Below are 57,671 nucleotides of genomic sequence, written 5' to 3'. Positions count from 1 at the left end.
AGTGACCACCAGCGTTTAGTAACGAGTGAGCAATCTCTAGAGACGTTTCGTAGTCTTCGATAAAAGCCAGAACTGAAGAAGCAACGACTAGGTCAAACTGACCACGGAATGCTGGGTGCTGAGCGACTAGACCACGCGTCAATGCGTCAACAACCGGTTCTACATTCTCTAGCTCTTTCTTATCAAGCTCTTCAATCATGGCTTCAGATGCATCCAGCGCCACAATCTCTTTTGCGGATGGCGACAATAGTCGGCTTAACTGCCCTGTCCCACATCCAAAATCCAATACTTTAATGCCATCAAGCTGAGTAAGCTGTTGTAACTGTGCAAACACCGACTGAGCAAATTGATCTGTTGCTGGGTTAGATTCCCAATTCTTTGCTAAGCCGTCCCAATCTTGTGCCATCGTGGCCTCCATGTTCACTTCTTGTAACCCCCATAGATTACCGCAAAAACGCCAAAACACCATAGACTTATCTGGCGAATCCGTGTTTTTTTCGATAATCTTTCTAGGCGTCAATACGTTCATTCGTCTACGCTATCGATTCTCATCATTTCAGTTTAGGTCTTTTTTAATCATGAACTTATCGCAAGTTGAAGCCTTTTGTACCATTGCCGAGTATGGCTCCGTCTCGGAGGCTGCGCGTCAACTCGATTGCAATCGTACTAAGCTGAGTATGGCAATTAAGGCACTTGAGAAAGACCTAGACGTCGAGTTATTCACTCGTACTGGCAATCAGTTAACACTCTCGGAAGCAGGGAAAGCGATCTTTAAAGACTGTGAAAACCTGCTTGTAACCGCACAGCGAATCAAAAAGACCTGCGCTCAAGTATCCGACGGTTTCAACGCTGAAGTCTGGGTGGCACGTGACGACTCTCTACCAGATGAACTGTGGCAAGAGCTCTCTCATACGCTTAATAACCGCTTCCCCTCAACGACATTCAACTTGATCCTAGCGTCTAGTGGCGACTTAGCCAACTTAGTAAGTACCCAACAGGTCGACTTTGCTTTTGGTGTTGATTACGAACGTGTCGACGATCCACATCTAGTCTACAACCCACTAGGCAAGATTCGTATGATGTCGGTCTGTAGCTTCGATCACCAACTCAGTAAAATGCGTCGCGTAACCGATGAAGATTTGCGTAACCAGATGCAAGCCTTGATGGTGTATTTGAATGAGAAAGACAACCCAGAGCTGCAGCCCTTTTCTACTCGATACATTGGCTTCTCCAGCTTTGACTACATGCTAAACACCATTTTGGAAGAAGATGCATGGGGCGTATTACCAGAGCCTCTAATACGGCATTACTTGCGGCATCAAAAGCTAGCGGTGATCAAACACACCTATGGCTTGACGCAAGAGGACTACTGTATGTTCATGCCAAACGGGCAAACAGAACACCCTGCGATGAGTTGGCTGGCTGATAAACTCAGCGAGTATTTATTCGATTTCTAAACACCTTCACTGAGCGTCAATTATTTTGACAGAGCAAATTAAAAATAAGCCATTGAATAATAAGAAAACAACCAAAAAACCATCTTATATCGATTAAATGTCACACAGTTTTCATTTGCTTAAATTTGCCCCAAGGAGAAGAATGTAAGGGTGTAATAATTTAAGGCATCTTTTATGTGTGACAGGACAAGCAAAAACGAAAACCGTATCTTAACCTTCTCAGCCCTTTTAGCATCTGGGTTTGCAGTCGGAGGGATGGTACTTGGCTTGCTTGTTGGGTCGATCGTCATCGTATTTGACGGTGTTTATTCTCTAGTCAGTCTGCTGTTAACTTTATTGTCACTGGCAGCTTCTTACTACATCAGCAAGCCATCAAAATCTATTTTTCCTTTCGGCAAAGCTGTACTTGAACCTATCGTTATCGCTATCAAAGCAGCCGTTATTTTAGTTGTTGTTGCTTTCTCATTATTCTCTGCGGTAACTGCGTTGATGACAGGTGGTCGTGAGGTAGACGCTTCCATCGCAACCATCTTCGGTGTCGTTAACGTCGTTGGTTGTGGTTACGCTTGGTGGTTTATGGCGAAGAAAAGCCGTCGTTTTTCATCAGGTTTAATCGAAGCCGAGAAAAAACAATGGCAAATGGACACGCTACTTAGTGTTGCAGTAACTCTTGGTTTTATCGCTGCATGGTTAGTATCACTAACACCTTATGCACACTACGCGGTCTATGCAGACCCTATGATGATGGTGTTGATGGGCTTCTACTTCCTTAAAGTACCGTTTGATATGCTAGTTGGTGCCCTACGTGAACTGCTAATGATGACACCTAGCAAAGAACTATGTCAGAGCGTTGGTAAAGACGTTCTTGAGATTGAAAAGGTAACTGAGCACCAATTGAAACTGGCTGGCGTAACTAAAGTAGGTCAAGAACTGCGAGTAAATGTGGACGTGCATGTGGATGACGACACACTAGAGCTTGATACGCTAGAGCACACTCGTAAGCAGCTTACTAAGCGACTATCGAAGCACAGATTCAAGCTTCAATTACAATTGAACGTCGCGTATTAGAGCGCCACCAAGAATCATTAGAACTCGAAAGAAAAGCTCCCAATCTCGGGAGCTTTTTGCATTTCTTCGACTGATGCACTTACAACCCCCTCCAACTCCCCCTTTTATTGACTTGAGTTGCTTCGCATTTGAATACGGCGATTAAGGAGGAGAGCTATTCTTTGCTAACTTCAGCTAGTCGCTTTTCGGCTGCCCCTGCGAATGCTCATAGTGGGCACTGGACTAACCTCGGATGCAGGACTAGCCCCTCCCCTTTGGCTCGGGGTGTTGAAAGCTTGGATGCCAAATACAAGGGGAGGTTAGGAGGGGTTGGTACATTGAACTGTGGCTTGTGAACTTACCCTCTCCTACAGAAAGCTTATCCAGCCGCTTCGCGCTTCTCTTTGGTGACGAGCCAACACATCAACGAACCAACCGTTACCATTACGACCCCTTGCCAGAAGCTGTGGCTTAGAGTGACGCCTAGAATAATAGAAGAAAACAGAGCAGAGAAAATCGGCGTAAAGTAAGACAAGGTTGCGAGAAACACCATATTGCCGCCAACAATCGCGATATTCCATAATCCGTAACCACCCGCCATTAAAGCGGCAGACGCCACTAAGTACCCCATCGCTTCCCAACTGAATGCCATTGGCGGCTCATCAGTAAAGGCGTATTTGATCCACAAAGAGATGGCTGTCGCGATAAAGAACAAAGTAATCGCGTTGTGCTTCGATTGTTGTCTTTGAGTCAGATTGCAATACACAGCCCAGATGACTGCGCCTGCAAATGCCATGAAGTAAACAATCGGATTGCTACTGATGTTCACCATTAACTGCGTCGGTGATAAGCCGCTATCACCACTGACCGTCCAAGCGACACCAATGAATGCCAACATAACTGCCGGGTACAGTAACCAGTTCGGCTTTTTGTTACTGCCCAATATCGCAAACAACACGGTTAGTGCAGGCCATAGATAATTGACGATCGAAACTTCAATCGCCTGAGAACGAGAATTGGAGTAGCCCAATGCCAACGCGAGGAAGATCTCGTAGCAGACAAACATCGCCCCACCGAGAACTAAATACTTGGGTGAGAAATACGACAGTTTTGGGATACCAACCACAATCAACAGAAAAATGGAGCTCAGAGAATACAGCATGGCTGATCCGCCCACGGGCCCTAAACTTTCTGTCACCAATCTCGCGATGCCTAGCAAACAGCTCCAAGAGAGAATGGCGATACAACCATAAAGGGTGAAACGAAACTGATAGGATTGCATGTTATCTATGTGACCTACTGCTCATGAATGCCAAAGGAAACTGCAGCTTAACTCAAAAATGATCCGCTTCAACGTACTCTTTTTCCAAAATCGGTATAAAAGCCACTCTATTAAGCGGTTGGAGTCGATATGAAACATTTTCTGCCTTCGAGTGTCATGCTGACACCGTTTGTTGTGCGCTACTATGAGGAAGACGACGAAAGTGAAAACGTTGAAACACATTCGGAAACGCATGGTCTAGATAGTGAAGAACAATCTAAGGAACGTTCAGAGTAAAGGAATCCAATCATGAAAAAAGTCGCAGTCATTTTAAGTGGTTCAGGCGTTTACGACGGTTCTGAGATCCACGAAGCCGTATTGGCGCTCTACGCCATCGAGAAAGCAGGCGCAACTTGGCACTGCTTTGCACCTAACATTGACCAACTCCACGTCATCAATCACCTAACTGGTGATGAAATGGATGAAACACGCAACGTCTTGATCGAATCAGCCCGTATCGCTCGCGGTAACATTGACGATGTCGCCAAGCTTAACGTTGACGAATACGATGCCCTACTACTTCCAGGTGGATTTGGTGCCGCGAAAAACTTAACCGACTTCGCCGTCTCAGGCGCAGAGTGTTCGATTAATACTCACGTCGCCCAAGCGTGTCGTGCGTTCGCTCAAGCGGGCAAACCTGCAGGTTATTTATGCATCGCACCAACCATTATCCCTATGATTTACGATCGAGGTGTAAAAGGCACCATTGGTAACGATGAAGCCACTGCTGCAGCATTCGGTCATATGGGGGGCGAGCATGTCAATTGTCAGGTGGATGAAATCCATTTCGATGAAAAACACAACGTGCTTTCAACACCAGCTTATATGTTAGCGGAGAATATCTCCCAAGCCGCGTCAGGCATTGAAAAACTAGTAGATAAGTTAGTTAAAATCGCCTAAATCGAAAACGTTTGCTTAAAACATACCATACGAATCCCCATTGATAGACTACATATTAATGGGGATTTTTTATACTTTAGTCGAATTGAGAGATAAACCGTACGAATCTTGTTATTTTTGCCAATCGTTTGCGTGATAAATGAGATATTTCAGCTACGTTAAGTAGGTGTTGCACCATCTCACTGTGCAACAAGACTGTCATCACACTTTCAGCCCTCAAGATACCCCTAAGGGGTTAAACTTGTCCTAGATCAATCTAAATCAAGAACGGGGTATGCAAGAGTAAATGACAGATTAAGAAAGATTATTAAAAATAACGACGGAGCAATCCAATATGACAAGTGCATTTTTTATCCCTACCGTAAACCTAATGGGCGCTGGTTGTCTGAAAGACGCAGCAGACAGCATCCAATCTCAAGGCTTTAAAAAAGGTTTGATTGTTACGGATAAGATTCTTAACCAAATCGGTGTAGTAAAGCAGGTTCAAGATCTACTAACAGAACGCGACGTAGCAACTGTTGTGTTCGATGGCACTCAACCAAACCCTACTATCAGCAACGTTAACGACGGCTTGGCACTTCTTACAGATAACGAATGTGACTTCGTTATCTCTCTAGGTGGCGGTTCACCACACGACTGTGCGAAAGGTATCGCGCTTGTTGCTTCTAACGGCGGCAAAATCGCAGATTACGAGGGCGTAGACCAATCTGCAAAACCAATGATGCCACTTATCGCAATCAACACGACTGCGGGTACTGCATCTGAAATGACGCGTTTCTGCATCATCACTGACGAAGAGCGTCACATCAAGATGGCTATCGTTGATAAGCACACAACACCGCTTATCTCTGTAAACGATCCAGAGCTAATGCTAGCTAAACCTGCTTCGCTAACTGCGGCAACAGGTATGGATGCCCTAACTCACGCGATTGAAGCTTACGTATCTATCGCGGCAACACCAATCACTGATGCGGTAGCAATCAAAGCGATTGAGCTTATCCAAGCTTACCTACGCACAGCAGTGAAAAACGGTGAAGATCTAGAAGCTCGTGAACAAATGGCATACGCACAGTTCATGGCGGGTATGGCGTTCAACAACGCGTCTCTAGGTTACGTACACGCAATGGCACACCAACTAGGTGGTTTCTACGACCTTCCACACGGTGTTTGTAACGCGATTCTTCTACCTCACGTACAGCGCTACAACGCGCAAGTATGTCCTGAGCGTCTACGTGATGTAGCGAAAGCAATGGGCGTAAACGTAGAAGGCATGTCTGCTGAAGCAGGTGCAGCGGCAGCAATCGACGCTATCGTTACTCTAGCGAAAGATGTGGGTATCCCAGCAGGTATTAAAGAGCTTGGTGCGAAACTAGAAGACATCCCAACGCTAGCAGACAACGCACTGAAAGACGCTTGTGGTTTCACTAACCCTAAACAAGCAACTCACGAAGAAATCTCTAAGATCTTCGAAGAAGCGATGTAATCTCGCTACATAAACAATTCTCTAGCCTTAATTCAATCCCCGATCTCGTATCGGGGATTTTTTACATTCTTATACAATCCATGCTCTGCAAAACGTTCTCTTTTAGTGTTAGCTTTTAAGCATTAATACGATTCATATTGGAAGGAACCATGAGAACGATTGCTGCTGCCCTACTCGCTTGTTTATCCTTTTCTGCCAACGCTGCCGAATACCGCGCTAACGAAGTGGCGAATGGATTTCAGATCCCTTGGGGAATCGAGTTCTTAGACAACCAACGCGTTATCGTCAATGAAAAGAACGGTACGGTTTCGCTGCTGGATATCAAATCAGGCAAACCTCAAAAGCTGTTTAACGTCCCCGATGTGAACACCAGTGGACAAGCCGGCTTATTGGATGTTGCGCTCACACCGAATGCCGATAAGCAAAACCCGCAACTCTTCTTTACCTACAGCAAGCGTACGAGCAAAGGCAATACGGTGGCGTTAGCGACGGCGCAATTGCAAAACAATCAGCTTGTAGGTTGGAAAGATCTCTTTGTTGCTGATGCCTTCACCGATACAGGTCGCCACTACGGCAGTCGAATTTCATTTATTGACGACAAAGTTTACTTCTCAATCGGTGACCGTGGCGAACGTGATAATGGGCAAGACACTCAAACCCATGCTGGCAGTATTCTACGCCTTAACCTTGATGGTTCGGTTCCGCAAGACAACCCATTCAAACCTTCCGAAGCTCGTCCTGAGATATGGAGTTACGGGCACCGCAACCCACAAGGCATGTTCTACGACGAAGCAACAAAACAGCTGTGGTCGATTGAACATGGACCACGCGGCGGCGATGAAATTAATCTGATCAAGAAAGGCGCAAACTACGGCTGGGCGCAAGTCTCTCATGGTAAAGAATATTGGGGACCGTTGGACGTCGGCGAAGCTAAGTCGTTACCGGGAATGGAAGATCCAAAGTTGGTGTACATCCCTTCTATCGCACCCAGCAATATGATTTTGTACCGTGGCGATAAATACCCAGAGTTGGACGGAAAAATCCTCGCTGGTGCATTGAAACTGGCGCACATCAACGTGGTCTCTATTGAGAATGGCAAGCTCACCGAATCAAAGAGATTGATGGAGAATCTTGGTGAGCGAGTAAGAGATATAACCATCAGCCCCGATGGCTATATCTATTTTTCTACCGACAGCGGCAAAATATTTCGTCTTGAGGAGAAATAGTTTTCTCTTAAGAGCTAGTCAGACAAAGCTAGCTCTTTAAACTCAATGCCACCGTTTCATTGTCAAAGTCGAGCGTCATGGTCGAGCCCAATGGAACGGTGAGCATTGGGTGGGTATGACAGCTATCAAAGTCATACAAAATTGGCAGTGGTTGACCGTTAAGTACTTCTAATAACACGTCTATAAGTGCACGGCCTGTGCCTTTATCGTTAAACTTTTCATGCTTGCCAAGAACAACTGCACCAACTTTTTCAAACACACCGGATAGTTTGAGCAGCGCAAAAGAGCGTTCGACCGTTTCAATGCCCTGCAAACAATCTTCCACTAGCAAAATATCGCCTTGTTCGATACTCGGCATAAACTTACTTGCCCAAATACCCGTCATGGTATTGAGGTTGCCACCAATCAAACGCCCTGTGATCTTGCCTTCACCTTTGAAGTGCCACTGGTTTTGCAAGGTCTGTTTCGCGCGGTCTTGCTCGCCCCACTCTATCCATTCATCTGTCCACCCTTGAGGCATTGTGTATTGATGCGCCAAGCTATCTAACGTATTCACAATCGATTCGAACGAAGCGAAGGTCTCGTCCACCAGTGGCGGGAATTCACCCAGAGATGCCACCAAAGCAGGACCATAGAAAGTGACGATGCCGGTTTGTGCGTAAATGCCCATAAGCAAAGCTGTCACATCCGAATAGCCAACAATGATCTTGGGATCTTTCTTCAATGCCTCAAAATCAATGTAAGGTAGCAATGAGTTACTGTTGGAACCACCTATGGTCGACATAATACAGCGCACTTCAGGGTCACGAATCAGCGCATTCAATTCTTCTACTCGATCTTGAATCGAACCCGAGCGGTATTGGTCAGTTTTGCCCGTTAAGCTGCCTGCTTTTAGCTGGTAACCATGAGATTACACGTACGCTTTGGCACGCTCAAAACGCGCTGGTGCAAATACCGTGGCTGGGGAGGATGGCGAGAAAAAGCCGATGGTGTCGCCTTTTTGTAATGGTTTAGGAATGATCATGCGCGTCCTTGTTTTGTGATACATGGTTGATTTATTTTCGTACAATCTAAGCAGAAGAATCTAAACTTAACAATAACCTTTTGTTTTTTAAAACGATAGTTCGGTTAAGTTGTACGAGGTCATTATGATTCCATTCCCTTTACAGCTCGATAAAATTAAAGCCGTGGTGTTTGATTTAGACAACACCTTGGTGAGTTCTGATATGAACTTCGGCGAATTGCGACAACAGCTAGGTTGTCCGCAGAGTGAAGATCTATTGGATTTTGTCGACGCACTTGAGCATCCTCATCATCGAGAGCACGCTCATAACGTGATATTTGATTACGAGATTTCTGATGCTGAGCAGTCTGCTCCAATGATTGGCTGCCATGAATTGCTCGCCCACTTGCATCAAAATGAAATCAAAACCGCTATCGTGACGCGCAACTGTCAAATCGCCACGCAGCGCAAACTAGAACACAACCAAATCTCAGTGGAACGAGTCATCACTCGTGAATGCTTCCCGCCCAAGCCAGACCCTTTGTCTCTGCAGGTATTAGCGAAAGAGTGGCGTTTGATGCCGGACGAAGTGCTTTATGTCGGCGATTACCTTTACGACTTACAGGCAGCGTATAACGCTCAGATGCCGTCTTGTCTTGTGCATCATGGTAATCAAGAAACCTTCAATGACTCAGCCTCGTTGGCGCTTAATGAACTCAGTGATTTATTGAGCCGTTTCGAATCCTTACCACGCAAATAAAGCACACATATAAAATACGCAAACAAAAAAAGGGGGCACCAACGTGCCCCTTATGACTTATTCCCGATTGTTTCATGCGTTCCCAAGGATTGCTTGGGCGATGCGCTGCTTAGCCTTGTAGGTAAGCGTTAAGCATCCACATTAATTTTTCTTGCTCACGGATGTAGTCACCCATCAATGCCGCTGTACCTTCGTCATCTGCTTCACCCGCGTTTTGTAGAATCTCACGCTGTTTTAGAAGTAGAACGCTAAAGCCTTGAACCAGACCTTGTACACACTCCTCACCAGAAGTCGCGTTTTGATGTTCTTTAATTTCACTTGCTTCCAAGTAGTTGCTGAATGCGTGCGCTGGCGTATGACCCAAAGTTAGAATACGCTCTGCAAGCTCATCGATTTTTGTTTGTAGATCAGTGTAAATCTCTTCAAATTTTACGTGCAGTTCGAAGAATTGCGCACCTTTAATGTTCCAGTGGTAACCGCGAGAGTTCATGTACAACACTTGGTAATGCGCTAGCAGTTGATTTAGCTGTTGAGCTAGTTGTGCTGATTGTTCGCTGTCTAGACCAATTAGGCTTACTTGTTTGTTCATAATCTTGCTCCTAGAAGGATGATACCAATCGTAGTAACGAACGATTCTCTTACCGGGATTGGTATAAAGTTTAAAAATTCTTTTGCAGTATTTGCTGCCGATGGAGTCATATTACGACTCCGGCTCGGTGAAGAAAATTTGGTTTTAACTATGATTTAAATAGCTAAATCCAATGAGCAAGTAGACGAATATCGGCGTATCATCCAACAAAAAGCCCCAACCCTTTTTGTGTAAAAAGAATTGGGGCTTTTTTACTATTTGGTTAACGTTCAAAAGTCGATGAACAGACGTAAACCTTATCTACGCCGTTTTAAAAGTTGCCATCTGTTGATTCAGCTCGGTAACTTGCTCTTTTACTTGCAATGATGTCTCTGATGCGCGTTGGCTGTTATTCGAAACCTCATCCACTGATTGAGTAATACCGGACATCAATCCAGTTATCGAATTGGTCGCATGAGATTGCTGCTCTGCCGCTGCCGCAAGCTCTGCCATTTGTTCATTCAAAGAACCAATTTGCTCGGTCGTGACGAGCAAACGAGTTACCGCTTTTTCAATGTGCTCAGCACCCTGCTCCGCAAGTGATTGACTGTGTTCAATCTCCTCAACCACCGAATTGGTCGAGCGTTGAATCGCATTGATGATGCCGTTGATTTCTGTCGTCGATTGAGTAGTGCGCGTCGCTAACATACGTACTTCGTCTGCCACGACCGCAAAACCTCGTCCTTGATCACCCGCACGCGCCGCTTCTATCGCCGCATTCAATGCCAATAAATTGGTTTGCTCTGCCAAGCCTTCAATCACTTCAGTAACTCGGCCAATGGCTTCGCTCTCTTTGCTTAGCTGTGTCACTTGCGTACTCGCGGTTTCAATGCTGCCGTGCAAGCTTTCCATGGTGACTTTGTTTTGCTCTAAAGCATCACGACCTTGTTCAATCTCGCCTTTTGAATCAGAAAGCTTCTGTACTGATTGATTGGCTTGATCTAGGGTGTTACGCGCGGCTAAAGCGATTTCATCCAATTGGCTTCCCATTTCAACAATGCTGGTCTGTTGCTGTTCAACATTCGATGAAGTGACTTGCGCCGATTCCAATAAAGCCCCCATGCTGGTATCCACTTGGTGCGCTTTCTCACTCACCCCTGCCACGATGCTCGCTAACGATTGGTTCATGCGGTTAATCGAATCGGTAAGGTCTGCCAATTCATCTTTCCCAACAACAGTTAACGGAGGCTGAGAAACATCTCCTGAAGCGATCGTCTTGGCTCGCTCCGATAAGTTTTTCACGCGGCGACCAATGGTATTGCCCATGTATTTTGAAATCGCTACTGCGGCAAACAAAACCAATGCCGCAGCAATCAACATAGTGGTGAGTACGTTCTTGATCGACTGATTAATACCCTGCCCACTTTGATCTGCACGACTTTGCTGAGCCAATACGATCGTTTCTAAGCTTTGGTCTAGTGCATCCGCTGCTGGCAACAGTTCATTCGCCATTAACAAGTTTGATTCGTTCCATTCTGGCGATTGACGCAATGCAATCACCTGCTCTGCTAAAGGAAAGTACAGTTGCTGCATTTCCTTAAACAGTGACCACAATGATTGGTCGTTATCAGTTAGTCTGTCGAGTTTACTGTCGATTTCCGCGACAGACTGATTGTGGTACTTAATCAAGTCGTGGTATTTGTCCAGATGATCTTGCTGGCCGTACAACAGGAAATCTCGCAAAGCAGACAGTGCATTGGCGAGGGAGGTATAACTGTCGGCGTAGACTTTAAACAGACGTTTTCTGTCTCCACCAAATGGGTTTCCTGACTCTTCATTGATTAAGCTTTGAAGCTGATCAAGTGCAACTTCTGCAATGGGTGCCGCTTCGTTAATAAAGAGGTTGTGCGCGGGCAAGTTCTCGTCACTGTGGCTGAGTTCAATCAACTTGTTTAAAGAGACTTTTACCGCGTCCCACTGGCTTTGGATCGCTTGAAAATCCTGTTCAGAGATCAAAGCCTGCAACGTCGGAAGCGACTCGTCTGTTGACGCCATGATATTACGCACGTCCCCACTCAGACGGGCGCTCGCCTCTTCATCGCCACCTAGCAACATGTAGGCTCGAATAGAAGACAGCGACGCTTGAACGGACTGTTGGATACCGCGACTGGTGTCGACGGTCGGTAAATCGGATTTAAGTAGCGAAGAGGCGTATTGCTCTACGGTGGTGACGTTGCGATACGTGAATACCGCTGATGCCATAAAAAGTACGGCTAGCAGCACAAAACTGAGCTGCAACTTCCCTGATATCGTAAGGTTCATCCATAAACTCCTGACAACGATGAGCCTTAAATATAACGATGTTTACAAAAATGTTAAATACAGGTATCAAAAGTTACTAAGAAAACCATGTAAACGACTATTTCAAGCTAAGAAATGGGACTTATTCGAAGTATGGTATGCGCTCACTACGTAAAATCAGATAATTAACGTAAGTGGTTTCTAAGCAGTCTTGCTCCCACAACGAAAGAATCCGCTTGGTGGCGAAGTAGTAATCTTTGTTACGCAGTAGCACGCCCACCGTACGGCTGAGCTGCTCAAAGCGCTGCTGCTCATTAGCAGAAATGTAATTGTCTTCATTCTGAATGATGGGCGCCAATCCATCGGCAAACCAATTGTTCAGAATTTCACGCATCTCTAGTTCTGACTCCGGCACATCGATACTCGACAACTCACGATGCTGTGGTGGTGGCAATATGTACTTCGATGCTTTTGGCGAACTGACATAACGGTACATGTCGCTCCTCCTTGTGACTCACTCTTTAACTAACTAAGAATACTTTTTTCAATTTCCAAGTTTTTTCTACAGCTCATAGAAAGAAGCCCAACAAAAAAGCCATGCAAAGTAGGCTCTGCATGGCTTTGGTTTGGGCAGCAATGACACTGCCCTCGTCTATGACTAGTTACATTGAGCTTTGATCGAAATCGTTGCCTTGGTCAGTACCTGTTTGAGTATCCGAGTCGAAGCTGCCAGAGTCATCCGTGAAGTCAACACCTTGATCTTGACCTCCTGCACTTGTCCAGTCGCTGCCGCCAGATTCCATACCCGCCATATCTGGTTGCTGATCTTGAGCAGAACCCTGCATGGTGTATTGATCATCGACTTCAACTTCAACTGTGCCACTCGCACCTTCTACTGCGCTGCCCAATTCATCGTAACCTTGGAATTGGATTTCGCTCGTACCTTCGTAACCTTCTGGTAAGTCAACCGATACTGGTTGGTTCAGGTTGCCACTTAATGTGAAGCTGCCATCGCCATTATCCAGTGCGTTGCTTACTGATGCACCATCAGGTAGACCGGACATTTCTGCATAATCCACCGATTCGTTACCACTGACCTCATCTGGAACCGAGATAGAAATGGTATCGCCTGGTGCTGCAGTCACATCAGCTGCGCTCTCCTCTTCACTGTCTGCACCGTTTGCTGCTTGCTCTTCAGGCTGTTGCGCTTCGCCAACTTGCTGCTCTGATGATGCTTGAGCAGTTTGAATTTGTGGCTCGTCACTTTGCGCTGAATCGTCCGCAACTTGGATGCTCAGATTCTGAGTCGATACTTCACCGTTGTCGTTGACCTGAACATCCATAGCCAAATTGCCATCGAAGTCATCGTTCGGCCAGTACGTCCACTCTTCATCACCTGATTTCGCGAAGAAACCAGCATCGTTTGCATCGGCTACATCCAACACTTCTGCTGAAGGGCTAATGCCAAGCTCATCAATCAACTGTGCTTCCGTTAGTGTTAGTGAACCATCATCAGCCAGTGCGTAGCCTTCGCTAGTTGTGGTTTCACCTTCACCTTGGATGTCGACATTAAAGAAGCTCTCAATGCGGTTTTCACCGTCAGTTGCAATAAAGCCAACTTGAACATCTCCGGTGTAGCCTTCTGCTGGTGTGAATTGGTAGTTACCTTGGTTATCGGTCTCTATCACACCTTGACCTTCCATTAGGCTCACTGACTCAATGCTCAAGCTGTCGCCTTCTGCATCGCTCAAGGTCGATAGCATGTCATCATTGGTGAACGACAAGGTGCCATCCGCTGCCATTTCTGTGGTAGAAATGCTGTCGATTTCTGGAGAAGCATTCTCTTGTGGTGCGTCTTCTTTCACGACCACGCCTGTTTGCTCATCATGAAGCACACCGTCTTTATCAATCACATAAGCGATATCCGCTTCACCAGTAAAGCCCGGTGCTGGATTGAATGTCCATGTGCCATCACCGTTATCGACAATCTCACCTTGGCTGCGATCAGCTAGGTGAACGAATTTCACTTCATCACCCGCGTCAGCGTCTACGTTTTCTGCCAATCCGATTAGGTCATCAGCGGTTAGGGTAACTGGTTCACCCGCTAGGGTTTCGAAGTCACCTGAATCGATGCCATCTTCGAACTCTTCTGGCTCGTCACCATAATCCACCGTTGTTGCGGTCACGGTTACGAAGAACTCGCCATTAAAGTCAGCCGGAGGCGTCATTTGCAGGTCTGAGATATCCCACTCGTTCAAGTCGATGTATTGACCCGGTTCCGTAATGGTAATGGTGTTCACACCATCCGTAACTTCGAAGCCAACAGGGAAACCAGTCATCACTAGGTTACTTAGCGTTTCTGAATCGTCGATTAGACCGACATTCAAGCCTAGGTGACCCGTTTCGTCCTCACCGAAGACTAACGGACCATCATGGTCGGTTGTGATGACCGCACCATCCGCAACAGGGCGAACAAACACTGGTACATCAAGTACTGTTTCAAACTCACCGTCACTTACCACAACTTGCAAGTCAGAAACCCCTGCAAAATCGCCAGTCGGTGTGAACGTCCAAGTACCGTCACCGTTGTCTGTTACCTCACCACCATCTTCACCTTCTGCGGTGATAATGCGTGATACGACTAGGTTTTCAGTGTCGATATCGCCGAACAAGTTCATCAGGTCGCCAGCGTCGAAGGTGAATGCGCCATCTTCGTCGGTTGCCATAAACGCATTACCCACATTGAATGGAGCATCGTTGACTGGAATAACATCCACATTCAACGAGCCTTCAACCACTTCTTCACCATCCGTCGCGGTGTAGCCCAGTTCCACCAAACCATTGAAGTCTTGAGTGGTCACCAAGTGGTACATACCATCTGGTTGCTGGGTTAATGTCGCATTTGCAGGAGCACGAACCGTGATGCTTTCTACGCTGATTTCGTCACCATCAAGATCCGTAACTTGATCAGCGATGTAAGCTGGGTCAATCACCATGACCACATCTTCTTCGCCCTGCATCTGGATAGTTGGTGCTTCTGGTGCATCGTTAACCGCTTCGATGTTTAGATTGCCTTCAACTGGCGTAACTAAATCACCATCGCTGACACCGAACGACATTGGCACATCACCATTGAAGTTATCTGCCGGAGTGAATGACCAAGTGCCATCACCGTTGTCTAGCAAGTCACCGTATTGATCATCAATCACTAGGTCGACAGCAGACAGTTCGTCGTAGGTGTTGTCGATGTCTGTTGCGTTAGCAAGCAACATGTCCTGCGTGATAAGAATGGTGGTATCTTCGGTGCCAGCAATATTCACTGGCGTTGATTGCGGCGCATCGTTAATTGGGTTCACCGTTAGGTCAACGCCCACTTCCACGCTCGCACCATCGTTATCAATCAAGTCGAAACTTAGGTCGATATCGCCATTGAAGTTCGCATCAGGCATAATCGTGAAGCTACCATCTTGGTTCTCAACAACGGTTGCATTGGCTACCGCGGTTAAGTTCACCGCTTCTAGATTATCGCTGTCGACGTCACCCGCTTGAGCCAGTAACTGCTCTTGACTCAATGTGATTGAACCGTCTTCATCGACGCTGTAAGCCAAATCGCCAGATACCGGAGCATCGTTGACTGGCAATACATCAATGTTCGCATTGGTTGTCGCAGTTGCACCGTCTTCATCAGCGACGACTACGTCTAGGCTTACGCCACCATTGAAGTTTTCATTTGGCGCGAAGCTATAAGTACCATCGTCATTCGCCGTTAGAATACCGTCGCTACCACTGTAAGAGACGCTTTCTAGGCTCACGTCGCCTTCCACATCGCTTGATTGCGCTAGCAGTTGCTCTTCCGTGAAGATAATGACTTCATCTTCATTGACAGAGTAACTTGTCGCACCTGCGATTGGTGGATCGTTCACCTCAAGAACGGTAATACCCGCAGTGGTTGAGTCTGTCGCACCCTCTTCATCGACAACCACAACGTCTAGGCTGACTTCGCCATTGAAGTTCTCATTTGGAGAGAAGGTGTACGTACCATCGCCATTGTCTTGGAAGACGCCATCGTTGCCACTGTAAGTCACACTACTGATGTCTACGTCGCCTTCAATATCCGACGAATTAGCCAGTAGTTGCTCGTCACTTATGGTGATCGAGTTGTCTTCATGTACTGTGTAAGACGTGCTGCCCGCCACAGGTGGATCGTTCTCTGGCGTCACACTCACATCAATGTTGGCAGAGGTCGTATCCGTACCGTCTGATACATCAAACGTGAAGTTCACGTCACCGTTGAAGTTCTCGTTCGGTGCGAAGCTGTAAGTGCCATCACCATTATCGGTTAGGACACCGTCTGCACCTGTGTAAGTCACGCCTTCAACTGTTAGGTTGTCACCTTCTACATCCGTCGCGCCTGTTAGCAAGTCTGCATCTGTAAAGGTAAGAATACCGTCCTCACCCACAGTGAACGCTTGGTCTTGTGGCTCTGGTGCATCATTGACTGGTGTTACCGTTAGGTCGAGACCTGCTGCAACCACTTCTTCTCCGTCAGTCACATCGTAGGTGAACTCGATATCACCGTAGAAGTTCTCGCTTGGAGTAATGGTGAAGCTGCCATCCTCGTTCATTTCAACCGTCGCATTTTCATCATTGGTGCTTAGGTTGATTGCGCTCAGATCGTCACCATCAATATCAACAGCGTGCTCCAGTAACTGCTCTTGAGTCAGCGTAATGCTGTTGTCTTCGGCAGTGACTGCGCTGATGTCACCCGTCACTTCTGGTGCATCATTGGTTGGCGAGATATGAATCGTCACATCTTGCGTCGCTGTTGCTGTTGTACCTGTATCTACGTCCGTAGACGTAGCGTTCACAGTTAGCGTCACATCGCCATTGAAGTCCGCAGAAGGGATAAACTCTAGCCCTTCTAGCTCGCCTGGTTGTAGTGACCAAGTGCCGTCGCCATTATCAACACCTGCTGATAGTGAGCTGCCTTCTGGCACATCTTCAATCAAGATAGAGAGGTTTTCTGAGCCATCGGTATCGGTTAACGCTGCATCGATATCAAGCGGCACTGGCGTATCTTCGGTACCAATGATTTGGTAATCCGCGTCCGCTACCGTGACTTCGATGTTGTCGATACCAAACGATTCATCCCAAACGTCTTGATTCAAGGTTGAACCGAAGCCGAGTTGCAGTTCGCCATCCTCGACAGGAACCGTCAGGTTGATTTGGTGAGCTTGGTCATTCCAACCACTGAAGCCTTCACGTTGAGAGGCTCCATGAATCACTTCACCCACTTCATTACCATCTGAGTCGTAAAGCGTTGTCGTACCATCTTGAGTACGGAACGCGGAGTTTTCCAAGGTGGTTAGCTGTTCACCGCCGACAAAGATTTGGAACGACTCGCCATCCCAAGAATCGATTTCGTAGAAGCTAAACGAGATGTTCACTTCATTGACATCGCTTGGGATATCGTAAGTTTTACTGACCGCTTCATCACCGCCAGTGCCACCAATACGACCCAGCATGTCGCCCGTTTCGAAGCCTTGTGAGCTCTCAGTGTTCGCGTTCCAACCGTTCGAGCCAGACTCGAAGTTATCAGACGCAATCACCAAGTCCGAAGCAATCGACAGCTCTGGCATATCAACCACAGATTGAACATCAATGTTCGCTTCTGCTGGAACCGTTGCGGTGCCATCGTTGACATCAAACGTCACGTTCACGTTGCCGTCGAAGTTTTCGTTTGGTGCGAAGGTGTAAGTGCCGTCACCGTTATCAACCAAGGTACCGCTATCAGAGGCAACGTTTTCAACCGTTAAGTTATCACCATCGATATCACCTGCATTTTGTAGCAGTTGCTCTTCAGTGAAGGTGAAGCTGGTGTCTTCTTGCGTAACAAACTGTGGCTGACCAACCGTTGGCAAGTCATTCACTGGGTTCACAGTCAGATCGGCAGTGGCTTGAATGGTGGCATCACCGTCCGTAATATCGAAGCTCAAGTCAATGTCGCCATTGAAGTCCGCATCTGGTGTGATAGTGAAGCTACCATCATCGTTCGCAACAACGGTCGCATTGCCATCAACAGTCAGGTTGGATGCAGTTAGGTCATCGCCATCCACGTCGCCGGCTTGAGCAAGAAGCTGCTCTTGGCTTAGCGTGATAGAACCGTCTTCATCCACGCTGTATGCCAAATCACCTGATACCGGAGCATCATTGATTGGTAATACATCAATGTTTGCATTAGTTGCTACCGTTGCGCCACCTTCATCCGTCACAACAACATCAAGACTGACGTCACCGTTGAAGTTTTCGTTTGGCGCGAAGCTGAATGTGCCATCGCCGTTATCGGTAAAGATACCGTCGGCGCCGCTGTAGCTTACGCTATCAATCGCAACTTCACCTTCAACGTCAGAAGCGTTCGCCAATAGCTGTTCAGAGCTAATGGTGATGACTTCGTCTTCATTCACTGAGTAGCTGGTCGCGCCTGCGATTGGTGGATCGTTCACCTCAAGTACTGTAATACCTGCGGTAGTTGAATCCGTCGCACCGTCTTCATCGACCACGACAACATCTAGGCTCACTTCGCCATTGAAGTTCTCGTTTGGTGAGAAGGTGTAAGTGCCGTCACCATTGTCTTGGAACACACCATCTGTGCCGCTGTAGCTAACGCTATCAACCGCGACATCTCCTTCGACGTCTGATGAATTCGCCAGTAGCTGCTCGTCACTAATGGTGATCGAGTTGTCTTCATGCACTGTGTAAGAGGTGCTGCCTGCCACCGGTGGATCGTTCTCAGGTGTGACTGTCACATCGATATTCGCGGTCACGGTATCCGTGCCATCAGAAACATCGAAGGTAAAGTTCACATCACCATTGAAGTTCTCGTTTGGAGCAAAGCTGTAGGTACCATCACCGTTATCGGTTAGGACACCATCTGCGCCTGTGTAGCTCACACCTTCAACCGATAGGTCATCGCCATCGATATCTGTTGCGCCATCAAGCAGATCTTCATCAGTGAACAACAAGACGCCATCTTCACCAATGGTGAACGCTTGATCTTCTGGTTGTGGTAGGTCGTTAACTGGATTAACCGTTAGATCTGCCGTCGCGACCAAAGTGTCAGAACCATCACTGATATCAAACGTGATATCAATGTCACCATTGAAGTTCGCATCTGGCGTGATGGTGAAGCTGCCATCGTCGTTAGCAGTCACTGTCGCATTACCATCTACAAGCAAGTTTTCAGCAACAAGGTCATCGCCATCCACATCGCTAGCTTGAGATAACAATTGCTCTTGGCTCAATGTAATGGTGTTATCTTCATCTACGTTGTAAGCCAAGTTGCCCGATACTGGCGCGTCGTTGATTGGCAATACATCCACTGTGATATAGGTATCGACTTCTGCGCCATCTTCATCACGAATAGTCACGTCCAACGATACTTGACCATTGAAGTTCTCATTCGGTGCGAAGCTACAAGTGCCATCGCCATTTACTGAGAAGATGCCATCTGGACCGTCGTAGCTGATGCTTACAAGCTCAACATCCCCCTCGACATCCGAAGCATTCAGAAGCACTTGTGATTCACTGAACGTTAGAACTTGGTCTTCATCGATTGTGTACGCAGTTGGACCTGCGATTGGCGGATCGTTCACCTCAAGTACCGTGATACCTGCGGTAGTTGAATCCGTCGCGCCATCCTCGTCGACTACTACAACATCTAGGCTCACTTCGCCGTTGAAGTTCTCGTTTGGAGAGAAGGTGTACGTGCCATCACCGTTGAGTTCCAGCACACCATCGTTACCGCTGTAGCTCACGCTATCAATCGATACATCACCTTCAATATCCGATGAGTTCGCTAGTAGCTGTTCATCACTGATGGTGATCGAGTTATCTTCATGCACTGTGTAAGACGTGCTGCCTGCCACCGGTGGATCGTTCTCTGGCGTAACACTCACATCGATATTCGCGGTCACGGTGTCCGTGCCATCAGAAACATCGAATGTAAAGTTCACATCACCATTGAAGTTCTCGTTTGGAGCAAAGCTGTAGGTACCATCACCGTTATCGGTTAGGACACCGTCCGCACCAGTGTAAGTGACACCTTCAACCGATAGGTCATCGCCATCGATATCCGTTGCGCCATCAAGCAGGTCTTGATCAGTGAAGGTCAACACGCCATCTTCACCAATGGTGAACGCTTGATCCTCAGGCTGCGGTAAGTCATTAACTGGGTTAACCGTTAGGTCAGCCGTTGCAACGATAGTATCGGTGCCATCGTTGATATCGAACGTGATATCAATGTCGCCATTGAAGTTCGCGTCAGGCGTAATGGTAAAGCTACCATCGTCATTAACCGTAACCGTCGCATCACCGTCAACCACTAGGTTAGAAGCAGTTAGTGCATCACCTTCTACATCCGTTGCTTGTGCCAACAATTGTTCTTGGCTTAGCGTGATTGAGTTGTCTTCGTCGACACTGTAAGCCAAGTCACCCGATACTGGAGCATCATTGATTGGCAGAACATCAATGTTTGCCGTCGTCGAAGCGGTCGCACCATCTTCGTCCACGACTACAACATCAAGATTCACTTCACCATTGAAATTTTGGTTTGGTGCAAAGCTGAACGTACCATCACCATTGTCGGTAAAGATACCTTCGCTGCCACTGTAGCTCACGCTATCTAGTGCTACCTCACCTTCAATATCGGAAGAGTTTGCCAACAACTGTTCTGCACTGATGGTAATGACTTCATCTTCATCAATGGTGTAACTGGTTGTGCCTGCGATTGGTGGATCGTTCACCTCAAGAACGGTAATACCCGCTGTTGTTGTATCAACCGCGCCGTCCTCGTCAACCACGACAACATCTAGACTAACATCGCCTGTAAAGTTTTCGTTTGGTGAGAAGGTGTAAGTACCATCGCCATTAATTTCTAGCACTCCGTCGTTACCGCTGTAGCTCACGCTGCTGATCGCAACATCACCCTCGATATCAGACGAATTAGCCAGTAGTTGCTCGTCACTGATGGTGATCGAGTTGTCTTCATGTACTGTGTAAGACGTGCTGCCCGCAACTGGAGGATCGTTCTCTGGCGTCACACTCACATCAATGTTGGCAGAGGTTGTATCCGTACCGTCTGATACATCAAAAGTGAAGTTCACGTCACCGTTGAAGTTCTCATTCGGTGCGAAGCTGTACGTGCCATCGCTATTGTCAGTTAGGACACCATCGGCACCAGTGTAAGTCACGCCTTCAACAGTTAGGTTGTCACCTTCTACATCCGTCGCACCTGTTAATAGGTCTGCATCTGTAAAGGTAAGAATACCGTCCTCACCCACAGTGAACGCTTGGTCTTGTGGTTCAGGCGCATCGTTAACTGGTGACACCAATAACTCAAGGTTGGTTGAGACAACATCATCGCCGTCAGACACATCGAACGTAAAGGTGATATCACCATTAAAGTCCGCATCTGGCGTTAAGGTGTAAGTGCCGTCACCATTGTCTGTGATGGTGATGTTTTCATCATCCGTTGCCAGATTCAGTGCTGTCAGTTGGTCACCATCCAAGTCACGCGCATTAGCGAGTAAATCTTCTTGCGTAATTAGGATTGAACCATCTTCTTCAACCATCGCTGAAACAGGCAATGCTTCAGGCGCATGTTCAATGTGGGCACCTGTTGCATTGACGTAGATGGTTTGAGAAACGGTTTCAGAATCATTATTTGATAGCTCTGTTGCCGTTGCCGTTACGTTGATTTCTAGCTGTTGGTTAAAGTCTTCTGGCAATTGAATCTGTAGCTCTTGTTCAATTGCCGTGGTTGGAAGCGTTACAGAACCATCTGGACCGACTGTCACTTCACCGCTGTAGATCTGGCTGTTCACTTCACCGACATCAATGGTGAAGTTGAAGTCGGTGTAATCGGCATCGCCGCCACCGTAGAGATCTTCAAAGCCGTAAACCAGTTCACCGTCTTCGTTCACAGTAGTTCGGGTATGTTCAATGCCATCTTGGTTGAGCTCTGAGCTTGAACCACCATGGAAGACTGCATCACCGAATTGGCTTTGAATCACGGTTTCAGAACCATCAGCGCCAACAAACACGAGTTGTGGGTCAACTGTATCCATGTTCGCAGGAGAGCCATCTGCTGCACGGAACTCGTACTGACCATCTTGCATGGATGCAAAGTCATTGAAGTTATGACCGTTAGGAATCAAGAATAGGTTGAAGCTTTCCCCTTCCGAGATTTGGAAGCTGAACTGATCTTGTCCCGGAACGAGGTCACCGCCGCCGCCAACTTGAGAGGCGTTTTCGTACACCACTTCAACGCCCGTGATGTTGCCATCTTCATCGACTTTGTAGTAACCCGCTGTGTTTTGGTAACCCGCGGTTTCACCTTCAAACGTAACCGTGATTTCAGTATCGTTGAAACTGGTGATACCGTTGTCTTGATCGTTAAGTACCCCTTCGTTGTCGTAGCTGATCACCGAACCTTCTGGAACACCATCCACGGTCACAGTCAGCGTTTCTGACAAGTCTTGGTCAACCAATGCTGCGGCGATGTTCACTTCAACAATACCGCCTGGCTCGACCAAGATTGCTTGATCATCCACGTTTCGACCATCGCCATCAGTGATGACTAGGTCTGGCGCATCTGCCACGGCTTCGATATGGACATTAATGTCTTGCTCAACTTCATCAGTACCGTCAGAAACCGTAAAGCTGAACTGCAAGTCACCACTGAAGTGCTCTTCTGGTACGAAGCTAAATGTACCGTCACCGTTGTCCGTTACAGTACCTTCATCACCCGAGTAGTTAATGCTGGTAACGGTGAGGTCATCACCATCAATATCAATCGCGCCACTTAGAAGATCTTCTTGCGTGAACAGGATGCTGCCATCCTCTTCAATGTGGTACATGCCAGGCGCAACAATTGGAATGTCATTGACTGGGTTCACCGTCAATGTCATTTCATTGGCAACACTCAATTCACCGTCGCTCACTTCATAAGTAAACTCGATGTCTCCATTGAAGTGCTGTGAAGGCGTAACGGTAAAGGTGCCGTCGCCGTTATCCACGATAGAGGCGTTCGGATCATTGGTTTCTAGTGCCGTTGCGTATAGGTCATCACCATCTTGATCGCTGGCGTTTTCAAGCAGCATTTCTTGTGTCACGAGGATAGATCCATCCTCGTCCACATCTGCCACGATTGGTGCTGCTTCTGGTGCATCGTTAACGAACTCAACTTTCAAGTCGATGTTTGCCGCCACCACATCGGTGCCATCGCTCACATCAAACGTGAGGTCAACATTACCAAAGAAGCCCTGCTCTGGCGTTAATGTGTAAGTGCCATCGCCATTGTCTGTCACTTGAACCGTGTCGCTTAAACTCGTCACGTTAACAACAGACAGGTCATCGCCTTCGATGTCCGTCGCTTGAGCCAGCAGCTCTGCTTCAGTAATCGTGATCGCTTCGCCGTCTTCTGTGGTGAAGGACAAATCAGGTACATCTGGCAGGTCGTTCACTGGGTTAACGGTGAGGTTTAGATCCGCAGCGACGGTTTCAATCGCGTCAGTTACGTCATAAGTAAATTCGATTTCACCAAAGAAGTTATCGCTCGGTGTAATCGTGAAGCTACCATCAGCGTTCTCAACGATGGTTGCATTAGGATCGTTGGTCGACAGGTTCACCGCTTCAAGGTTGTCACCATCCACGTCCGTCGCGTTCGCCAACAAGTCTTCTTGAGTGATGGTAATTGAGCCATCTTCATCGACGACCGCATCAACCGGGCCGCTTACCTCTGGACCTTCGTTGACGATCTCAACATCGATCTTCGCAGTGCTTGGTGCGCTTGCTTGACCATCGCTGATGTCGAAGGTCAGGTTCACTTCACCGTAGAAGTTCGAAGTTGGCTCGAAGGTAAAGGTGTTGTCGCCGTTGTCTGTCAACGTACCTTGTGACTGGTCAACAAGCAGTAGATTCTCGATATGAAGAATGTCGCCATCCACATCGGTCGCACCTGATAACAGGTCTTTTGCTTCGATGATGATGGTGCCGTTTTCTAGCATTTGAGTATGCAGCGGTGCACCAGGAACTGGCACATCGTTGACCGGAATAACGGTCAGAGCTAGATGGGTATCGACTTCATCGGTGCCATCGAAGACTTTGTAATCGATGTCAACTTCACCATTGAAGTTTTCATTCGGCATAAAGGTGTAAGTGCCGTCGCCATTGTCGACGAGCTCACCGTTATCACCGCTGTAAGAGATATCAGAGATAGACAGTGCATCGCCTTCCACATCACTTGCATTCGCAAGCAGATCGTCCGCGCTAAACGTAATGCCCACATCCTCATCAGTCGACAACACAATCGGACCAGAAACAATTGGCGCATCGTTTACTGCTTCGAAGTTGATGTTGATGATGTTGTCGTCAGTGAGTTCACCATCTGTAACTTGGTAACCAAGCTCAATCTCACCGTAGAAGTTCTCTTCTGGTGTGACTGTCCATGTACCATCGCCGTTGTCGGTTAACGTAGCGTGCTCCGCGTTATCCCCCACCAGCTCTAGGTTTTGAATATCAAGAACATCGCTATCGATATCACTCGCTTGTGCGAGAAGCTGCTCTTCTGTGATTACCACAGAGGCAAACTGCGTAGAACCTTCGATATCGATGGTCACATTTGGCAGGTCAGCGGTCAGTTCGATTTCACTGTCACCTTCACGGATATTCAGCTCTACCGTTTCAGTGATTTCTGTGCCGTCCACGCCAATAGATGTGAACACCGCTTCATCATGACAAGTTTGCGAAACCGTCATGTTTTGAACCACGTAAGTACCGTTACCTTGAATCGTTCCTAACTCAAAGTAAGACACCGGCTCGTTCACCGTTAGGGTGTAATCCGTCTCATAGCTACCACGATCTTCTTTGTGGTAAGTCATCGAGTCGATCAAATCACCATCGGAGTTGAATGCGCGAATTTCGACTTCGGTAAAGTGGCGAGACTCTTCCATAAACCAGCCGCCTAGACCATCTAGGTGGAAGCTGATTTCGTTGATGTCTTGACCTTCAACGGTCACAGTCAGTTTTTCATCACCGCTCAAGCCTTGGCGGTCAGTATCGCCAATACCGTGACCAATGTGTGTTTTACCATTCCACGCACCGAGTGGGTCATCATTACTTTGAACGGTAACTTTCAAATCACCATCAACAAACTCACGTGTGTAAGGGTCAACAGCCGTACCCCAATCATCAAGGCTGGCGTTGTCGTCAAAGGTACCAATTTGACTCGTATGCGTACCGTTCGCCAATGCATCATCATTTGGAATGAAGCGCACTTCCGTGTCTGCAGGAACCTCCTGCCCGACTTCTAGCTGTACCCATTCGTCATTTAGATTGGCTTCAATGATGCCGTTTTCAGGGGCTTGGTCGAGACGTAACGCAGGCTCTTCACGCAGAGAAACACCCACGGTTTGGTCTTCTTCCGCTTGAATAAAGATCTCGTCGCCCGCTTCTGGCGCATCGTTGACAGGATTAACGGTCAGATCCAGCGTGGTCAGAACATCATTTTCGCCATCGCTGATGTTGTAAGTGAAGTCCAACTCACCATTGAAGTTCTCCGTATGCGTAATGGTGAATGAACCATCATCGTTGGCTACGATCGTCGCATCTGGGTCATTGGTTTGTAGATTGCTGGCAACAAGGTCATCACCTTCAATGTCTGTCGCATTCGCAAGCAATTGTTCTTGCGTGATGGTGATGGCGTTATCTTCATCCACTTCAGCTTGAATGCCTGACGTTTCAGGAGCGTCGTTGACCGCGATAACATCGATGCCTGCGGTTGTCGTATCCGTTGCACCATCTTGGTCGATAACCGTAACGTCGAGAGAAATGTTACCGTCAAAGTTTTCATTTGGCGTGAAGGTATATGTGCCGTCACCATTGTCCACGAAGCTACCGTCGTTACCAGAGTAGCTAACATTCGCCAAAGCTACGTCACCTTCCACATCAGAAGAGTTGGCTAACAACTGCTCGTCACTAATGGTGATTTGACCATCTTCTTGAACCGTGTAAGACGTAGAACCTGCCACCGGAGGATCGTTCACTGGTGTCACGCTGACATCAATGAATGCTGGCGTTGAACCTGTGCCGTCAGACACATCGAATGTGAACTGAACATCACCGTTGAAGTTCTCATTCGGCGCGAAGCTGTAAGTGCCATCGCCATTGTCGGTAAGCACACCATCTGCACCTGTGTAGAGAACGTTTTCGATAGACAGATCATCGCCATCAATATCCGATGCGCCTTCCAATAGGTCTGCATCCGTGAACAGCAAGGTGCCATCTTCTTCTACCGTGAACTGTTGATCTTGCGCTTGTGGCAAGTCATTCACAGGATTAACCGTAATATCCAGACCAACTTGTACTGAGCCACCATCGTTATCAATGATATCAAAGGTCAGATCTAGGTCGCCGTTGTAGTTTTCATCCGGTGTGATGGTGTAGCTGCCATCATCGTTGTATTGAATCGTCGCGTTGTCATCTGTCGATAAATTGATGGCTTCAAGGTTCTCGCTATCAATGTCGCCCGCTTTGGCAAGCAACTGCTCTTGGCTTAACGTAATTGAGCTGTCTTCGTTGATGGTGTAAGCCAAATCGCCCGATACTGGTGGATCGTTGATTGGTAAGACATCGACATTGATGTGCGTATCAACAGTTGCCCCATTCTCATCTTGAATGGTCACATCCAACTGAACTTGACCATTGAAGTTCTCGTTTGGCGCAAAACTACAAGTACCATCGCCATTGACGGTAAAGATACCATCCGAGCCTTCATAACTGATGCCAACAAGCTCTACATCACCCTCGATATCAGATGCGTTGGCAAGAATTTGTGACTCACTGAATGTCAGTACTGAATCTTCGTCAATCGTGTAAGACGTTGGACCGGCAACTGGAGGGTCATTCACTTCAATGACGGTAATGCCTGCTGTCGTTTCGTCAATCGCACCTTGCTCATCCGCCACAATCACATCAAGGCTAATATCACCGCTGAAGTTCTCATTCGGCATGAAGGTGTAAGTGCCGTCACCGTTGTCTTGGAATACGCCATCGGTGCCTGAATAGGTCACGCTATCGATGGACACTGCGCCTTCCACATCCGAAGAGTTAGCCAGAAGCTGCTCGTCGGAAATGGTAATTGCGTTGTCTTCATCAACCGTGTAAGACGTTGAACCCGCAACCGGAGGATCGTTCACTGGAGTGACGCTTACATCCACATTGGCAGGTACGGTCTCAGTGCCGTCAGAAACACCAAAGCTAAAGCTGACGTCGCCGTTGAAGTTTTCATTTGGTGCAAAGGTGTAAGTACCATCACCGTGGTCAGTTAGCACACCATCGCTGCCTGTGTAGCTAATGCCATCAACCGTTAAATTGTCGCCATCGATATCGGTCGCGCCAGCAAGCAAGTCTGCATCGGTAAACTGAAGCGTGCCATCTTCTTCAACACTGAACTGCTGGTCTTGAGGAACAGGAAGATCGTTAACTGGATTAACCGTTAGATCCGCCGTTGCTTGGATTGTGTCTGTGCCATCTGTAATGTTGAATTGGATATCAATGTCACCATTAAAGTCCGCATCTGGTGTAATCGTGAAGCTGCCATCATCGTTCGCTGTGACGGTTGCGTTTCCATCGACCGTCAAATCGCTAGCAGTCAGGTCATCGCCCTCAATATCAGACGCTTGAGAAAGAAGCTGCTCTTGGCTGAGTGTAATCGCACCGTCTTCATCAACGCTATAAGCCAAATCACCCGATACTGGCGCATCATTGATTGGCAATACATTCACATTGATGACGGTATCAACTTCGGCTCCATCTTCATCTCGAATGGTCACATCAAGTTGAACTTGTCCGTTAAAGTTCTCGTTTGGCGCGAAGCTGCACGTGCCATCATCGTTAACGGTGAAAATGCCATCCGGACCATCGTAACTAATGCCAACAAGCTCTACATCGCCTTCCACATCAGAGGCATTCAGCAGCACTTGCGACTCACTGAAGGTCAGAACTGAATCTTCATCAATAGTGTAAGAAGTTGGTCCTGCGACTGGTGGATCGTTCACTTCCAGCACCGTAATGCCAGCAGTGGTGACATCCGTTGCGCCTTCTTCATCAGCGACGACAACATCAAGCGTCACTTCACCATTAAAGTTTTCATTTGGAGAGAAGGTGTACGTACCGTCACCATTGATTTGCAACACACCATCGCTGCCAGAGTAGCTCACGCTATCAATCGAGACATCCCCTTCTAAATCCGAAGAGTTTGCCAACAGCTGCGCGTCAGAAATGGTAATAGAGTTGTCTTCGTGAACTGTGTAAGACGTTGAACCAGCCACCGGAGGATCATTCACCGGCGTGACGCTCACATCTACATTCGCTGAGACCGTATCCGTGCCATCAGACACGTCGAAGCTGAAGTTCACATCACCGTTGAAGTTCTCATTTGGCGCAAAGCTATATGTGCCATCACCATTGTCAGTTAGAACGCCGTCGGTGCCTTCATAGCTGATTCCCGTTACAGAAAGGTCATCGCCTTCAATGTCGGTCGCGCCAGCAAGCAGATCCGCATCAGTAAATTGCAGCGTGCCGTCCTCTTCCACACTGAATTGTTGGTCTTGAGGAACCGGCAGATCGTTGATTGGATTAACGGTTAGGTCAGCGGTTGCTTGAACAGTATTCGTGCCATCTGAAATATCGAAGCTGATGTCGATATCACCATTGAAATCTGCGTCCGGCGTGATGGTGAAGCTACCATCGTCATTTTGAGTCACCGTCGCATTGCCATCTACCGAAAGATTAGATGCCGTCAGTGCGTCGCCTTCCACATCAGAAGCTTGCGACAACAACTGTTCTTGGCTCAAACGAATCGAGCCATCTTCGTCCACCGAGTAAGCAAGATTGCCAGACACTGGCGCATCATCGACTGGCGTAACACTGACATCAATGTTGGCAGAAACCGTATCCGTACCGTCGGACACATCAAAGCTGAAGTTCACATCACCATTGAAGTTTTCATTTGGCGCAAAAGTGTAAGTCCCATTGCCGTTGTCGGTCAGGATGCCGTCGCCACCATCGTAGATCACACCTTCAACTGTTAGGTTATCGCCTTCAATATCCGTTGCGCCAGCAAGCAGGTCAGCGTCCGTAAAGATCAGCGTGCCATCTTCTTCCACGCTAAACTGCTGGTCTTGAGGAACAGGTAAATCGTTGATTGGGTTAACGGTTAGGTCAGCGGTTGCTTGAACGGTGTTCGTGCCATCTGAGATATCGAAGCTGATGTCGATATCACCATTGAAATCTGCGTCTGGCGTGATAGTGAAACTACCATCGTCATTTTGAGTCACCGTTGCATTGCCATCTACCGAAAGGTTAGACGCCGTCAGTGCATCACCTTCCACATCGGAAGCTTGCGACAACAACTGCTCTTGGCTCAAACGAATCGAGCCATCTTCATCCACCGAGTAAGCAAGATTGCCAGATACTGGTGCGTCATCGACAGGCGTAACACTGACATCAATGTTGGCAGAAACCGTATCTGTGCCGTCGGACACATCAAAGCTGAAGTTCACATCGCCGTTGAAGTTTTCATTTGGCGCAAAAGTGTAAGTCCCATTGCCGTTGTCGGTCAGGATGCCGTCGCCACCATCGTAGCTCACGCCTTCAACTGTTAGGTTGTCGCCTTCAATATCCGTTGCGCCAGCAAGCAGGTCAGCATCGGTGAAGATCAGAGTTCCGTCTTCTTCCACCTCAAAGGTTTTATCTTCAGGCACTGGTGCGTCATTGATTGGACGAACGGTTAAATCGATAGAACTTGAAACGGTTTCTTGACCATCACTGATATCAAACGTTAAGTCGAGTTCACCATTGAAATCAGCGTCCGGAACCACGGTGAACGTGCCGTCACCATTGTCTTGAACCGATGCATTCGCACCAACTTGGACGTTAGACGCAACAAGGTCGTCGCCATCAACATCACTTGCGTATTCGAGTAATTGTTCTTGCGTGAAGGTAATCGTGCCGTCTTCATCCATGATGTAAGCCAGATCTTGTTCTACCTCTGGCGCATCGTTTTCACCTTCGACTTTAATTTGGAACGTTTCGCTCGTGGTTTCAGAGTCGAAATCATCTTCTACTTGCGTCGTGGTCTCTTCACTGGTGTCTTGAACGTCCACCGCAAAGGTTTCTTCTGTGGTTTCTGAATCTAGGTTATCACCACCTTGTGAACCTTCAGAATCGGATGAAGAGGCACTTGGCGCAGCCGAAGTTTGTACAGCTTGTCCTTGTGCTTCATTGCCTTCTGCGTCCGAACCACCTTCAGAGCCAGAGGCATCACCGCCACCAACAGCTTGTGCACCCGCACCTGAAGCCGCACCGCCGCTGCCCGCAGCTTCTTCACCAGACCCACCGTCTGATGCCCCACTGTCTACCACGTTCGATTGAGCGGCATCCGACCCACCGCTACTATCTGGCGAGTCTTCTTGTACCGCACCACCGGACGCCGAGGCTTCTTCCTCTGCTCCGGCACCACTTGGGTTGTCTTCCATCGCCTGATTGGCTTCATCTGCTGCGTCGGTGTTTTCAGCACCTGTCGCTACGGTCGAAGCAATCGTATTCTTTTGATTTTGCTGATTCTGCTGCTGGGAGGGCGTACCCGCGTCATTGGTTTCCGTTTGTTCTACCGCGTCATTTAGGTCTTTGTTTTGGTTATTTTGGTTGTTGTCACCTGCCATTACAGCCTCCGTTGCCATTAGCTAACTGATCGTGTTTAGAGGCAGTAAAGGACACCATTCTGGAAAACCAACTTTTTTATCCAACTTTTTTCATACTCATGTTGTTTAACCAGAAAGAGGTAAAAAAAATTTGAAAACGCAATTTAAAGATCCTTAGTTATTGTCATTAAAGCAATTAGGGCGGTGGAACAATGATAAACATGACGAATCTGTTGCGCTCAGTCGACAACAGCCACAAAGGGCTGCAATTGCTATTGGGAGATTTTTACAAGGATTTCAGCAGCGCGGCGATCAACATCGAAATGCTGCATAAACAAAACCGTTTTGAAGAGCTGAGCGGCTACTCAAAAAAGCTGAAGACTATTCTCGTATTGCTTTGTGATGATGATTTACCACCCAAGATGGCAAAGCTGGAGCATTTGAGTAAGCACCACTTCCCTGCACCTAATGAATTGATTGAGGACATCAAAACTGAGCTCAACAACGTGAACAAACAAATTAGTCAGCTGTTAGATATCGAGAACTCTATCAATGACAGCGCAGATGATGAATAACCAAGGTGGATCATGAGTAACAAGCAGATCGAGCACCACCTCAGAAAAGCACTCGTTTCCAATAACGAGTCTTCGAAGGTGACCGCAGACGATACGATCGTGCTAGCCAGTGCGATGACCAGCGTACACAAAACATTGCTGGTTATCTTTTTGCTTTCAATGGTGGCGATCGCCGTGGCGTCTCAAGCTCGTATCGACATTGTGGTGTCGGTGCGCGGTGAGCTATTGCTGGAATCTGACGTAGAAAAAGTGCAACACCTTGAAGGCGGTATTCTCGAAGAAATGTTAGTGCGCAAAGGCGAAGTGGTTTACGAAGGTCAACCCATTGCGCGAATTCGTTCTTTGGATAGAAACACTCAACTCGATACGGTGAACACAGAAATCATTCAGCTCGAGTTAGACAAACTCCGTTATGAAAGCCTGCGCGATATGGTAGAGCCCGATTTCTCTGCCTACATCGAAAAATACCCAGAATTGGTTCAGGTAAACATGAATACCTGGCAGCAAGAGTTTTCCAAAAACCGCTCTAATGAAGAGTTGATCACCCACGACATCAATCACAAGAACTCGTTGATTGATTCTATGCTTAAGCGCCGCAAAAGCTCCGAGAACCAGCTTTCTTTGATTCGTAAGCAGCTCAATATCAAGAACACCTTGTACAAAGAAGAAATGGCATCTTATGTCGATGTTCTGAATATGCAGGTTCAAGAGTCAAACATGGTGCGTGAGATTGAAAACCTCGATGAGTCGGTCATGAATGAGCGTTTCCAACTGGACAAACTAGAGAAGCAATACCGAGACTTGGTGGAAAACCGCAACTCCGAATACCAAGCGCAAATCATTCAAGCGAAGAAAGATCTCAAGCTGAAACGCATTCTTCGTCCTCAACACTCAGACAAAGTGGATCGCCTCGTGGTCTACGCCCCTATTGATGGCGTGGTCGATAAAGTGCACTTCAACTTCCGCTCTGCCGTGATACCGCCGGGGGAAAGTATCGCGGACATTGCGCCGATTAATAACTCCCTTCATGGCGAAGCGAAGATTCCACGTAAAGACATGGGCTTTGTTGAAATCGGACAGGCGGTCAAAGTGAAGATGGACACTTACAACTTTGCCAAGTACGGATTTTTGGAAGGGCGAATCGCGTCGATCAGCCGTTCGTCCTATGAAGAAGAGGACGCTGAATTCTACCTCGCTGAAATCCAAATCAGCCAAAACTATCTAGAGCGTGGAGGCACACAATACAAACTGTCCCCTTACATGGAGTTTACCGCCGACGTGAAAACAGGGTCACGTCGGGTTATCGAATACGCTGCGAAGCCGGTTATGTCGGCTATCGAAGACGCGTTCGATGAGAGGTAATGGATGAGTAACAAACCTTCCTACAATATTTCCGTTCCTGTTATGCGCCTAAGCATTGCTTTCAGCTTGGTGCTGGCTGCCCTCGCCTTTTATTTGTATGTCTCTTGGGAAAAAGTGGATTCAGTGGAGCAAGTGCAAAACGCGCCTCTCTTGGTTCAAGCTCAACAACTCAACCAAACCATCGAACTTGATATCCAAACGCTTCAACGCTGTTTAGCCGCACGTTATTGCAGTACAACAGAGCTCGATTTTGAGGTTCTGAAGAACGAAATTGACCAGTTTAAATCTCTCGCATCACTCAACAAAACCGAGTTTAGCTTGGTGGGCGCGACCGAATATACGCAACTTGAATTGGCGATTAATCGCTTCTCGGACAGCTCAAAAACACGTGACGATGTGTTGGCACTGTATCTCTCGCTCACCAATAACTACCTACAAATGGACGACAACTACCGCACCATGTTTAACAACCATGCGAGCGACCTAATGATGGAGAAAAACGAGTTCTTCATTTGGTTGTTTATGGTCGTTGTTGTGTTGGTTGGTATCGCCGTTCTATCGAATTTAGTGGCGATCCTTAAACTGAGAAAATCCAGTTCAAATGAGCGCGACATTGACCAAGAATTTGATGGGCTGTATCAAGATCTCAAACAACTGGATTTACAAAGGCTGGAAGAGTTGCTCAATGAAGTGAGCATCAATCCGAAGCAGCGTCAGATCTACTCTCACCTAAAACTGATTTTCAGCAAACTCGAAGAGCAAAAACGCAATAACGATCTCTACAAGCAACTCTATGCTCTGATTGGTTACGAGATTCGAGGCATCACCAACACCATTAACGGCGGCGTGCAATACCTCGTACAAGAGACCGATGAGAGCGGCGTGTTGATGGCGCAAGATATAACGTCGGCTGCCAATACCCTGTCTGAATTGGCAGAGAACTACAACCGACTCATTTCACAAGGAACAGAGAGCAAATCGAAAGAGTTTTCACTGCTTAATGTGCTGTCTGAATTGATGATTCACATCAGTTCAAAAGTACAGCGGAATGAAGGTGAGCTAGACTGCTTTATCTCGGATAACTTACCAAACCGTGTTGAAGGACAGTCCACCAGCTTATTCTGGGTGTTATTCCTACAGCTATCGAACGCCATCCAACTCAAAGCCGATAAGAAACTGTTTGTCACCATTGAATCGGGCGCGGCGTCAGACATTGAAAACACTCGCCTGACCATCAATCTAAACTTCTTAACCACACTGGATGTGCCGTTTGCCAAGCTCAATACCCTACACTGGAGCGACCATAAACAGCACACCGCAACCAAAGACGATTTGGCGAAAAGTGTACTGAAGGATTATGGCTATTACGAGAGCCATTGGTATCAATCGGGCAATCAGGAACGTTTTCAAATTCAGCTCGATTTAAAAGCCAAAAGCTTCCACACCGAAAAAACTCGCTTCGACAATAAACGTTTGTTGCTGTGTGCCAACTCTCAACTGCGCATTGATGTGATGAACAAAATGTTGGTCAACTTGGGCTTGGAAATCACGCCAATTCGAACGCCGAACGAGCTCTTCTCTGCTGCAAAAACCTTTGGCGAATACGACGCCATCATGCTGACCGATACGTTCGAGCCAAACAAACTGCCCTCACTGAGCAAAACAGTGAAATCGCAACTACGCAATCATCCGAACACCAAGTTGTTGCTTTCTGTCACTAGCACTCAGCAAGCACAAGAGAGCCATACCTTTGTCGACAAGATTCTGAACTCTCCTGCGCTTCCGTATGAGTTCATCCCCAATCTGTTAGCAATCATGGAAGCGGAAGCTTCTGAAGATCAGATGGAGAACAGCTCCTTCCTGATTGTGGAAGATGACCGTGTTCAACAGATTCTACTCAAACGTATTTTGAGCAAGCAGGAATACGAAGCCGACACCGTTGGCGATGGCGCAGACGCCGTTCAGCACTTCATGAATCAGCGCTCAGACATCATTTTTATGGACTGCATCATGCCGGGCATGGGCGGTATTGAAGCAACCAAACGCATTCGACAATACGAACAAGAAAGCGGACAAAACCCTTGCACCATTATAGGTGCGACAGCATTGACCAGCAGTAATGAACACCAAGCTTGTATCGAAGCTGGAATGGATTACGTGATCAGCAAACCTTATAAAAACGACGAAATCATCAAGGTGATCAACAAGTATGTGGCGGTACAGAAACTTAACTAGCTGCGTATTGGCAGCGCTTACATTGAGCAATGCTCCTTCGGCAATGGCGACCACCTTGCTTGAGGCGGTCAAACTCGGCTTGGAAAACAACTTATCTCTGCGCGCTAGTGATAAAGGCGTGGAAGAAAACGAATACAACATCGACATTAGCCGTTCTAAGTTCCTGCCCTCTTTAAACGGTGCCGCTGACACCACATGGAATGAAAATGAGACCATATTAACGGGAACACCAGATACGCGTTCAAGCTACAACTCAAACAGCTACAGCGTATCTTTATCTCAATCGGTGTTTAACCTTGGCGACATCTTCAAATACGGCACCGCGAAGCTTGATTTCAACATTGAAGAAATCAAGCACGAGAACAAAATTCAGGGCACCATTTCTGAAATCGCGACGCAATATTTCGAGTACCTGAAAAACAACGCGCAAATCAAAGCCACCAAAGTCGAGCTTAAATCGTCTGAAACACGTGAGCGCCAAATGCGCCGCAACGTGGAGCTTGGCAACACTGCGGCGAGCGAGTTGTATGAGGTGATTGCTCAGAAAGAAGGCATTGCCAATCGCTTAAGAACCCTAGAGAAAGACAGACGTGTGATTTTGAACGGTTTAGAGATTCAAGTTCAATACCCGGTCACCCCATCGCAGGACATCTACGAAAGCGTGCCCTTAGCAGAAATCAGCGAATCCGAACAACGCGCGATTCTTGAACAAGCTTTGAAGCTCAATAACGATTTATTGGTTGCGAAGAAAACCGTAGAGCGAAGCCGAAGAGGCTTGAAAGAAAGCGGTTCAAACTTTGTGCCGACCGTATCGCTCTCTGCCAGTTACCGTTACGACGATGCGAACAACTATGACCGAACCGACCCAACCGCAACAGGGGACAGTAATTCCACCAGCGTCGGTTTGAACTTGAATGTGCCGATTTTCTCCGGCGGTTCGGATTACTACGGTTATCAAAAATCGTCGACTGCTATCGAGCGAACGGAGCTACTGTACCAAGATTCGTTGTTCACAACTCGCAATAGCGTTAACACCTCAGTACTCAACATTAATGACTTCTCCCGAGCTATTAGCAGTTACGAGAACATCATCCGAGCCAACTACGCTTCCTACAAAGGCATTCAACGCGCTTACCAGCTAGGTACGCGAACCATTACCGACTTACTGGCAGCGGAAAGTAAACTGTTTAGCGCGCTACGTGATTACGAGAGCGCGCGTTATGACTACATCATTGAATCGATCAATCTTGAACAAATCAAAGGCATGTTGTCGGTGCAATCCATCGAAAGCATCATGCAGTTGATGAGCGATATCGAAGGCAGAAGCAATCAAGACTTAGTTCCAAAACACCTTCTCTCCAAACCATCGATTAAGAAAGGAGGTCGCAATGCAAACTGAGCATTTTTCCCAGAAGATTAACTTTGCTGACAAGTGTTATCTGACTTTCTCAACGGTCATCTCAACACTGTTTGGTTTAGTGCTGCCCTTTTCGATTCTGATTATCTTTGACCGAGTTTTACCTAACCAAGCCAAAGACACACTGTTTCTTCTGTTTGCCATTATCTTGATCACCATCTTCCTCGACTATCACTTAAAAAATCAGGAAGAGAAGATTTCGTCGGTGATCATGAAGCAGTTCGAAACCAACCTAACCAACAAGGTGTTTCAATCCATCTGTTTGGCTGAGATATCGAAGTTTCGTCGCCTAGAACCCGGTGAATACCTAGAGCGTATTGCTACCATTCCAGAGATTAAATCCTTCTTTGGCGGAGAATCTGTACGGGCATTGATCAACCTTGCAGTCAGCATACTGACCATTCTGATTATCGGTGTGATCAACATCTGGGCTGGGGTGACCATCTTACTTGCCTCCATCGTTTTGGCCGTGTTCGCACTCAGCCTTTCCAAGCAAAAGATCAACAGCCTAGAAAACAAATCCGACATCGAAGGCTTAACCACCTCAAAAATCATCGAGATCATCTCTAGCCCACTCGATATCAAAGCGCGCAATATGGAATATCGCGTTGAGAGCTTGATGACACAAATGGTGGAAGAGCGTGAAGTCGAGAACATCAAATACGAGCAAATCGAATCGAACTTCAGCCTTATCTTGTCGCTCATACAACAGCTCTCCATCGCTTGTGTGGTGGTGGTTTTGGCAACGGCCGTTATCAACATGCAATCGAGCCAAGGCATCATGGCAGCCATCATCATGCTTACCAACCGCTACTTCGCCCCATACCAACAAGTGATGCGCACGGTGAGCCGCTGGGAGTTGAACAAGCTTCATATTCAACGTATCGCCGAACTGCTTGAACTTGCTGCATCTGTAGAACAACAAAATGACACGACAGAAGTCGAGCGTATATCGGTGAAGTATTCGGAAAAGCAACGCATCGAGTTTGAACGCGGTCAGGCTTACTTGCTTACAGGGAAAAGCGGCGCAGGCAAAACCCACCTCGCCAATTGCATTACGCGGCAAAACACCGACAGCAAGCTCGATATCCAAATCAACGTGACACCGCTCGATGATGTCAACTACAACGTCTGGCGTAATAGCGTGCTCATGGTGGACAAAACCAGTTCGTTCGTCGAAGGGACCATCATCGACAACCTAACTTGTTTCCGCCCGAGCTTAAATAACACCGCATTTGCGCTTTGCGAAACCATGAACATCAAAGCACAAATCGATGCCCTTCCCGCGGGTTTTTACACCGAGCTTAAAGGACATTTACGCAACCCATTCTCACGCCAAGTCGCTTATGCCTTGTTGCTGGTGCGTGCCTTACTTGCGAACAAACGTGTGTTGATCTTCGACGACATCGACTGTGTTTATGACGACGACTTTGCTCGATTGGTTTTGACCAGTACTGCGTATCGCGCCAACGACAAAATACTCATCATCGTCAGCAATAAGATGGACAAACTCAACCATCGCCTCAAACGCGTCAAACTTACCGGAGGTGAGCAATGAGTATTTTGGTTGATTTTAATAATGTCCCTCAGCGCTTGTTGGACTTTGAGGCTCGCAGTTATGACGAGCGATACAATCAGTCACCTTTGATTCGTGGTCTAGCTTACACCCTCATAGCGCTTGAATGGGAAGGCACACCTTCTATCCTCAGCGACGCTTTTATCCCTAAACCAAAAGACAGCGACAGTTTTATCGCCACCATTGAACGCCTTGGTTACCGTTGTGACGTCACCAAATTAAAAACGTTGGAGCACATCGAGGGACACCCTCACCCTTGTTTTATCGAGATAGAAAACCTCACTGCGATTTTCTTGGGAACCAAAGATGGCAAACTGATCCTGTTTGATTACACAAATAACAACACCATTGAATACCCACTCTGCAAGAAGCCGTGCTTGTTAGTTTCGATCAGCGAATACTCGCGCTTGTTCCGAGAACCGCCACCTGAATCTCAAGACCGCAGTAACTGGATTAAATACGCGTTCTATCGCTACAACAATGAACTCAAAAGCCTGATTATTCTTAGCTTTGTAATCAGTATCTTGGGCGCGCTCCAACCCTTCTTTATCATGAGTGTGTACAACTTCGCCTTGACGTCTAGCTCCCAAGCCACGCTCTATTGGCTCACGTTATTTGCTGTGATTGTTGGATTCTCGGAATACTTTTTTAAGAAGATGCGAGTCAACATCATTGCCACTTCAGGTAAGGACTTGGCGGTGCACATTTCTCAAGCGGTTATATCCAAGCTGTTATGGCTCCCTTATGCGATGACATCCACCGCTGGCGTGTCTTCTCAGTTGGCGCGTTTAAAAGACATCGACACATTCCGCCGATTAGTAACCGCAGAGTCAACCTTGAGCTACTTCGACATGCCGTTTGTTATCGTGTTCATTGTCGCGATTGCCATCATGTCAGGAACTGCTGCACTGGTCGTCATGGCGGGTTTGATTCTGATGTTGGTGTTCTGTGTTTATTCTCGTTACATCTACTCACAAGCCACATCTAAGAGCTCTCGCGCCAACGCCATGGTTTCTTACCAATGGAATGAGATTCTTCGCGGCATCAAAACCATCCAAGGCTTACCACTGTTGCGCGTTATTCAATCTCGCTTCAGCGCTTCACACATGCAAAGCACCAACGATGCAGAGAACGTTGCGGTGACCAACAGCAAGGTTCAAGCCGCAGGTGGCAGTTTGATTCAGGTAATTGGTACCGCAAGTATCGTGACCGCGGTTATCGGTGTAATGGATGGCACGTCAGACGCAGGCGCCATGCTTGCAACCGTAATTTTAGTCTGGAAGGCGTTAGGTCCAATAATGTGTATCTACAACTCCATATCCAAATTCCAATCCATTAAGGCGTCCTCTGCGCAAATCAACAACCTTATGGCGATGAATGACGACAAGCTAACGTTGGAGAAAAGCCCCCCTATTCGCCTCTTCCAAGGCAGCATTGTCGGCAGCGGTGTAAGCCATCGCTATACTGGCGCAGCAACGGGCTTAACCAATCTCGGGTTTAAAATTGCCCCAGGGGCGAAAGTGGTGATTTGTGGACCGACTGGTTGCGGCAAAACCACGCTAATCTCCATTCTTGCGGGTTTAGAGGATAGATACCAAGGCGCAGTGTCGGTAGACGGCTACAACATCAAACAGTTCAACAGTTATCGCTACCGAACCTCGATTAACTACATCCCGTTTAATTTGCATATTTTTGAAGGCTCTCTGGAGACTAACTTCATCTTGCATAACGGACTCATCCCTACAGAAAAGATGCAAGAGATGGTGAGCTTTTTCGAACTCGACGCATGGTTGCCAGAAGGATTGAACACTCAGCTAAGCGTAGATAAATGCAAGAACTTACCTAACGGTATTCAACAGAAATTACGCCTCGCGCTGGGGCTTGGAAGCTGTGAACAATCACTGATCATCATTGATGAACCATTCAATGGCGCTGAGCAAGAAAATGCCCAGTACTTCAACCGCTTGTTCACCGATAAACTGCTGAACAAAACCGTGGTGTTCTCTACCAATGATCCGGGCTTGATCGCCACTTCGAACATGAGTTTGGTATTAGAGCCAGACGGCAACTTGAAATATTTTGGCTTAACAGACAAATACTTAAACAGCTTAAGTTAATACTGTGGCGCTTATTCACAATTAACTCTTTAATCGGACAGATACAATTGACAAAGATATAAACCAGAGAGATGATTCGACCGAGATTTAGAGGTATTTAGGATTCAGATGTATACATTTGTTGCTGACAAATTGGATGTGGTTTATTTATCAGCGATACCAGAAAACCACGCATTACAGGACTTTGATGTGCCTGAAGAAGAACTCGAAATCCGCGAGATTGTCGAGGTGTGGTATGAGTGTGCATTTTTGCCTGATTTCAATCTCGAGCAAATCGACATCGCAAACAAAGCGGAGCTAGTGGCAACACAAACTCAAGTGGTGAACAACTACACGAGCACACTCGCGTTCTTACTCAAGAGCAGAGTGTATCGAGCTGCCCTTAACCGTATATTGAGCATCTGGACACTCGAACCCTCCGCAAAAGCACAACTTGAGTTACTGCTTTTTGCCGAAGAGCAAGCAAAGACCAACTGAGCAATGCGCAGATAGAAAAAAGCCAGCAATGACGCTGGCTTTTTAGAAGCTATTGAACTGGTATTACACCCATCCATCAAACTGAAGACGTTTTTGTATTCGCTCTACTGCCTCTTTCTGCATTTGTCTCACGCGTTCATTAGAGACATTCAGTAAGTCCCCGACTTCAGCTAATGTTTTCACGTTATGTTCAAACAAACCAAAACGATGAATCAGCACTTGCTGCAACTTCACAGGCAATGTGTTAACGACGTGTTCCAGTGCTTGAGTAAAGCAATGGTCTTCGCAATCTTGCTGTGGGTCTGTTGCGTATTCGCTTTCACACTGTTCGAGCACAAATGGCGCATGATTAAGGTCGACAGTTGTTGAAACATCGATAAAGCCGCTCAACGCGACTAACTCATCAACACGTTCTACCTTTACGCCAGAACAGTGGGACAACTCTGAAATCGAAATGTCTTTGCTCATGGTTTTGCTCGCATCATGCTTTTTCGACGCAAGGCTATTTATCTCCTTACAAACGTGAGCAGGTAAACGCACCGTGCGACCGTTGTTCATTAATGCCGCTTCAATGTTTTCGCGAATCCACCACACTGCGTAAGTTGAAAAGCGATAACCCGGCTCAGGATCATACTTATCGATCGCTTTGATCAAGCCAATGTTGCCCTCTTCAATCAAATCAAGCAGCGTGAAATTGTTGCCAGTACGTTTTAAGTAGCTTTTGGCAATCTTCACCACTAAACGCAAATTAGATTCGATCATCACCTCGCGCGCTTCTTTATCCCCCGCTCGATTGAGTTTGGCATAATACAGTTCATCTTCTCGAGAGAGTAAATCAATCCCCACGATGTCTTTTAGGTAATGTGCATAAGGATCTTTACCTGCAGAAAACGTTTCTTTCATTGGCATCTCATCCGTGACACCTCGGGACCTAGCAAAACACTCGTTGTTCATTTCCCCGTCCTTATCAGCCAACTTTACTGGTGTAGCTCTTTGGCTACTTTTCTCCGTGGCTCAATTAATATGCCACCCAACGAATAACATTCGTTTTACGTTGAGTGTAGACAAGGCTTTTTAGCTTTACCAAGAAATTGCATTTAATTTCATATCAACCCTGCACTCAACTGTCAAAGCGTGAGCGGGTTGGGATTTATGGAGCAACATTCAGTATCGTATTTACATCAGAGTTGATAGAAGAGTTTCACCTACTAACAGTTAAATAAATTCACTTTTAAAACATATATCTAAAAACTGTATTTAATATTAGCAAACAACAAAGTCGCAGGTGCTTCGCCAAACAAACTGCCACTGCTACCGTTAAAGCTTTGGATTACCGTGAGCAACTGCCAGTCATTAGCGAGAGAGTAGTTACTCGATATCCCAAGGAAATAGGAATGATCGTCGTAGTAACTGGTTGAGAGCGTGACGCGGTTTAGAGGCGTTAAGTCAAAGCTCACATCGGCGTACCATGTATTTCGTGTAAAGCTCAAAGTTTTTGCGTCGAGAGGAAGATTCAAATACGCCAATGCGCTCGATGCATCTTGCGGTTCAGAGATAAATAACCACGCTGCACGCCCCATCCAGCTGCGTTTACCGCCAAAGCTGTAATCCGATTCAATACTGGCAACTGTGGTCTTTTTAGTCGGTTCACCCTCAAATTCTGGATCAATGGGATCAAACCACGTGAGCTCTCCACGAAAACCCGCATCAAACACATCCGTTGCAAAACCAGCGCCGAGTACGTAATCCATCCGAGCTCGCCCTGCAATAAACTGATAATCCCATCCCGATTGATTGGCGAAGTAACGCAGTGAGGTACTGTCCTGCCCTGACTGACGAGCTGGTGAAAACACCAAATCTACCCCATCGGCAAAACCTAATTTTCTGCTCAACATGACCGCATCCGTGCCTGCTCGCTCTTCATAGTCAAAATCGTAAATCGAATACGCATTATAGATATCGTTTGGATTCCATATCGTATTCATCGACCAATTGATACGAAAGCGCCCTAGTTGCGCTCCCCAGTCATCTTGCTGCCAAGTGAGATATAGACGATCAAGCTGACTGTTAATGACCACATCATCTTCATGCCAGTTTTTGCTCAAATTCATGTAACCAGAATCCAACGCAACCAAATCGGCATAGCCAGGAAAGTCGGTAGAATCGCCCCAAAGTGCTCGATTTCGTAGCCCAACATTCACACGCCAGCTAGAGGAAAAACGGTATTCAAAATTCAGCCGATTATGTATCAGATTATCGAACGTATTATCAGTGCCATCAGGAATACTGTAGGTTGCCATGTATTTGATGTAACCATCCAAATCCCATGACTTTTGAGGCTCTAATCCGGGAACAGCAGACAAGGCAGAACTAGCCTGAAGACTAAGCAAAGAAAGACTTAACGCCTTAATAAACACTGGATTTATTTTTGTTCTGGGCAAGCCAGTATTGAATGGGAGAGCTTTAGTGCAAGTCGCAGACAAATGAGAAATAGCTTTATGCATGCGACCTCTCTGCACGATTATCGATATTACTGAAATCACGCGCCAAACGACCGTCTTCAAACACGATAATTCGGTGTGCACGTTTTATCACTCGCGAATCGTGGGTCGAGAAGATAAACGTCGTCCCCTCTTGTTCGCTAAGTTGCTCCATAATGTCGAGCAACTCCGCGGTGCTTTTAGCGTCTAGATTGGCAGTAGGTTCGTCCGCCATGACAAAACGAGGCTTCGGCGCTAAAGCACGAGCAACCGCAACACGCTGCTGCTGTCCGCCGGACATCTTACCTGGCACCTTATTCATTTGTTCCGCCAATCCCACTTGCTCAAGTAAGGACGTCGCACGTTCACGGCACTCTCGCTCCGTTTTACCTTGCAGCTGCATGACGAATTCCACATTCTCAAGCGCGGTTAACACAGGTAACAAACCATAGTCTTGGAAGATGAAGCCTATATTATCGCGACGATAGGCGATCAGTTCTTTTTCTGACATCGATGAAATCATGCAACCGTCGATTTCCACTTTGCCAGAGCTTGGGGCATCAATACCGCCGATCATGTTCAGCAACGTCGTTTTGCCCGAACCGGATGGTCCCATGATCGCAACAAATTCACCCTGCTTAATCTCTAAGTCTACCGACTGCACTGCGTGCACAGGGTAATCACCATCGGCGTTGTAAATCTTAGTTAGGTTTTCTAGTTTGATGGTCATTAGCTTTTCTCCGCCATGGCATCCACTGGTCGATGCTTCAAAATTTGTCGTGCGGGATACAAGGCTGCGATAAGGCTGGCAACAAAAATCGCGACAATGATCATTTGATATTCCGTTATTGATACCCGTGGATAAAGCAAGGTATCCACGCCATAAGCCCCTAGCCCTTCTGCCATGCCAGCCAGCGACAATCCGGTAATACTCAGCACCTTGAGCATAATTGCACTCCCGAGCAACCCAAGCGCACAACCGCTTAATCCGAGGAACAAGGTTTCAAAAACGATCAACAAGCGTATCTTGTGTTTTTGCATCCCGACAGCCATTAACACACCGAACTCTCGTGTACGTTCAAACACTGACATCAACATGATATTGATGATGCCAAGGGTCATCGCCAGCACAAAAACCACCAGCATCACTTGGTTAGAAACTTCCATCGTGCTCATCATGGTAGAGAGCAAAGGCTGGATCTCCTGCCAAGGTCTCACACTGAGCAAGTCCTTACTTTCCGGCGGCAAAATAGAGTGAGTGAACGCCAGTAACTGCTTGAGCTCAGGATCGTTATTAGAAGTAAGGAGTATCGCAATTTCGTGCGTGCCACTCAGCCCCGCTACCTTTTCAAGATCCGCTTTTCGGACGTAAACATTCCCGTCATCAAACCCTGTCGATGGTGTTTTGAATATGCCTCGAACACGAAATGCCGCACCTGCAACCTCCCCATTCACATCAGACAGAGTGAGTACCACTTTGGAGCCAACGCGTAGCTTTAATCGCTCAGCTATCTTGCTCGATACCAAAATCGGATTTCTGCCTTCTTCGCTCAGCCATTCTCCGTCGACAATGTGATGTGAGAGAGGCGTGATGTTTTGCTCTTGATCGATATTCACGCCATTGATGCGAATACCACGTGTACTGCGCGCCGACGCTATCATGCCATCTGCTAGAAATCGCTCAGAAATGGCTTTCACTTCTCGGTTACTCGCCAACACTTTGCTTATCTTTTCCGCATCGGGAATCACATCTTTTAGCTCAGGATTGACCAAGTAGGACTTTTGCTGGATCTGCAAATGACTGGTTTGCCAAGAGATGGCGTTCTTAATCATGCTATCGACCAAGCCATTCATGAATCCCATCATGGCAACCACGCCCATCAAGCCAAATACCATAGCTCCGAGCATGATTGAGGTTCTCAACTTGTTGCGCCACAAGTTACGCCAAGCCAACTTAACCAGCATGAGCACCTCCTTTTAACCCTGCTGCAATAGGCATTCGAAACATGCGAACCATTGGATAAAGCAAACACAACAAAAGAATCAACAGCACGACTACGATTTGATTGAGCAGTAAATGTGGGTCGAGCGAGACAGGCACAATAGGTTCAAAGCCACTTTCGCGCATGAGCTTGGCAGCATCGCCAGTAATTTCGATTGGATTAAAGTAGAAATACCCCAACACAGGAGCACTCACGATAAGCCCAATAATGATGCCAATAACGGACATAAACAGAGACTCTATCGTGAGCAGAAGGACGAGCTTGGAGCGCAGCATTCCGGTGGCCAGCATGACAGCGAACTCACGTTGGCGTTCTAATGTCGTCATTAAGATTGTCGCAAACAAGCCAAAACCAACAATGCCGTAGAGAATATAAATCAAGAAAATACCGCCCGCTTTATCCAAGGCGATTTGCTGTGCCATTTCAGGCGACAACTCTTTCCAATCTTTCACGGCGACATTTTTGCCATACTCGGCTTTAAGCTGTTCAACAGTATCAGGTAAGTCTCTTAGACTCTCAGTATTTAAAACCCATGCGGTGACTTGGTCATCCAATGAATACAGGCTTTGCGCGGTATCAAGCGGCATGTACACCAACTGAGAATCAAGCTGCTGCAAAGGAAAATGAAGAATGCTCGAGATTTGATATAAACCTGCCGCAGTCTGTCCCCTATAACCGACACCGTAAAGCACCAATTCATCGCCAACCTTGAGTTGCAAATAATTCGCTAAACCACCACCAACTAGCACTGATTTTTGCCCTGATTGGATGTAGCTTCCCTCAATCAATTTGTCGCTGATATTGGAGTATTGATCTTCAGCTTCAGGCTCAACGCCTAGTACCATCACGCCTTTTGAGCGTTCGTCTTTTGCGGCTAAAGCAAAAGATTCTACCCGAGGTAATACCACATCAATATTGGGATTGTTTTTCGCCGCCGAAATGAAGGTGTTGGTTTGCGGCAAGACATCATCAATGCTGGAAGAGTCACCAAACTCGGGGTTTTGCAGTTGAATCAGACCCGTATAAAACTTGGCGGCATTTTTGATATTGGACGTATAACTGCCTTCTTGAAACGCTCGCGTAATAAGCGAAAGAAACAGCACCAATGCCAACGCCGACGCCGTCAGTAGTGTCCTGCGTTTTTGTCGCCAGAGGTTTCGCCAAGCCAGTTTCACAAGCATTGATTCGCTTCCTTCCGTTGATGTTTGAATATCCGTTTCTTCTTTTAGCCGTTCATTTATCCAAACTTAGTCGCGCAGCGATTTCATCTGTTGCTGAGAGAAAAAGCTGTCATCGATATCGAAATCAAACTGCGCTTGGTGGGTGATGAGTACGGTTTTGTTGTCTGGCTTATCAAGCGGCTGCATTTCCATTCTGGTCGCCAATTTTCTCCCGCCGAGCTCTTTCACGTCATAAGTCGTCATCACGTTCACTCGCTCATCAAACTCATCGTAGAATTCTACTTTGCGCTGTAGGTAGGTCGATTTGGAAATCCACAACGTTACTTTGCTCCAAACCACAGGAGCATCGGACTTTGCAACGGCGTCTATCACCCAAACCTTGTCGCCATCAAATGTATCCTCGCCTTTCAATTCATGTTGATAATCGACCACGATAGAGGACTGGTTGATTAAGTCATCATTGGTGAAGTCAGAACCCATCCACGATTGGCTCAACATAGATGGCGCAATTTTGATGACGCGTTCAATACTCGGCACCCAATTCCACATTTCTCTTTGTCGTTTTAGAGAAGCGCTGCCCTTATCTTTGGCTGGCGCCGTAACCAACACCAAAGACAAATCCGTCCCTTTTGTCCAACTCTTCATGGTCATCGACCGAGTCCAATCAGGACGAATGATCTCCATTGTAGATTCGGTATAACTGGAATCACCGCGCATTACTTGCTCTGACTTTTGAACGATATCAAAAGCACTTTCAGCCACAGCAGTAAATGAAATGGACCAACACAATAGAGATAACAAAGCAGTACGCATAACCGTCCTCGACACTCAAATCCAACACTATTCGCGCCAGAAATGACAATAAAAACAGGGAGTTCAAATCAGTATAGCAAGGAGAGGATGAAGGTCAGCGAGAGCTCGCTCAAAATTTTACTGGGCTTTACGAAGTAATGGTTCCACTTTGTTTCTGTTGATGATTTGGAACACCGCGCGATTCTTACCGCTGGCTTTCCCACGATACATGAGCTGATCAGCATCTTGCAGGCTTGGCGTCTCATCAAACCTAGGATAATACGCGCAACCAAGACTGATGCTCACATGAATGTTCTGTCCATCTAATGGGATTGGCATTTGATTAATTTGAGTACAGATTTCACACGCCAGCATTTGGGCCTCCTCTGCCGATAGTGACACACTCACCAAAGCAAATTCCTCGCCGCCAATTCGAGCTAATGTAACCTTTTCATCGGTCACCGATTTCGCGGTATTCGCAACAGCAACGATTGCTTGATCTCCAGCCAAGTGACCAAATTGATCATTGATGGATTTGAAGTCATCAATATCAAACACCATCACCGTCAGGTCTCTTTTTACTGCGCTTAACGTCGCCAACCGTTCAATCAAATGACGTCGGTTATAAAGCTTGGTAAGCGGGTCTGTTAGGGTCAACTCAAACAACTGCTGGTTGGCCAAGGTTAACTGTCGAGTTCGCAACGCCACCGTTCTTTTGAGTGAAAAGATATGGAACATGGCGGCAATAACCAAAGCGAACACGGTCAAGGGCGCCAAATAGGCCGGATAAACGGTTTTGATATGAATCCAACGACTGAGTATGCGATCTTTATCCGCTTCCATCACTCTCTCAAAGTTCCTGGAGATCTCATCAATCGATTTAGGGCTGCCCTCTCCTGAGGCAATTCGTAAATTTTTGCTATAAAGGTGAGCGGCCGGTAAGAACGCAATAGGCTCGGGGGCAGTGGCCATGTAAAAGTTCGACACTTGAGTGTCAGCAACAAAGAGGAAGACTTTCTTTTTTGCCACCGCATCTAACATTGCATCATTATTCGAATAGAGCTTTACCGCCGCGTTTGGATAACGTTTACGAATAAAATGCTCTTCGAATCCACCACGAACTACGCCAATTTCCATCGCAGATTCGCCTTCAAGCACTGAGTTGATGTCCAAACCAAACACATCTTTATTCACGTAAAGCTGTGTATCAATGGGCATGATCACCGTACCAAAATTCAAGTACTGGCTTCGTGCTTCCGAATATATTAGCCCCGCATGAACGTCTGCACGCCCTTCCTTCACAGCGAGTAAAGACTCTTCCCAATCAAGCAAAAGGAATTTAACGTGCACATCATTGCGAACAGAGTACTCACGCCAAAAATCAATCAAGATACCTTGTGGCTCGCCGTCTGGGGTAAGATAAGAGAATGGTTTCCAAGCTTTGGAATTGGCAACAATCAAGGTACCTTGTTTGGTCTCGTGACTTTGGGATGCGGCGCTGTAAAACACACTCACGATCATCAGAGCGATGCCAAATGTTGCGCTTTTCCAACCATAAGTACTATAACGTATGAGAGCCATACCTACTTCTCGCCAACCTATCCGAAAGTATTATCTAAGACTTAATTCGAACTAAAGGTATAGCAGAGCTTTTAATGATGGGAAGTGACTCTTATTGATATGAATCTAAATTAGTACCTTTGTGCTGCAAAACGGTACTTTATTACCATAATATTTTATTAATTCATCGCGAATTATTATGAAATTTATATGGATAAAAGTGCGATAAATACATTCTGCTTTCTTAGGTTTTATCATTGCGCGTAAAAACACCTGACACAGCCCACAAAATCACATAAAAAAAGTAATGATTATTCGCTCGATAAGAATCACTTTGTTAACTTACGCGCAATTTTTTTGTGAGCCGAAATTTTCGCTTTCGCCATGCCTTCTCAATATAGAATTAACAAAATCGTCGAAATTGGCGATACGCTGCATCGTAGTGGCTGTGCGCCTTACAAAGTAGAGAAATACACTCAACACTACGCGCAAAAACATGGCGTGGATGTGATGATTCAAGCTACACCTACCGCGATCAACTATCAGTTTCCTGATGACAACAACGCGGTCGTGCTCAAGCGCCTTAAACCGGCATCAATTAATCTCAGCTTGCTCGCGAATACCATCATCCGTATCAATCAACCGAGTAGCGAACCCGTTCCAGAACCTGCTGGTTATCCTTCGTGGGTTATCGCATTGGCAAACATGGGCATTCCACCCGCGTACTTGATGCTGGTTGGCAGCACCTTAGAGGCGGTCGGCTTTGCTTTTATTCTCGGTTTTATGGTCTGGGGATGTCAGCAAGTTTGCCGAGCGAGACGCGCAATTGCGGTTGAGTTTATCGCTGCGCTGTTCACCGGCATTATTGTCGCTTATCTATCTAGCACTGGACTTCCGATCCCTGTTTGGGCGCTATGTATTGCTACGATTGTCTTATTTGTGCCCGGCCTCTCCATCGCTAACTCACTCGAATGTTTGGCGTTTAATGATTTGGTTTCGGGCACTAGCTTATTGGGGCAATGCGCTCTCACGCTGATCAAACTGTTTGTTGGTATCACGATGGGGCTAAACATTGGCGAAGCGATTTGGGGACAAGCGCAGTCTATTGCTTACACCAATGAAATCCCGATTTGGATGCACATTAGCGGCTTGTTCTTAATTTCAGCATGTCTTGGTGTGATTTTTAACGCTCGCCCTATCGATATACTGCTTGGACTTCCTGTCGCGATGCTGGGGATGTGGGGGCCATTCTATCTCGGCTTCGAAAGTGGCTGGGTGGTTGGTACTTGGGTGACGACCGTTCTGATTACACTTTACGGCACTTGGATTGCGAAAAAGATGGAGCTGACCGGTTCTATCTACATTGTTCAAGGCATCATTATTCTGGTCCCGGGCAGTCGCGTCTTGGTCAGTGCAAGTCAGTCGGTATTTGAACAATCGATCCTTCCAATTCCGAGTATTGGTCTCTCAGCACTGTTTATGTTCTCTGCCATCGTCGCAGGGCAAATTACAGCCTACTCGATTTACTCGCCAAAAATAGAACGCTAAAACACCGCTTCGCCATTACCTTCAGACAAGAAAAAAGCCCTATTCAAAATCCACTTTAGTGAGAACTTTGAATAGGGCTCTTTGCCTCTATGCTTCGCTTTCCGGTTGAAGCTGCCTTTGCCTTTTTTGGCTTTCACAACTCGCGTTCTAAACAGTTGACTGGTGACGACCGCTTTAAGTGCGTTGTCTTTGATTTCCCCTCTGCCAAACTCGGTATCTTGATTCAATTCATTTGGCTGAGGATTGAGTTTTTTCTTTCCCATAGATCCTCCATAATGGTCGAACCAGATTGGACAATAATTAGATAAAATAGTCAAATTTGTAGAATTATTTTCATTTTATTCTTCAAAAACTTCACATCAACGTCATTTATTTGAAATTTCATCAAAAAAACACTGTATAAAAAGTGACTAGATACAAATATTTGCCTTTGATAGAGCAATAAATGTTGACTATACCCGTAATTAACCTAGACTCGAACACGGCTAGAAAGAAAGTTCTTTGTTTTCACATTTCGTTGGATTACTCGTAATTCCCCCGTCCTGTGGTACGCAATAGCAATTTATTTTTCCACGCTATAAGCGCCGATTAGGCGAAGATTTACATAAAATTAGATATTTAGGAAATAAACATGTCTAACAAAGCTACTGGTACAGTTAAGTGGTTCAACGAAACTAAAGGCTTCGGCTTCATCCAACAAGAAAACGGTCCTGACGTTTTCGCTCACTTCTCTGCAATCCAAGGTGACGGCTTCCGTACTCTTGTTGAAGGCCAGAAAGTAGAATTCGAAATCACTCAAGGTCAAAAAGGTCCACAAGCTGAGAAAATCACTCTAGTTTAATCCTTTTAAGATTTTGATATGGTAGCCAGCTTTTTAGCTGGCTATTTTTTTGCCCTCAAATTATTGATCACTCTTATGGCTCTTAAACCGACGATATACAAGTTTCGTATCGCGATCTCCGATATGAACAACGATTACTACGATTCAAAAAACCTGACCATTGCCCTACACCCTTCAGAAAAACCACAGCGCATGTTAGCGCGTATTTTGGCTTACTGTTTGAATGCCCAAAAAGAACTTGAGTTTACTAAGGGGCTTTCTACGACAGAAGAACCGGACTTGTGGCGCGTTGAAGATGACCAATCCATTACACATTGGATTGAAATCGGTGAGCCAGAACCAGACCGCATCAAGAAAGCATCACGCCTTGCTAAGCATGTGAAGGTGTACACGTACAACACGAAAGCATCGGTTTGGTGGGATAAAATGGCAGGCAAATTTGGCATGCTTCCAGTGGATGTGGCAAGTCTAGATTACGACGCTATCGACTTGATTTCACAGCACCTTGACCGCGGCACTAGTCTATCTGTTATGATTACCGGCACCTCTATTTTCGTTGATATTAACGAACAACACGTCGAAGTGACAGTGAAGGAATTGCAAAGTAATGACGCCTCTTAATGAACTGATCCAACAAATGGGGTTCACAAACATTCCCTTCGTTAACGAGCACAAAGCAGCAAGGCGACGTTGGACAAAGGAACAAGCCCCATTGTTCATTAGAGTATGTGAAAATAAGCCTGAGACAGCCCCTGCGCTGCATCTACTTGGGCTTTTAACCAAATCTCACATCGAAGCCAGTGCTCTCTATGAGCAGCACGCCACGTCGACTCATCATATGCAGCAAGTCTTGAGTGACACATTTGTGGTTGTATACTCAAGGTTATCTCAACATGGACTTTAGCCTTGCGCACGACCATGCTGAGCAAACGCAAAACATTCTGCAACACGAGTTAGTGATCAAACGTATGGATCTCGATGCTTTCCGTACCAACTTAATGCAGAGTTTTTACCTCGGTAAAGAAGCAAACCCAGCAAAAGCCAGTGGGCTAATTAGCTGGATAAAGCGTCTGTTTTCCTCATAAAAAACATGGTTTTGTCAAAACCAAACACCTGATAGACTACTTCCTTTCATGCAACGGCTTCCTTTGGTTGTTACACATAACCTGTTATTTATAGTTCGTTGCATGACATTCAAGGACACTCATCCACTGAACATCAAGGGATCATTATGAAGTTTATCCGTTGGATTTTGGGAAAAATCATCTTACTTCTCAACGCTGTATTCTCTCCTCGTGGCGTTAAACGCTCAGCAGAGGCACAAAAAAGCGTTGATGACAAAGCGAAGAACTACGCGCTATACCAATTTGAAGCTTGTCCTTTCTGCGTAAAAGTTCGCCGTGCTATGAAGCGTCAATCCGTGAACATTGAATTACGTGATGCGAAAAACGACCCAGAACATCGTGAAGCACTTGAACAAGGTGGCGGTCGCGTGAAAGTACCTTGCCTTCGCATTGAAAAAGATGGCGAAACGCAATGGCTTTACGAATCTTCAGACATTGTCGCTTACATTGAAAAAGAATTTGCCTAGTTCCCCCTAAGAACATTGGCGGATGTAAAAGAGGCACCATACGGTGCCTCTTTTCTTCTATTTCAATTCAATAGATTGGGAATTTACTGATCGACAATCAACATCAATTCCACGCGGCGGTTACACGCCTTACCACTTGCCGTTGCATTACTGCACTGGGGTACATACTCACCAAAACCACGTGAGAAGACTCGTTGGCGCGGTAAGCTTGTGGCTAACAATTGCTTTTCAACTTCGCGAGCACGTTTCTCAGACAGAGAATCATTGAAGGTTGCTGCGCCTGTGCTGTCCGCATGACCATCAATCACTACATCAACGTCTGTTCGTCCGGCAAGATAATGCCCAAGATTACGTAGCCAGTCTTCGGACTGCGATGATAATCTCGCAGATCCAGTTTGGAAGTGTACCTGTTCTTTCAAACGCACCATAAGGTGGTCGCCACTGATGGTTTCGTGGGCGATTTGATGCCTATTTAAAAACATCTCCAGTGACGTCACGCCCTGTGACTTTTTTCCCATTGTGCTCGGTGCTTGAGCCACATAGCGAGGTGTTGATGCGTAAGACTTCGCATAACCCCACTCAGGGTGTCTAAGTTCTGAGTTAGTTCGAGGAGCGGTATCCAACATATTACCGCCCGGAACCATATCCGAATTAATGCTGCCACATCCGGCTAAAAGGCCGCACGCAACTAAAAACCAATGCTTCATACCGTTACCAACGTAGAATGAATTCCTGTTCACTATGTCGGCTCAAATCGTCCAAACTTTAGTGCTTTTTACCATTTCATCCCATTTACCAAGCACCTATCGTGCCAACGTTCTGACTTCACTTCTCATTTGTCTAACCTCATCAATAATGATGGGCAGAATACCAATGTTGCACTTATCATAAGCGATCTTTGTAACGGTCGAAATCTTCGATTTTTCAAGCATTGAAGCCTTTAATTGACTCGTCATAGCCATGTTTTGTCTAAACTTTCTCCGATTGTCTCACTTTAGTGTAACAAGCCGTATAAATGGTTTTCGTCGATACCGTTAACCGATAAACTAGCAACAATTTTACTATTTAGAGCCTGACCCATGTTTAAAACTATTTCTAAAGGCGCTGCACTTTTTGCGGCAGTATTTGCCCTTACAGCTTGTGATAACGGCAATAGTCAGCCACAACAAGGCAAGCAGTACGAAGAGCTACCTGTTTCTCTTGCTGAATACAACCTAGCGCCAGTTACTGAAGTTTTCTCTCTAACTTGCGGACACTGTCGTACGATGGAACAGTTCGTTCCTCAGATTGAATCGTTGACAGAACAAAAAGTTGAGAAGATGCACGTTACCTTTAACGAGAGTGCACAGATCAGCGCAATCATCTTCTACACTGCAGCAATGCAAGTTAACGGCACACCAGACAAAGCATTTATGGAAGAGCTGTTTGCGGCAGTTCAAATGGGTGCAGATGCAACAGCAGATGAGCGCCAAGCAGCAGTTGAGAAAGCTTTTGAGTCTCGCAACCTAGTAAGCCCATACCAACTAGACGACGCGCAACAAGCAAAACTGTTTGAATACATCACCAAAGCAGAAGAGATCACAACTCGTGGTCAAATTAACTCAGTTCCAGCGTTTATCGTAAACGGTAAATACCAAGTGATCACTGGCGGTCACGAAACCGTTGAAGCTATGGCTGACACCATCAACTATCTGCTAAAACAACCAAAATAAGACAAGGAGCTACTGTGTCTAAATTTCTGTTTCCTCTTATTATTTTCGTCCTAGCGGCATTCTTTATCTACCGCACTTGGACCAACCACAAAGTGGCTGACGAGAACTTTGCTAAAGGCCAAGAATTCCTGCTTGAGAACAGCAAGAAAGAAGGTGTAATTACCACAGAAAGTGGCCTGCAATACCTAGTACTTGAGCAAGGTACTGGTGATGTTCACCCGACCGCAACGAGCAAAGTGAAGGTGCACTACCACGGCACACTGATCGACGGCACGGTTTTCGATAGCTCTGTAGAGCGCGGCGAGCCAATCACATTCGGCCTAAACCAAGTGATTAAAGGCTGGCAAGAAGGTCTGCAATACATGGTTGTGGGTGAGAAAATCCGCCTGTTCGTACCAAGCACACTTGGTTACGGTAAAAGCGGTACGGGCCCTATCCCACCAGCAAGTGTACTGATCTTTGATGTGGAACTATTGGACATCCAATAATCCTAAGCAAGAACAAAGAACGCCGCGTCGATTGCGGCGTTTTTTATTGGTTTCAACTTACTTTAATCAGTAGGCAATCAAACTTATCGTCATCTCATCTTCATACTGGCCAGCAGCAGCACCAGGTACAGCTTGGTTTTGAAAGGCCATATTGAATCGAGTCTGTTTACCTTTTCGTGTATTTAATATCGTCGGTGTATCTAGCTCTAGTTTTCGGCCTTGCAAGAACGTGGTGTACGGAATTTTATGACTTGCTTTTTGAGTGTTCACCAAGTGCCCATTGTTTATTGAATCCACTTCCAATCGCACTGTCGCGTTACTCAGCACATAAACGTCTATTTTGCGTGTATTTTGTTTCGTTAGATTGCCCATATCAACCGACACGCTTGTTCCCGCGACCGAAATCCAAGCATTATTTGGCGCCTCAATACGCGCTCGAACAAATGCAGGTAAAGTGTAATCTAATGATTGAAATTGATTACGCTCAGAGGTGAAGTCACCATTAGCAATGAATTCAAAATCGCCTTTGTAGAAACCTGGAGCCATAACTTTCCCTTGCGGCACATGAATCCAAAATGGCACTCTTTGCGAACCTCGAACTGGTAAAACAAAGTTACCGCTCGCATTTCGATTTAAGCTTTTCTTTTGTTCATTAAGCACGGTAGAGGTGACTTTTCCGTTTGGCCCATTGAGTACATGCTGCCAGCCGCTTTTCGCACTTATCTCAACATGACGAACACACGTGATGAGGTCTCTATCTAATGTAACATGTCCTTGGAACCAAAGAGCATTAGGCTTACTCGCTAGAGGCTTTTGAGGCATATTGTCGATCTCAACGCTATACGTTCCATCACAACTCGCATCATGATTTGGTTCGGCATTCATAATGCCAGAAAAGCTCAATGCCATTGCTGAAATCGCCGTAGCAAAGGCATAAGTGTTCATTCTACTTTTCATCATATCTCCCCCATCTATATTCCTAAACAAAGCTCGAATCTTCACCTTGCTATTTAGCCAATACAGATAACTTTCCGAGATTAATCAAACTCTCTTTGGAAGCAGGAATCGTCACGCTGATTGCTGGTATTCCACTCTGAGAAATTTCCATTCGATACGTGCCAGGACGAACACCTTGGATATAGAAACGTCCTTGCTTATTCGTAAAGAAAGCAACGTCCAATTCTTCAAGAATCATTCGACCTTGAACATAAGCCAAAGGCTCACCATCGCCATCTTCAATAAATCCTGTTGCAGTATAAAAGGCATCAGACCCAATATTTAGGATATGCCCTGTCGCTGATCCTGGAGACACCTCAATCTTACCGTTACCCCAGTCGTACCCCAAAGGCGCATCTTCAACGTTATAATCCATCGCGTTACGAACAAACGGTTGAGAGACAGAAACAATACCATTGAACTGCGATGTGGCATTAGCTATTGCTTTACCCTCCGAGTTTACGTCAAGGTTCGCAGTGCCTCCCTCCAAACTTGAGTGCACATTTGCCAAAACAAATGGACCCGAGGTCACTCTTCCCCATCCCCATTGGCCATCAACCATTCCAACGGCGGTCGCTAATCGTACCGATCCTTGATACTGTTCATCATCACTCGAACGGAGTTTGTTACGAGAAACTTCGACTTCGGTTCTTAATCGGCTCGCGGTATAACTCATTTGCGCTTGTTGATTATCAATGTCCTGATCCCTCTCAGCATCGATTCGTACACCGACATCCCCAACGTAGTTATTTGCCTCATTGCTGAAATAAGCTCGACTACGTTCATCCTTGCTGTTGTAAGATAAACCTAAACGATTCGAGCTGTCTGTTGAGTACCAGTTATATTCAAACGTAAACAAAAACCGCGTGTCGCCATCCTCGTATTGAGACGATTCTTCATATTCAGAGCCCACACCGATTGTGATCCCCCCCCGACGCCAATTGAATAGTCCCGTTCCACGCTTTTCGCTACTGTCTTCCTCTGTTTCCCCATAACGGCCAGATAAAGATAAGTCGAGTTCACTGGTGATTTGCCAAAAGTAACTGGCTAGGATTTGAGTATGATCACTGTCTGGTTCGGATTCACCCCAAGGTTTACTGTTAAAATTATCGGAACGCTCGATGGCAAGTCTCAAGTTAGGAGCCTGACTGTCACCACTGCCTATCACACTATTCTCATAATCTAGTGAGGCAATCCATCCATCGCCAAAATCAGAACCACCACTCCATGAGTACCGGCCAGTTACGTTTCCTATTGGCGTTTTAACGGTTGACAACACGCCTAGCACCGCGCCATCATCTGCCCCCAATCCATTGCTGCCAATGGTTAACCAGTCCGTTAAGCCATACTCGATATAACCTGTTCCAACCCAAGCATCTTCATAACCAACCGCTCGATCACCGTACTCAATAGGGCGACCGAATGAGAATGAATAATCAATAAGCCCTTTTGCTAACAGTGTGGCGTTATAAAATTGGGTAAACTGCAACACTTCTTGTTTGCCGGAAACATAGTTGACTACGACAGTAATGTCATTGGCACCATTATCTAAAATTAAGTTTTGTAAGTTATAACGCCCTGGATCTAAGCGTCCTCCCGAGACTCTTTCACCGTTGACATATAGTTCAACTTCCGCAGACTCGAGTAATACCAATTGTTGGCTACTTTGAGGGCTAATTTCTCTATCGGGTTGCAAGTCAGAGTAACGACTTTCTATTGATATGCCACCAAGTGACAAACTGTAAAGGTGACCGGATTCACCGCTCACCACATCGCCTGCTGAAAATCGTACCGGGACATTTGGCCTATCGTGAAAAGCGACCCACTCTCCACGATAAAACTCTGTACTTTCATCGGTTGCTTCAAGGTAATTTGCTAAGAGGAAATTTACCC

Annotated in this window: 37 protein-coding genes and 2 pseudogenes (2 of these 39 cut by a window edge); 21 read left to right on the top strand and 18 right to left on the bottom strand. The window is 46.5% G+C overall.

Annotation, left to right across the window (positions count from 1 at the left end; all coding sequences use genetic code 11):
• Positions 1-529, bottom strand: the 5' portion of a protein-coding gene (locus tag ATB78_RS08745) for a class I SAM-dependent methyltransferase (protein WP_061008409.1). It extends 170 nt beyond the left edge of the window; only the first 529 of its 699 coding nucleotides appear in the window; its start codon is at positions 527-529; the stop codon falls past the left edge of the window.
• Between the two features lie 49 nt (positions 530-578).
• Between ATB78_RS08745 and ATB78_RS08740 the strand changes: the two genes are divergently transcribed.
• Positions 579-1,457, top strand: a complete 879-nt coding sequence (locus ATB78_RS08740) for a LysR family transcriptional regulator (RefSeq protein ID WP_061008408.1) — start codon at positions 579-581, stop codon at positions 1,455-1,457.
• A 174-nt stretch (positions 1,458-1,631) separates the two neighbouring features.
• The gene (locus ATB78_RS08735; protein ID WP_009704718.1) at positions 1,632-2,525 is read left to right on the top strand and encodes a cation diffusion facilitator family transporter; all 894 of its coding nucleotides are present in this window, start codon (positions 1,632-1,634) and stop codon (positions 2,523-2,525) included.
• Between the two features lie 358 nt (positions 2,526-2,883).
• Here the strand turns inward: ATB78_RS08735 and yddG are convergent, their stop codons facing one another.
• Complete coding sequence (gene yddG, locus ATB78_RS08730) at positions 2,884-3,786, bottom strand: aromatic amino acid DMT transporter YddG (protein WP_061008407.1); 903 nt, start codon at positions 3,784-3,786, stop codon at positions 2,884-2,886.
• A 129-nt stretch (positions 3,787-3,915) separates the two neighbouring features.
• Between yddG and ATB78_RS29835 the strand changes: the two genes are divergently transcribed.
• The 4 genes from ATB78_RS29835 (at position 3,916) to ATB78_RS08715 (ending at position 7,434) form a co-directional block, all read left to right on the top strand.
• Positions 3,916-4,062 (top strand): hypothetical protein, encoded by a 147-nt coding sequence (locus ATB78_RS29835; protein WP_005453721.1) that lies wholly within the window; start codon positions 3,916-3,918, stop codon positions 4,060-4,062.
• Between the two features lie 12 nt (positions 4,063-4,074).
• Positions 4,075-4,725, top strand: a complete 651-nt coding sequence (gene elbB / locus ATB78_RS08725) for an isoprenoid biosynthesis glyoxalase ElbB (protein ID WP_050938439.1) — start codon at positions 4,075-4,077, stop codon at positions 4,723-4,725.
• 334 nt (positions 4,726-5,059) lie between these two features.
• Positions 5,060-6,208 (top strand): L-threonine dehydrogenase, encoded by a 1,149-nt coding sequence (yiaY, locus tag ATB78_RS08720; RefSeq protein WP_005442614.1) that lies wholly within the window; start codon positions 5,060-5,062, stop codon positions 6,206-6,208.
• Positions 6,209-6,357: 149 nt separating this feature from the next.
• On the top strand, positions 6,358-7,434 hold the full coding sequence (locus tag ATB78_RS08715; protein ID WP_061008406.1) for a PQQ-dependent sugar dehydrogenase: 1,077 nt from the start codon (positions 6,358-6,360) through the stop codon (positions 7,432-7,434).
• Between the two features lie 28 nt (positions 7,435-7,462).
• Here ATB78_RS08715 and ATB78_RS08710 read toward each other — a convergent pair.
• A pseudogene (locus ATB78_RS08710) lies at positions 7,463-8,458 on the bottom strand (S66 peptidase family protein).
• 124 nt (positions 8,459-8,582) lie between these two features.
• On the opposite strand from ATB78_RS08710, the gene ATB78_RS08705 reads away from it, so the two are divergent.
• Positions 8,583-9,197, top strand: coding sequence for an HAD family hydrolase (locus ATB78_RS08705; protein WP_005388252.1), 615 nt, complete (start codon positions 8,583-8,585; stop codon positions 9,195-9,197).
• A 109-nt stretch (positions 9,198-9,306) separates the two neighbouring features.
• On the opposite strand, the gene ATB78_RS08700 is transcribed toward ATB78_RS08705, so the two are convergent.
• The 4 genes from ATB78_RS08700 to ATB78_RS08685 all read right to left on the bottom strand — a co-directional run bounded on the left by ATB78_RS08700 (position 9,307) and on the right by ATB78_RS08685 (position 30,848).
• Positions 9,307-9,786, bottom strand: coding sequence for a Dps family protein (locus tag ATB78_RS08700; RefSeq protein ID WP_005388254.1), 480 nt, complete (start codon positions 9,784-9,786; stop codon positions 9,307-9,309).
• A gap of 300 nt (positions 9,787-10,086) precedes the next feature.
• A complete protein-coding gene (locus ATB78_RS08695; RefSeq protein ID WP_061008405.1) occupies positions 10,087-12,087 on the bottom strand; it encodes a methyl-accepting chemotaxis protein in 2,001 nt (666 codons plus the stop codon).
• 121 nt (positions 12,088-12,208) lie between these two features.
• Positions 12,209-12,562 carry a hypothetical protein gene (locus tag ATB78_RS08690; RefSeq protein WP_061008404.1) on the bottom strand — a complete coding sequence of 118 codons (354 nt, stop codon included), beginning with the start codon at positions 12,560-12,562 and terminating at the stop codon, positions 12,209-12,211.
• A 166-nt stretch (positions 12,563-12,728) separates the two neighbouring features.
• Complete coding sequence (locus ATB78_RS08685; protein WP_061008403.1) at positions 12,729-30,848, bottom strand: tandem-95 repeat protein; 18,120 nt, start codon at positions 30,846-30,848, stop codon at positions 12,729-12,731.
• Positions 30,849-31,048: 200 nt separating this feature from the next.
• Here ATB78_RS08685 and ATB78_RS08680 point away from each other — a divergent pair, with 200 nt between their 5' ends.
• From ATB78_RS08680 to ATB78_RS08650, 7 genes are all read left to right on the top strand, one after another.
• Complete coding sequence (locus tag ATB78_RS08680; protein ID WP_039839707.1) at positions 31,049-31,402, top strand: hypothetical protein; 354 nt, start codon at positions 31,049-31,051, stop codon at positions 31,400-31,402.
• Positions 31,403-31,414: 12 nt separating this feature from the next.
• Positions 31,415-32,764 (top strand): HlyD family type I secretion periplasmic adaptor subunit, encoded by a 1,350-nt coding sequence (locus tag ATB78_RS08675; protein WP_009704725.1) that lies wholly within the window; start codon positions 31,415-31,417, stop codon positions 32,762-32,764.
• A gap of 3 nt (positions 32,765-32,767) precedes the next feature.
• Positions 32,768-34,999, top strand: a complete 2,232-nt coding sequence (locus ATB78_RS08670; protein ID WP_061008402.1) for a response regulator — start codon at positions 32,768-32,770, stop codon at positions 34,997-34,999.
• Complete coding sequence (locus ATB78_RS08665; RefSeq protein WP_038867457.1) at positions 34,974-36,398, top strand: TolC family protein; 1,425 nt, start codon at positions 34,974-34,976, stop codon at positions 36,396-36,398. The genes ATB78_RS08670 and ATB78_RS08665 overlap by 26 nt, the downstream gene beginning before the upstream one ends.
• Positions 36,388-37,974, top strand: a complete 1,587-nt coding sequence (locus ATB78_RS08660; RefSeq protein ID WP_061008401.1) for an ATP-binding cassette domain-containing protein — start codon at positions 36,388-36,390, stop codon at positions 37,972-37,974. Before ATB78_RS08665 ends, ATB78_RS08660 begins: the two co-directional genes overlap by 11 nt.
• Positions 37,971-40,109, top strand: coding sequence for an ATP-binding cassette domain-containing protein (locus ATB78_RS08655; protein ID WP_061008400.1), 2,139 nt, complete (start codon positions 37,971-37,973; stop codon positions 40,107-40,109). Before ATB78_RS08660 ends, ATB78_RS08655 begins: the two co-directional genes overlap by 4 nt.
• A 108-nt stretch (positions 40,110-40,217) precedes the next feature.
• The gene (locus tag ATB78_RS08650) at positions 40,218-40,586 is read left to right on the top strand and encodes a hypothetical protein (protein ID WP_061008399.1); all 369 of its coding nucleotides are present in this window, start codon (positions 40,218-40,220) and stop codon (positions 40,584-40,586) included.
• A gap of 63 nt (positions 40,587-40,649) precedes the next feature.
• Here the strand turns inward: ATB78_RS08650 and ATB78_RS08645 are convergent, their stop codons facing one another.
• From ATB78_RS08645 to ATB78_RS08615, 7 genes are all read right to left on the bottom strand, one after another.
• The gene (locus ATB78_RS08645) at positions 40,650-41,540 is read right to left on the bottom strand and encodes a sigma-70 family RNA polymerase sigma factor (protein ID WP_061008398.1); all 891 of its coding nucleotides are present in this window, start codon (positions 41,538-41,540) and stop codon (positions 40,650-40,652) included.
• A 290-nt stretch (positions 41,541-41,830) separates the two neighbouring features.
• Positions 41,831-43,090 carry a hypothetical protein gene (locus tag ATB78_RS08640; protein ID WP_061008397.1) on the bottom strand — a complete coding sequence of 420 codons (1,260 nt, stop codon included), beginning with the start codon at positions 43,088-43,090 and terminating at the stop codon, positions 41,831-41,833.
• Complete coding sequence (locus ATB78_RS08635) at positions 43,083-43,796, bottom strand: ABC transporter ATP-binding protein (RefSeq protein WP_061008396.1); 714 nt, start codon at positions 43,794-43,796, stop codon at positions 43,083-43,085. Before ATB78_RS08635 ends, ATB78_RS08640 begins: the two co-directional genes overlap by 8 nt.
• Positions 43,796-45,031, bottom strand: coding sequence for an FtsX-like permease family protein (locus ATB78_RS08630; protein WP_061008395.1), 1,236 nt, complete (start codon positions 45,029-45,031; stop codon positions 43,796-43,798). Before ATB78_RS08630 ends, ATB78_RS08635 begins: the two co-directional genes overlap by 1 nt.
• Positions 45,021-46,250 carry an FtsX-like permease family protein gene (locus ATB78_RS08625; protein WP_061008394.1) on the bottom strand — a complete coding sequence of 410 codons (1,230 nt, stop codon included), beginning with the start codon at positions 46,248-46,250 and terminating at the stop codon, positions 45,021-45,023. Before ATB78_RS08625 ends, ATB78_RS08630 begins: the two co-directional genes overlap by 11 nt.
• A 66-nt stretch (positions 46,251-46,316) precedes the next feature.
• On the bottom strand, positions 46,317-47,063 hold the full coding sequence (locus ATB78_RS08620) for an outer membrane lipoprotein-sorting protein (protein ID WP_061008393.1): 747 nt from the start codon (positions 47,061-47,063) through the stop codon (positions 46,317-46,319).
• A gap of 117 nt (positions 47,064-47,180) precedes the next feature.
• Positions 47,181-48,623, bottom strand: coding sequence for a sensor domain-containing diguanylate cyclase (locus ATB78_RS08615; RefSeq protein WP_061008392.1), 1,443 nt, complete (start codon positions 48,621-48,623; stop codon positions 47,181-47,183).
• A gap of 363 nt (positions 48,624-48,986) precedes the next feature.
• Here ATB78_RS08615 and ATB78_RS08610 point away from each other — a divergent pair, with 363 nt between their 5' ends.
• Complete coding sequence (locus tag ATB78_RS08610) at positions 48,987-50,150, top strand: threonine/serine exporter family protein (RefSeq protein ID WP_009704734.1); 1,164 nt, start codon at positions 48,987-48,989, stop codon at positions 50,148-50,150.
• On the opposite strand, the gene ATB78_RS08605 is transcribed toward ATB78_RS08610, so the two are convergent.
• Entirely contained in the window at positions 50,147-50,413 is a 267-nt protein-coding gene (locus tag ATB78_RS08605) for a ribosome alternative rescue factor ArfA (protein WP_054823771.1), read from the bottom strand. The genes ATB78_RS08610 and ATB78_RS08605 overlap by 4 nt on opposite strands.
• A 368-nt stretch (positions 50,414-50,781) precedes the next feature.
• Between ATB78_RS08605 and ATB78_RS08600 the strand changes: the two genes are divergently transcribed.
• The 4 genes and pseudogenes from ATB78_RS08600 to ATB78_RS08585 all read left to right on the top strand — a co-directional run bounded on the left by ATB78_RS08600 (position 50,782) and on the right by ATB78_RS08585 (position 52,582).
• A complete protein-coding gene (locus ATB78_RS08600; RefSeq protein WP_005433440.1) occupies positions 50,782-50,991 on the top strand; it encodes a cold-shock protein in 210 nt (69 codons plus the stop codon).
• Positions 50,992-51,066: 75 nt separating this feature from the next.
• Positions 51,067-51,612, top strand: a complete 546-nt coding sequence (locus tag ATB78_RS08595; protein ID WP_009704736.1) for a YaeQ family protein — start codon at positions 51,067-51,069, stop codon at positions 51,610-51,612.
• Positions 51,599-52,076 (top strand): annotated as a pseudogene (locus ATB78_RS08590) (hypothetical protein). Before ATB78_RS08595 ends, ATB78_RS08590 begins: the two are co-directional and overlap by 14 nt.
• A 146-nt stretch (positions 52,077-52,222) precedes the next feature.
• The gene (locus tag ATB78_RS08585) at positions 52,223-52,582 is read left to right on the top strand and encodes a glutaredoxin (RefSeq protein WP_039839741.1); all 360 of its coding nucleotides are present in this window, start codon (positions 52,223-52,225) and stop codon (positions 52,580-52,582) included.
• Positions 52,583-52,665: 83 nt separating this feature from the next.
• On the opposite strand, the gene ATB78_RS08580 is transcribed toward ATB78_RS08585, so the two are convergent.
• On the bottom strand, positions 52,666-53,289 hold the full coding sequence (locus ATB78_RS08580) for an OmpA family protein (RefSeq protein WP_032802098.1): 624 nt from the start codon (positions 53,287-53,289) through the stop codon (positions 52,666-52,668).
• Between the two features lie 372 nt (positions 53,290-53,661).
• Here ATB78_RS08580 and ATB78_RS08575 point away from each other — a divergent pair, with 372 nt between their 5' ends.
• On the top strand, positions 53,662-54,294 hold the full coding sequence (locus ATB78_RS08575; RefSeq protein WP_009704740.1) for a thiol:disulfide interchange protein DsbA/DsbL: 633 nt from the start codon (positions 53,662-53,664) through the stop codon (positions 54,292-54,294).
• A 14-nt stretch (positions 54,295-54,308) separates the two neighbouring features.
• Complete coding sequence (locus tag ATB78_RS08570) at positions 54,309-54,782, top strand: FKBP-type peptidyl-prolyl cis-trans isomerase (protein ID WP_038893604.1); 474 nt, start codon at positions 54,309-54,311, stop codon at positions 54,780-54,782.
• A 66-nt stretch (positions 54,783-54,848) separates the two neighbouring features.
• Here ATB78_RS08570 and ATB78_RS08565 read toward each other — a convergent pair whose 3' ends face one another.
• Together ATB78_RS08565 and ATB78_RS08560 are read right to left on the bottom strand one after the other, a co-directional pair.
• Entirely contained in the window at positions 54,849-55,742 is an 894-nt protein-coding gene (locus ATB78_RS08565; protein WP_240537376.1) for a hypothetical protein, read from the bottom strand.
• 46 nt (positions 55,743-55,788) lie between these two features.
• Positions 55,789-57,671, bottom strand: partial view of a fimbria/pilus outer membrane usher protein gene (locus ATB78_RS08560; RefSeq protein WP_061008390.1) — the 3' portion only. It continues 508 nt past the right edge of the window; only the last 1,883 of its 2,391 coding nucleotides appear in the window; its start codon lies off the right edge, out of view; the stop codon is at positions 55,789-55,791.

Source organism: Vibrio sp. CUB2 (assembly GCF_001557945.1).
Taxonomy (GTDB): domain Bacteria; phylum Pseudomonadota; class Gammaproteobacteria; order Enterobacterales; family Vibrionaceae; genus Vibrio; species Vibrio owensii.
This window is presented reverse-complemented; position numbering and strand designations above follow the sequence as displayed.

Bases quoted from the DNA above. Each gene is read 5' to 3' on its own strand.
- ATB78_RS08695 (WP_061008405.1), bottom strand. From the start codon at position 12,087: ATGAACCTTACGATATCAGGGAAGTTGCAGCTCAGTTTTGTGCTGCTA.
- ATB78_RS08675 (WP_009704725.1), top strand. From the start codon at position 31,415: ATGAGTAACAAGCAGATCGAGCACCACCTCAGAAAAGCACTCGTTTCC.
- ATB78_RS08670 (WP_061008402.1), top strand. From the start codon at position 32,768: ATGAGTAACAAACCTTCCTACAATATTTCCGTTCCTGTTATGCGCCTA.
- ATB78_RS08700 (WP_005388254.1), bottom strand. From the start codon at position 9,786: ATGAACAAACAAGTAAGCCTAATTGGTCTAGACAGCGAACAATCAGCA.
- ATB78_RS08580 (WP_032802098.1), bottom strand. From the start codon at position 53,289: ATGAAGCATTGGTTTTTAGTTGCGTGCGGCCTTTTAGCCGGATGTGGC.
- ATB78_RS08655 (WP_061008400.1), top strand. From the start codon at position 37,971: ATGAGTATTTTGGTTGATTTTAATAATGTCCCTCAGCGCTTGTTGGAC.
- ATB78_RS08690 (WP_061008404.1), bottom strand. From the start codon at position 12,562: ATGTACCGTTATGTCAGTTCGCCAAAAGCATCGAAGTACATATTGCCA.
- ATB78_RS08620 (WP_061008393.1), bottom strand. From the start codon at position 47,063: ATGCGTACTGCTTTGTTATCTCTATTGTGTTGGTCCATTTCATTTACT.
- ATB78_RS08735 (WP_009704718.1), top strand. From the start codon at position 1,632: ATGTGTGACAGGACAAGCAAAAACGAAAACCGTATCTTAACCTTCTCA.
- ATB78_RS08615 (WP_061008392.1), bottom strand. From the start codon at position 48,623: ATGGCTCTCATACGTTATAGTACTTATGGTTGGAAAAGCGCAACATTT.
- ATB78_RS08640 (WP_061008397.1), bottom strand. From the start codon at position 43,090: ATGCATAAAGCTATTTCTCATTTGTCTGCGACTTGCACTAAAGCTCTC.
- ATB78_RS08635 (WP_061008396.1), bottom strand. From the start codon at position 43,796: ATGACCATCAAACTAGAAAACCTAACTAAGATTTACAACGCCGATGGT.
- ATB78_RS08600 (WP_005433440.1), top strand. From the start codon at position 50,782: ATGTCTAACAAAGCTACTGGTACAGTTAAGTGGTTCAACGAAACTAAA.
- ATB78_RS08665 (WP_038867457.1), top strand. From the start codon at position 34,974: ATGTGGCGGTACAGAAACTTAACTAGCTGCGTATTGGCAGCGCTTACA.
- ATB78_RS08605 (WP_054823771.1), bottom strand. From the start codon at position 50,413: ATGGGAAAGAAAAAACTCAATCCTCAGCCAAATGAATTGAATCAAGAT.
- ATB78_RS08565 (WP_240537376.1), bottom strand. From the start codon at position 55,742: ATGATGAAAAGTAGAATGAACACTTATGCCTTTGCTACGGCGATTTCA.
- ATB78_RS08680 (WP_039839707.1), top strand. From the start codon at position 31,049: ATGACGAATCTGTTGCGCTCAGTCGACAACAGCCACAAAGGGCTGCAA.
- ATB78_RS08625 (WP_061008394.1), bottom strand. From the start codon at position 46,250: ATGCTTGTGAAACTGGCTTGGCGAAACCTCTGGCGACAAAAACGCAGG.
- ATB78_RS08575 (WP_009704740.1), top strand. From the start codon at position 53,662: ATGTTTAAAACTATTTCTAAAGGCGCTGCACTTTTTGCGGCAGTATTT.
- ATB78_RS08650 (WP_061008399.1), top strand. From the start codon at position 40,218: ATGTATACATTTGTTGCTGACAAATTGGATGTGGTTTATTTATCAGCG.
- ATB78_RS29835 (WP_005453721.1), top strand. From the start codon at position 3,916: ATGAAACATTTTCTGCCTTCGAGTGTCATGCTGACACCGTTTGTTGTG.
- ATB78_RS08595 (WP_009704736.1), top strand. From the start codon at position 51,067: ATGGCTCTTAAACCGACGATATACAAGTTTCGTATCGCGATCTCCGAT.
- elbB (WP_050938439.1), top strand. From the start codon at position 4,075: ATGAAAAAAGTCGCAGTCATTTTAAGTGGTTCAGGCGTTTACGACGGT.
- ATB78_RS08630 (WP_061008395.1), bottom strand. From the start codon at position 45,031: ATGCTGGTTAAGTTGGCTTGGCGTAACTTGTGGCGCAACAAGTTGAGA.
- ATB78_RS08740 (WP_061008408.1), top strand. From the start codon at position 579: ATGAACTTATCGCAAGTTGAAGCCTTTTGTACCATTGCCGAGTATGGC.
- yddG (WP_061008407.1), bottom strand. From the start codon at position 3,786: ATGCAATCCTATCAGTTTCGTTTCACCCTTTATGGTTGTATCGCCATT.
- ATB78_RS08705 (WP_005388252.1), top strand. From the start codon at position 8,583: ATGATTCCATTCCCTTTACAGCTCGATAAAATTAAAGCCGTGGTGTTT.
- ATB78_RS08645 (WP_061008398.1), bottom strand. From the start codon at position 41,540: ATGAACAACGAGTGTTTTGCTAGGTCCCGAGGTGTCACGGATGAGATG.
- ATB78_RS08585 (WP_039839741.1), top strand. From the start codon at position 52,223: ATGAAGTTTATCCGTTGGATTTTGGGAAAAATCATCTTACTTCTCAAC.
- ATB78_RS08610 (WP_009704734.1), top strand. From the start codon at position 48,987: ATGCCTTCTCAATATAGAATTAACAAAATCGTCGAAATTGGCGATACG.
- ATB78_RS08715 (WP_061008406.1), top strand. From the start codon at position 6,358: ATGAGAACGATTGCTGCTGCCCTACTCGCTTGTTTATCCTTTTCTGCC.
- yiaY (WP_005442614.1), top strand. From the start codon at position 5,060: ATGACAAGTGCATTTTTTATCCCTACCGTAAACCTAATGGGCGCTGGT.
- ATB78_RS08660 (WP_061008401.1), top strand. From the start codon at position 36,388: ATGCAAACTGAGCATTTTTCCCAGAAGATTAACTTTGCTGACAAGTGT.
- ATB78_RS08685 (WP_061008403.1), bottom strand. From the start codon at position 30,848: ATGGCAGGTGACAACAACCAAAATAACCAAAACAAAGACCTAAATGAC.